The following is a 57,671-nucleotide window of genomic DNA, read 5'->3' on the forward strand; positions in this document are numbered from 1 at the left end:
ACCGATCACGATACGTGCGGCGCCTGTTTGCGCCAGCCGCCAGTTTTGCAAGCGCTCACTTTCGCTGAGATTGCTGTGCAGCGTGACCAACGGATATTGCGGCAACCGGGTGCGGAACCGTGCCTCCAGCTGTGGCGTGAGGTTGATTTCCGGCACCAGCACCAGCGCCTGGTCGTGATTGCCCTCCAGCACCGCCTGCAGGAGGCGGATGTAGACCTCGGTCTTGCCGCTGCCGGTAATGCCGTGCAGCAGCCATGGCTTGAACATGTCGCGATGCTGCAGGATGCTGTGCACGGCATGGGATTGTTCGCCGTTCAGTTCGGGCTGCACGTTGGAAGCGTGCAATGTCGAACTCAAGCCTGCATAGACTTGCTCTTCATCTATCCAACCCTGTTCGCGCAGGGCCATCAGCCCCTTGCGCCAGCCCGGGCTGAGTGCCGCCAGCTCCGCCTCGTTCAGGCAACCATGCTCGCGCAATGCGGTGAAAATCCGGCACTGGACCGTTTGGCGGGCGGGGATGGACGCTACGTCGGCGGCCTGGCCCGCTGCGTTGAGCCAATAGCGGAACTGCTGCCTCGCCTGCGCCGGCTCGGTCTGGCGCAAACGCGCAGGCAGTGCCGAAAGCAGGGCCTGCCCGTAAGGATATTGATAGTAATCGGCACAGAATTTCAGCAGCGAGAAGAATTCGCTGTCGAGCACGGGCTCGTGGTCGAAATGCCGGATGATGGACTTGAGCTTGGCCGGGGCGATATCGCTGCCGGCTGCAATATCGACCACCACGCCCACCTGCTTGCGCGAGCCGAATGGCACAACGACGCGCTGCCCAACCTGCACGGGCACATCGCTACGGTAATCGAACACGCCGTCCAGCGGGACATCCAGCGCGACTTTAAGGATATGCATCTCAGCCGAATGCTGGCTCATGCCGTCTCCATCATCTGCCGTCCGCATGACGAAGTTCGACAATTGCATATCAGTGCAAGCTTGCAGTAGGTTAAAATAATGCTTTTATTCACGTTCGTCGCTCGCCTTGAAAGCACATCTTACCGAATTACTGCAGGTCGCCGCAAACAGCCTAGCTGCCGACGCGGGCACCAGCGCCATCCAGCTTGAGCGTCCCAAGAACACGCAGCATGGGGACTTTTCCACCAACCTCGCCATGACCCTGGCCAAGCCGTTGCGCCAGAATCCGCGCGCGATTGCCGAATCCCTGATCAAGGCATTGCCCGCTTCCGAATACGTCGCCAAGGTCGAGATCGCAGGCGCGGGCTTCATCAATTTCTACCTGAGCCCGGCTGCCAAGCAGACGGTGGTGCGCGAAATCCAGCGCCAGGGCGCGCAATACGGCCGCAACGACGCAGGGCAGGCGCGCAAGGTGCAGGTGGAGTTCGTTTCCGCCAACCCGACCGGGCCGCTGCATGTTGGCCATGGGCGCGGCGCCGCGGTCGGCGACTGTCTCGCGCGCCTGCTCGCCGCCAACGGCTGGGCGGTCACACGCGAGTTCTACTACAACGATGCCGGCGCGCAGATCGACAACCTCACCATCTCCGTGCAATCGCGCTGCAAAGGCATCACGCCTGACGATGCCGCCTGGCCGGAAGACGGCTACCGCGGCGACTACATCGCCGATGTCGCGGCCGCCTACATGGCGAAGGAAACCGTCACCGCCGACGACCAGGCCGTCACGGGCAAGGGCGACGCCGAGGACGCCGAGGCGATCCGCCAGTTTGCCGTGGCCTACCTGCGCCACGAGCAGGATCTCGACCTCAAGGCGTTCAAGATCAATTTCGACGTGTTCTCGCTCGAATCCGCGCTCTATCGCGACGGCAAGGTGGAAAGCACTGTCGGCAACCTCGTCAAGAGCGGCCACACCTACGAGCAGGACGACGCCCTCTGGCTGCGCACTACCGATTTCGGCGACGACAAGGATCGCGTCATGCGCAAGCGCGAGGGCGGCTATACTTACTTCGTCCCCGACGTGGCCTACCACCTCGACAAATGGCAGCGCGGCTTTGAGCGCGTGATCAACGAGCAAGGCGCCGACCACCACAGCACCATCACCCGCGTGCGCGCCGGCTTGCAGGCGCTTGATGTCGGCATCCCCAAGGGCTGGCCGGAATACGTGCTGCACCAGATGGTCACCGTGATGCGCGGCGGCGAGGAGGTGAAAATTTCCAAGCGTGCCGGCAGCTACGTCACGCTGCGCGACCTGATCGAGGAAGTCGGCTGCGATGCCACGCGCTACTTCCTGGCCGCGCGCCGCGCCGATTCGCAACTGGTGTTCGACATCGACCTCGCCCGCGCCCAGAGCAACGACAACCCGGTCTATTACATCCAGTATGCCCATGCGCGCATCTGCAGCGTATTGAACGAATGGGGCGGCGACATCGCCAGCCTGGCCCAGGCCGACCTCAGCCCGCTGGATACCGAGCACGAAGCCGTGCTGATGCAGCGCCTGGGCGAATTTCCCGAGCTGGTTGCCAATGCCGCGCAGGAACTGGCGCCACACATGGTGGCAACCTATCTCAAGGATCTTGCCGGCGACCTGCACAGTTATTACAACGCGCATAAATTCCTGGTGGAAAACGCCGATATCACTGCAGCGCGCATGGCACTGGTCAGCGCTACGCGCCAGGTGCTGCGCAACGGCCTGGAACTGCTCGGCGTGAGCGCGCCAGAAAAAATGTAATCGAAGATGTAAACTTCAAGCATTGCTTAAGAATTGATTGTTGACGGGGAACCATCGCAACCTGAGTCAAGTCGCTAGGCAGGCCTCCATGCAAGGCCTGCCAGGACGTGAATGAAAGAGGAAGAGGAATTATCGTGAGTCGAGATTACAAGCCAGCACAGCGCAAATCGAGCTCCGGCGGCAACAGCAAAGGCAGCCCGTTTTTCACCGGCTTGCTGGTCGGCCTGCTATTGGGTGTCGGCATTTCCGTCGGCGTCGCCATCGTCGTCATGAAGAGCGACAGCCCGTTCTCGGACAAGGCAGGCAAGCCCAAGCTGGAACCTGGCGAAATCGCATTGCCCAAGCCGGAAAGCAAGCCAGCCAATGAAGCCGGCAATGGACAATCCGCCAGCGAAAAGCCGCGTTTCGATTTCTACACCATCCTGCCTGGCACCGAAAGCCAGGTAACGGAGCAGGAAATCAAGCAGAAGGAGGCCGACCCGGCCCCCGCGCAAACGCAGGAAAGCTATTTCCTGCAGGTCGGGGCGTTCCAGACCGAGCAAGAGGCCGACAACATGAAGGCCAAGCTGGCCTTGCTGGGGCAAGAAGCCATCGTGCAGACGGCCACGATTCCCGGCAAGGGCGTGTGGCATCGCGTGCGCGTAGGCCCGTTCGCCGACCTGAACCAAATCAATAGCGCCAAGTCTGATCTTGCGCAAAACGGCTTCAAGGCGGATTTGATCAAAGTGAATAGCCCTGGACAATAAGTTAGGGTCATCCAGAACAATTTGCACAACGTTAACCACCTAAACTCGATCGTAAGGACATGATATGAAAAAGCTTCTCGCTGCCTTGATGCTGCTGGTATCTGCAACGGCCATGGCGGATCCGCAACTGGGTAACGAATTCAACCAGACAGCCAAGACCATCAAGACCGACAACCCGGCCAAGATCGAAGTGCTGGAAATTTTCTGGTACGGTTGCCCGCATTGCTACCACTTGGAACCAAGCCTGGCGACCTGGGTGAAGAAGCTGCCGCAGGATGTCTACTTCAAGCGCGTTCCCGGCGTCCCTCGTCCAGACTGGGCGCCTGCTGGCAAGGCGTTTTATGCGCTGGAAGCCCTCAACCTGACCGAGAAACTGCACAACCAGCTGTTCGACGCCATCCACAAGGCTCGCACTGTGAACCCGACCGTGGAAGCGCAACTGATCGACTGGATCACCAAGCAAGGCGGACAGGACCGCAAAAAAGTGGAAGAAGCATTCAACTCATTCTCCACCAACAACAATGTCGTACGCGCGATGAACACCTTCCGCGATTCCGGCGCCACCGGCGTGCCTGCCATCATCATTGACGGCCGCTACATCACCTCCAGCTCCATGGCGGGTGGCAACCAGAACGTGCTCAAGGTAGCCGACTACCTCATCGACAACGTGCGCAAGGAAAAGAGCGGCGGCGCCAAGTAATCTTCCGCCTGTCGCGATGCTGCACACATCCACACCCGCTGCCGGCCAGCGGGTTTTTATTACCGGTGCCTCCAGCGGCATCGGCCTCGCCCTTGCCCGACACTATCTCAAGCAAGGCGCCACCGTTGGCGTCACTGCGCGCAGGGCGGAGCTATTGCACAAGCTCGCGGCCGAGTTCCCCAGCGGGCAATGCAGGCCTTACCAGGCAGACGTGCGTGATGTCCAGACCATGCAGGCCATCGCGCAGGATTTCATCCGGGCAGCCGGCGTGCCGCATATCGTAATCGCCAATGCAGGCGTCAGCCGCGGCACCCTGACCGCCGAAGCCGAAGATACCGCAGCGTTCCATACCGTATTCGAGATCAACGTCTTCGGCATGCTGCACACCTTCCAGCCCTTCATCGCCGCCATGCGGGCATCCGGCCTGCAAGGCCAGCTGGTCGGCATCGCCAGCGTCGCGGGCATACGCGGCCTGCCGGGGGCTGGCGCCTACAGCGCCTCGAAATCCGCAGCCATCACCTACCTTGAAAGCCTGCGCACCGAGATGCAGCACCACGGTATCGCCGTCACCACCATCGCTCCAGGCTACATCCGCACCCCGATGACCGACGTCAACGGTTACCGCATGCCCTTCCTCATGGACGTCGATATCGCCGCGGCAAAGTTCGCCCACGCCATCGCCCGGCGCAAGCGTTTTGTCGTCATCCCCTGGCAAATGGGCTGGGTAGCGCGCATCCTGCGCATCATCCCACGCTGGTTATGGGATAGGTTGACCAAGAACGCGCCGCACAAACCGCGCATTGGAATATGAACTGCATCACATGCCCCCATCAATTCACAAGTAAAATCTGGAATTCAATATTACTATCACTTTACGATAGTATCGCCATACGATACTATTAACGCATGGCGATACTATCCTTTAAATGTCGGGATACCGAATCCATATTTGACGGCAAGCGCACACGGCGTTTTGTCAATATCGAAACAGTAGCGCTACGCAAGCTGGCGATGCTCAACCGTGCCGCGCTACTCGAAGACTTACGGATTCCGCCAGGAAATCGACTCGAAGCCTTGGAAGGCGACCGGGCAGGCCAATATAGCATCCGCATCAACGACCAATGGCGCATATGCTTCGTATGGTCTGCCACAGGGCCAAAGGATGTCGAAATCGTCGATTACCATTGAAAGAAAGGAGTTCATCATGACACGTGAAGTCAAATGGCCGCACCCCGGCGAAATCCTGCTGCATGAATTCATCAAGCCGATGGGCATCACGCAATACCGGCTGGCAAAAGAAATTGGCGTGCCTCAACGCCGCATTGGCGACATCGTGGCGGGAACTCGCGCCATCTCTGTAGACACCGGGCTGCGGCTATCCAAGTTCTTTGGCACATCCGATGCATTCTGGATCGGCCTGCAATTCGATTACGATGCCATCATCGCAAAGGAACGCATGGCCGATGTACTGGAGCGCATCCGTAAATTTGAACCCGCGCGCGTTTAACCCGTTATGCCTTTGCCATTCGCCCGCAGCATACCCTGGCAGCGCTCATTACCATTTACAGCCTAATGACGAGATTCCGGGTCGAGCCCGGAATGACAAGTGAAACAGTCATTCCCGGTAAAAATTCTCTCTCTTTGTCATGCCGGATTCAATCCGGCATCTCCTCCTACGTTGCGTTCACCTCTATATTTCCAGCCATGCCTAGCCCGGCACAAAAGCCAAGATAGCCATCAACTACAAATCAATCCGCACCCGATGATCGACACGAACAATTACCGCACGGCACTCAGAACGACTTTTCCATCCTGATCCCGGCCTGTGTCCGGCGATAGGAGAAAAACAGCGGCAGCGTGCTTTCGGTGTCGTAATGTTGCACGTAAAGTGAAGGCTTGATGCCCTGCACCTGCAAGCCGGGGAAACCCAACGCCAGGCTGTAGAAATCCTCGGTATCCTTCCTTAACCCACCGAAAAGGGCGTTGTATTCGTCATATTTACGCCAGCGCCTGGATGCTGACATGGTCACGTCCAACCATGAGTTGAAGGTGTGGAATATACCCACCCGCACGCCGGAACGATGAAAGCTGGCAACCGGGAAATCCAGCTTGCGGCGAATGTAATCCACGCCGCCGAACAACAATGTTTTATTGGAAAGCGCATATAGCTGATTCAACGTCACCAGGTATTGCCGGGCGTCGTTACCCTTTTCCTCATCCCTCACGTAACGGATATCCTGCCAGTTGATGGTCAGGGTATTCTGCCAATTGGGCGTGATCTGGCTGCGCGCTTCGGCCATCAGTCCTCCCGCAGTGTAAAGCCTGCGGTTGCTTTGCCAATATGCCTCAAAGGTAGGCGCGATAAACAAGCGATGTTTGGGCGTGCGATAGGCATAACCCAGCGCTACATTCCATAGCCCGATGTTGTACAGATTATCCTGCGTATAGTCGGAACCATAGACGAGCGAACGGAACATCAGGCCATGGCGGCCTTTCAAGGGCGTGAACTTCTCCGCCGTCAACGTGTAATTCACCCCATGGCTCGGCAACGCCTTGGGCGCAGACCACCGGGCCGCGCATAGATCATTGCCGATTGAAAGCAGGCAGAGCGACGCGTCGGAAGTCAGGTTGATGTTGTCGTCCTTGAAATAATCCAGGGCCGCATAGAATTTCCACTCATTACGCTTTTCCAGCGCGTCCAGATATAAATTGATATTGCTCTGCACCGCCATTGGCAGGTCGGGCGTCAATACCGAAAGGAAAATCTGCTTGGCCTCTTTATCCTCGCTATTCTTGAACAAGGCCCGCGCATAATCCATTTTCCCCCGGGTAAATTGCGGCAGGTAGGACAACACCCGCTCATATTTCTCCAGCGCCAGAGGTAAATTGCCTTGGGCTTCGGCCAGGTTGGCTTCTACATAGGCTATCAAACTGGGATCGCGACGCGGCGAAACCAGGTAATGGCTCATGAGGCTCTTCACCCGCGGCCAATTCTGCTGATTGATCTGATTGAATATTTCCTGCTCCAATGCAGCGACGCTGCTCTGATCGTCATCCAATGTGAACACAGGCTCTGGCTGAATCAGCTCCTCAAGCGTGGGCTGGCCGCGACTGTTATCGAGCCGGTCACGTGCCTGGTCGATCAACTGCCACTGGTTGGAACTATTGTCGAGAAAGTCATTGGCCCATGATACGGACGACAGGCATAGACAAATCAGGGGAGGGAAGAGGGCTTTCAAGTGCTCACCTCAGTCTGGCGACATCAATGAAAAAAGTACAAGCCCGAGGGCTTGTACTTACACGGCTAGAGACTCAATTAGCGAGTGCCAGCAAAACCAACGCTCTTGCTTGCATCTGTCAGGTGATCTGCCGTCCCTGCCAATGCTTGCGCACTATTCCCGTAAAAGAAGCCATTAACCTCATAGTCAATGTTATTTGCTGTCCCAATGAATCTGGCAGTGGCCGCACTCCCCGAACCAGCAACATATATAATAGTTGAACTATCAAGAGCAATAGTGTTGCTAGAGCTGGCAATACTGCCACTAAGAGATCCACCGGTACCAGCAGCATTGAAATTTGCCGTCAGTGTGCCTGTGTAATATTCATTTCCTTGTCCTACCCCTTGCGTGGCATAGCTATAATTATTGCCTTTTACTGCATCTAGGCTACGGGTAACATTGTCGCCCACTACATATGCAGCATAGACAGGAACAGAAGAATTGGACGGTGAAACCCCTTCCCATACACCAAAATAGACCCTATTACTGTCGCTGCCAGTCACTCTTCCGAGGGCCCAAGTGCCCATGCCTGCGTGGCTGCCTGTGCCGCCGGAAATCGTGGCGATGCCATTGCTATCTATAGATGTGCGTAGGGTGTCATACAGAACATGGGCATTGACCCTGGCGCCACTGCCAACCGAATAGACGCCAATACCAGGCTCGTTTGCAGCACCATGGGTAGGTCCTGTATATACAGAAGGCCCTACATTAACCAAAGCTGGATGGGTAGAGAAACCAACTACATTTTCACCGGCAGCAAAACTAACACTTGAAACTGATAATAAAACCAATGAAGCCAAAGATAACTTTTTCATCATTACTTCCTTTCCTAGTTTTATGTGGGTAAATGCCTTTTCAAATCAGGCAGAATATGAAAAAATAATTCTCATAATGATTTTTATTATTATTTATTGTTATTAAAAATTGGCAATAACGCAGCGGATTACAAAACAGTAATTCCGGGGGGAAGAATCTGCATTACTGCCATTCCTGACTACTGCATGCCAGCCCATCGTGGCATGACCCCCTCAATTCCCTCGGTAACTGGCGACCAAACTAAATATCGATACGCAAACCAAGCCGCAATGTCCTACCTGGGGCAGGCATCCAACTACGCGCGAGCGGGTCCACATAATAGCGATCCGTCAGGTTCATCGCGGAAAACTCGACCAAGGTATTTTTGGTGATCTGATAATTCGCATAGGCGTCTACCACCGTAGTGGATGCCCAGTTCACCGGCATTCCGACCAGGTTGCTGGTCAATTTGGTATATTGGGTTTCCCGGTCATAAGTTGTGAAATAAGTCACCCGGGTACCAAATTCCAGCCTGTTGTCAAACAAACGGCTGCCCAACATCAAATTGAGGGAGTGTTTTGGCTGTTTGGTATTGAGCAAAATACCGTGCGGAAAGCCATAATTGACGCATTCTGAAATTTCGCCTGGATAGCTCGAATACACAATGGCTTCATTCTTGTCGCAGACCTCATTCTTGAGGTTCCTGATGGCGCTGAAATCGGCAAAGAAACGGCCACTGTCGAAACGGCTCTGGAATTCCACGCCTCTAATTTTCTGCTGGTCAAGGTTGGCAGAGACAAATCCCCTCGTCAGCACCACGGTATCGATCACGTTCTTGATATCCTGATCGAAATAGGCGATCTTGGCATCCGCTACCGTGCCTTGCTTAAAGAAACGGCTGAAATCATGACTAAGACCAACTTCGATATTGCGTGCCTTTTCAGGTTGCAACGGATCCAGGCCATACATTTCACGGCTATTCAACAAGGCTACATATCCGCCATGCGTCCCTTCCGCCATGGAAGGCATGCGGATATCCTGCGCATAGCGAAAATACAAGCGTGAATAGAAACCCTTGAAGGTCACGCCGAAAGACGGTGCCCAGTCAGTATCCTTGACCTTCCCATTTGGAGCTGCACGATTTGCATCAGACAGGTACAAACCGGATGTAGCCTGGATTGCCATGGTCGATAGATCCAGATCACTTACCGAAACAAGACCGGCAAAGGTTGTATCCAGCATTTTCTGCAATTCGGCAAGACCGTTGCTGCTTAGCTTGCCATCACTATCTACCTGCAAAAAGCCTGCCAAACTTCTCCCAGAACGATAGATAGTATTGAGCGTAGTCTCGAGATCAGCAGAGTTAATATAGGTGTCGCTAGAACCTAAAATTCCCGCTCTCGTAAGCGCTCCAGAAATTAATAATGGCACATATCTATCCTGCCTGATTCCAACAAGAAACTGCCTGGCAACCAGTGGTTTCTCCCGATTATCTGCAGCCACTGCGTTGTTCTGCAAATACTCCAAATATCCTTTATCCTTCATGGAAAAAGCCCGGCGCTTGGCGCCTGCATCCAGTTCCAGCCAGCTCAGCGGCTGCCAGTTGAAATTGAAGTAAATATCGTTTTCGTGCCGCTGGCCTCCGCGCACATTGCCAGCCCACCTGGCATTCACATCCAGGGTTTCATACTGGTAGTTGCCGCCTACCAGCAGGCTCAAGGTGTCGTGCAACTGGAATTTGTTGCTGATGGAAAATCCGGTGCGGTCGTTTTGTACGTCCAGCCGGTTGGATTGTGCGGTGATGTACTCGCGATCAGGCACGATCTCCACCAATCCGTTCAACGCGCCGCGCCCGGAGAAATCGTCAGAATTGGTCTCTGTCTTCCAGAGCTTGGCCTGCAAATCAAGAAAGCGGTTATCTTCCGGCTTCCAGGCATAATCTAGGTTGTAGGCTTTCTGTTTCGACTCGCCTTCCGGCCATTGGAACACTTGCCCGCTTGCCAGCTGCGCCTCGGTCACGTTGCGGATGGCAGTTGGAGAAATAGCGCCGGTATGCATTTCCGTCGTGCGCACGCCAAAGCCGAGCAACATGTCGTCCGTGATGTTCCATTCCCCTTTTGCCAGGAATGATTCAGCCTCGCTGCTGGTGTTGGTGACCTCCTTGCCGGCCTTGTAGAACTCGGCAATAGAAGCCGTGGTAGTGTACTGCTGAGGCAGGCTATTGCTGTACATGCCGGCATTCTGGTATTTCTCGGCGCCATGCCTGCCCGCGAAGTAATTGCCGCGCTTGCGGTAGCTGTATGCTGCCAGGAAGTTGAAATCCTCGTTCTGCCATGCGACGGCCGCCATTGCCGAACCGGACTTGGAGTTGAACAATGTAGGGTTGTCGCTAGGCGTCACATTGGTTGGATAGCGGTTGCTGAACTCCTGCGTCAACTGCGTTGCCTCAGCGCCATTGTTGACGTGATAGACCTGTCCTTCCGGCATGGTATCGGGGAAGCGCGGGCTGGTGGTGTTGGTCTCGCCGTCTATCCTGAGCCGTACGCCGAAGCGCTGGCCCGGCTTGAGGATGTCCTGCGCGCCGATGGTGCGCAGCGCAATCCCGCCGCCGCTGGCGGTTTGCACGTTGCGGTCGATCGCCGCGCCCTTGACCACGGTGCCGCCTGCGATCAGGTTGGGGTCTATGTAGTTGGCATTGTTCGCCCCGACATAAAAACCCTTGCTCTTGGTAATGGACTGCTCGGTGCCGTCTATGGTCAAGGGGATGCGGCCCTGGCCCTGTATGCCCCGGATATTGGGGTCAAGCACGTCGCCGCTGTAGACGCCCACTTGCCCGCGGAAGATGTCGGCGACGTTGCTGCCCTTGAACTTGGTGAAGTTGGTGTCGTCCATATAGATGGTGGACACGGATTGCCGGTAGACGGCGCGTTTTTGCTCTTCGTCTGGCCGCAGCGCCTTGACCTCGACCTCTTCCAACATCACGCCTGCAGACGTTTTTGCAGTAGCCGCTTGGTTAGGCACCGTGGGGGACAGCTTGTAAAGGGTGTATCCGTCCTCCCCCCTCGGCATCAGCCCCAGGCCGCTGTTTTGGAGTATCTGCTCCAGGCCTGCGCGCGGCGAATAGCTGCCTTGCAGGCCGGCGCTCTGCTTGTCCGCGACCAATGCGGGATCGAACGACAACGCGATCTTGTTGGTGACGGTATAGGAGGTCAGGACGTCGTGCAGCGATCCTGCCGGGATACTGTATTGCCTGACTTCCACTGCCAAGCCCGCCGCCATGGCCGGATGCGCAGCGGTCATGGCCGCCACCAGCACGCCAGCCACGGCGCCCTGAATCAACTGATGCCGCATTGCCTGCAGCGGCCTGCCATCGCCTTGGTTGGACGATTTCCCCATTTCAATTTCCTTGCTTCCTGTTGAGTTATAAAAATTTTGCTTACTTCAATAAGACGAACCGGAAACAAAAAAGGATCACAATGAGAATCATTAATTCATGAAATGCTGAATCAGTGTGGCTAGCGAAGCCGATTGGAGCGATATTTTGCCTACTTACCGGAATGGCGGAGGATAAGGAAAAGCTGGATCACAACCTGGGTCTTGATCAGTTGACCCTCAAGCCAAAGGAACCAGGCTGACCCAGTAAGGCGAAACCGTGGTCACGCTTATAGGCAGGGTGCTTTGCAGGAGGTTGAGGCTGCGGCCGACCTCCATGAGCGGAAAGGTGCCTGAGACACGCAGATCGGCAATGTCGGGATGGCAGCGCAGTACGCCCACATGATAGCGCCGTAGCTCGTCAACCACGGCGGCAAGCGGCTGGTCGCGCACGACCAGCATGCCTTGCGTCCACGCCTCCTGGGCATGGGCGACGGGCCTGGCGTTCTGCATCGCCATCTCGCCGAATTCCGTTTGCTGGCCTGCCTGGATGATGGCCTTGCGGTCCGGCCTGGATCTGGGGGTGACTTCGACCGCGCTTTCAAACACGGCAAGATGGCTGCCATGATCCAATTGCCGGATGCTGAACCGGGTGCCCAGCGCACGCGCCACGCCATCCCTGGTCTGCACCCTGAATGGGCGGTCCATGCCGCTTGAGTCGGCAGCGGTGGTGATATGCAGCTCGCCTTGCTTCAGCCATACAAGCCGTTGATGCCGGTCATAGATGACGTCTACGCTGGTTGCCGTGTTGAGGAGGAGCGCCGTGCCGTCAGCAAGCGTGACATGCCGCTGCCTGCCGGTGGCCGCATGGTAATCGCTGGTGTATTCAAGCCAGGGCTGCGCCCTCCATGCCTGCCAGGCTGCCGGGCTGAGCACCAGCAATACGGCGAGTTTCTTGATTGCGCGGCGGCGGGCAGGGGAAACCGGGCGCTGCAACGCGGTCTTTCCCAGTTCCGGCGGCAGGGTGTGGACGATGCCGATAAATTGCTGCGCCCGCTGCCACGCCACTTCATGCTGCTCGCTTTGTGCGCGCCACCGCGCTATCTCGGCATTGTTGACCGCTGCGGTTTCCCCGGAATGTATTTGCACCAGCCAATCCGCAGCTTGCTCCAGGATGGTCGGATCGATATCGACAGGTTTCATGGCGGCTGGCCTCCTATAGCGGCTCTACCTGCATGCAGGCGATGAACGCCTTGTGCATGTGGCGCTTGATGGTGGGCACCGAACAATTCATCCGTTCGGCAATCGCGGCATAGGTCATCCCGTCCAGCTGGGAAAGCAGGAACACCTGCCTGGTGGCGGGCGGCAGGGATTGCAGCACTCTGTCCACCTGCTCCAGCGCCTCGAGCACCAGCAGGGACTGCTCGGGCGAAGGCGCTTCCTGCTCGGGAAACAGGGAGATGGCCGCCAGATAGGCCTGCTCCAGCTTCTTGCGCCGCCAGTGGTCGATGACCAGATTCCTGGCAATGGAAGAAAGATAGGCCCGAGGCTGCCCGAGATTGGCGATATTGGGCCGCGCCGCCATCACGCGGATAAAGGTGTCCTGCATCAGGTCCGCCGCCTGCTCGCTGCAGCCCAGTTTCCCGCGCAGCCAATTATGCAGCCAGCCACGGTAATGGCTGTATAGCTGCTCCACATGACAGATTGTCATTTCAGTTTTGCACTCATCTTGGATATGAATATGAACTGTCAGCATGGAGTGACAATTCGCCGCGATTATCGCAAATAAGAACTATTAACATCATGATAAACTACGGTCAATCTCCCATGCAATCACTTTTACCCAGGAGCATGCCATGTCATTGCCCGGGCTGGACGAACATAGTCGCAGGTTTATCGGGCTATCGCCTTTTTTCTGCATCAGCTCGCATGGGCAGGAGGGCCTGGGCGACCTTTCGCCGCGCGGCGGGGAACCGGGGTTCGTCCATGTGCTGGATGACCGGCACATTGCCTTTCCAGACCGGCCGGGCAACAACCGGCTGGATACGCTGACCAACATCCTTGTTTCGCCTGGGGTGGGCATGCTGTTCTTCCTGCCGGGCATTCATGAAATGCTGCGCATCAACGGCGTGGCGTCCATTACCCTGGATGAGAACCTCATGCAGCGCTTCGTGCACCAAAGCAAGCCGCCGCGTGCCGTGATCATGGTGGAGGTGAAGGAGGTGTATATGCATTGCTCCAAGGCGTTGCGGCGCTCGGAACTGTGGAATACGGACAAGCAGATCAGCCGGAAGGAGTTTCCCACCTTGGGGCAGATTGCCAAGGATCAGTACAAGCTATTTGTCCCGGCCAAGCTGATCGACCTGGCGCTGGACCGTGATGCGAAGAAGAATTTGTACTAAGAGCCTGTTCACGGTCATTTCATAGGGCACGCATGGTTTCAAAACGTGTCCGGTCAAGGCACAGTCCGCAGGTAATGCTCATTGCCTTGCCAAGGGCTGCAACGCGGAGCGGGCGCGTGTTGGGGCCATGCCCTTCGGGTTGCCCCGGCAGCGCAGCCGCTGCTGCGTTGCAAATCCTCGCCGGGCAATCAGCACGGCTTCGGTTTGCGCCTTGCATCGACTACACTGCCGGGGCAACGTGCCCTATGAAATGACCATGAACAGGCTCTAAGCCTGTTCAGGTTTCGACCGGACGCAATGCGATATTGAGCTGGTCGATCACTTCGGCCCAGTCGGCATCCTGCAACCAGCCTTCGCGCAGGAAGGCTGCCTGTGCGGGCGTCCAGAAAGGGGCGTCAGGCAATAGAACGTCATGAGGCAGGGGAGAGTGTTCGGCGAGAAACCGGCGGATGCCCAATTCATCGGTGGGAAGGCCAAGCTGGGCAAACAGTTCGGAAAAACGGTGGAAGGTCTGGCTCATGGGTGGCACCTCGTCTCAAATCGTTGGCGGGCATTGCACGGGCAATCAACGTCGATTTAAACATAGGCGCTGATGTCGTTCAATCAGCGTTCCGCCTACACCGGAACCAAGCGCGGCCACAAGCGTGCATAACGCCAAACGTGTTGGCCAGCGCGTTAAACGCCTTTGATATCTTTCCAGTCGATTTCGATGACTTGCCCCGGCCCCGCATCGATGAGGATGTAGAACTCGCCTTGAGGGCGTTTGAAGCGGATGCGGGAATGGTCGTCCAGCTTGCCGGAAAACTGCATGTTTTCATTGTAGTCGATCACTTCCACCAGCGCGTTGAGCAGCGGATGGCCGTCGGATTCGCCGCCCTCGCAGACGATTTCCTTGGCTTCCGCCCAGCATTTGCCTATCGGAATATGCACGCCGTGCGCCCATGCCGACGAGCTGCCCAACAAGGCCAGCAGCACGAGAGTACGGGAAATGAAGGTTTTGCCAACTTGCATGCTATCGCTTCTCCTTGATGAACTTGGCGGTGGCGGGGGATAGCCGCTCGATATCGAAGGCCTGCTGATACACCTCGCCACTCTTGCTTTCCACCGTCAGCCAAATCTGGTCTTCCAGCGTGGCGGCGGGAGGAATGTAAATGGCCACTTCCCTCGTCCACCTTGCGCCCTGGAACGCCAGGCCCGCGGCACGCAGGGAGCGCGGCTTGCGTATCTTCAGGTAGGCTGCGCGAATTTCGCTATCGCAGGCTTCGCAGAAGCGCAGATGGAACTCCTTGACCGGCGTCTTGCCGGCAAAGAACTCCGGACTGTCCTGGCTTTCTTCGGCGATCACGAACGTCCAGGGACCGATCTTGCCGTGGATTGCATCCTCGCGCAGCACGGCCTGCTCCGACATTTTCCAGGCATTGAACACCACCCATGACGGCACGGCAAGCAACGCGAGGACCAGCAAGGCCCGCAACGGCAAGGACAGGACTGTATCCTGCAGTTGCGGCAGCGGCTTTTCCTTGCGCGGCGCATGCTTCGGCTGCAGAGGCCACCATGGCAGCATGAACGCGATCAACACGCCCACCGCGCTTAACCAGCCCAGCAGCACGACCGGGCCGATATTCCAGTGCCATCCTGCCACGCCGCATCCCAATGCAATTGCCAGCAGGCTCCAGCCCAGCCAGTAAACAAATTTGCGCTGCCCCAAGCTCAATTCGCGCCCGGTCAACTCCCTGCCGTGCTTCTCCATGCTGGCGGCCAGCGCGGCAAAGCCTGCCAGGGCGAACAACAACACGGCGATATGGTATGCGGTCATGCGGCACCTCCCGGCATCAATAGCCAGCAAACCAACGAAATCACGGCCAGGGGAACCAGCAGGCCGATCCAGGCCTGCGTCGCGCTACGCGCATGAAACACCCAGATGACGATGCCCGCATAGACTGCAAAGCTCAACATGGTGGAAGCCAGCACGGCCTCGGCCCTGGAGACCGGCAGCAACAACGCAAACAATATGGATACCGCAGAAGCCAGGGCGTAGCCAGCGACGACTGCGGCCACGATGCGCGAGGCGACCGCCAAGCGGTAACGTGCCGTTTCGCTCATGCCTTGCCCTCCTGCTTGAGCCATCTCTTCTTGAGCTTATAGGCGATATAGGCGAAGGCGGCGGCAAACGCCAGCATGGTCAGGTCGAAGCCTGCCAGCACCCAGTCACCATGGGGCAGGGTGACGCCCAGATGCTTGTCGGTGGTGAGAAAATTCAGCACCGGAATCAGGCCGAACGCCGCTACGGCGATATACAGGCTTTCCAGCCAGGAGCGCTTGAGCGGGCGCAGGCCGGCGTAGATGAACATCCAGCCCCAGGCGGCAAACAGGCAATGCATTTCCCATTCGCCGCGGTCCGCCATTTCTATCGGCAGCAGACGGTTGGCCCAGAAGTAGGCGGCCACGGCCACCGGCAGGCCGACGATGGTGCCGACGTTGAGCACTTCCACCAGACGGTGGCCGAAGCTCGGCGTGCCGCCATGCTTGCCAAGGTAGTTATTGCGACGCTTCACCGTCCACAATACGAGGCCGGTGCCTATCATCGCGCACCCGAGCACGCCGGAGAGGAAATACAACCAGCGCAGCCACCAGCCGGCGAAATGCCCTTCGTGCAAGGCTAGCATCACGTTGCACGTCAGCATGGAGGCATTGGTCTCATTGTCGAATTCCACCGGCTCGCCCGTCACCGCGCTGAAGCGTAGCTTGGGCGGAAAGCCGCGGTTGAGTGTGGTGGAGTAATCACCGATGATTTCCACATACGGGCCTTCGGCGGCAGGGTGGCGCAACATCACCGTGGCGACCGGCACCTTGCCCCACGCCGCCTGGGCCGTTGCGACCATGTCCTCCACGGAAGCGGCAGGACGCTTCACCGGTTCGAAGACCTTATCCACCGGGTCGCGCTTGAACAGTTCGTCGTACAGCTGGCGCAATTGCTTTTCCGAGGAGCCGTACAAGGTGTCCTTCACGGTCGGCATGTACTGGAATGCGAAGAACACCAGCCCGCTGTAGGTGATCATGAGGAAGAACGGCAATGCCATGACGCTCACCAGGTTGTGCGCATCCAGCCAACTGCGCTGGCCCTTGCCGGGGCGGAAGGTGAAAAAGTCCTTGAAAATCTTCTTGTGCGTAATCACGCCGCTGATGATCGCCAGCAGCATGAACATGGTGCACACGCCGACGATGCGGAACGCGACATCGTAATCAATGTAATGCAACGCGTAGTGCATTTCATACAGCTCCCAGCCGCCGCCGGTCTCCCGGCCTTCCACAGGCTGGTCCGGCACGCCGGTCACCGGGTCGAAATTCTCGTTGCCGCGCCGCCCGCGCTCCAGTCCCGGACGCGGCATGTCTTCCCAGGCGATGCCGGCTTCACGGTCCGTGCGCTCGGCCAGCCCGCGATGCGGCAAGGTGATGCTCCACATCCTGGCGTCGGGCGCCACCTGCTCGAGACGGTCCAAGCCCAGCTTCAGCACCTGGGCGGACGGCACCTCGACCACTTTCTTGGGCAGTGGCAGCTCCGGCTGCATCCAACGCGTAATCTCGGCGTTCACATAGCCCGTCGTCCCGGTGACGAATACGAAAAACAACACCCAGCCGACCAACAGGCCCACCCAGGTGTGCAGCCAGGCCATGCTCTGGCGAAAACCTTCTTTCACAGCGAATCCTTGCTCGGTTCAATCAAAAGGCGGATAGGGCCGCTATCCGCCTTGCATATTCATTGAGGCAGCCCATCATGCGGATGGGCCAATATTTCGAAATATTACCCTCTTATTAGTAATGACACTTGAGAATGCAAAAAGGACACCCCAAACCCAAAATTTTTTTGCCTGGCTATCAATAAAAGCGAACAGGCCGCACAGAGGCGGCCTGCATATGGGGAAATACGTAACTCGATTTATAGCATGATAATAGCCTAGAATCGGTAGCGTGCCGTCAGCAACACGCTCCTGGGGGTGCCAAACACATTGCCCCCGGTGCCCCAGCCTATGGTCTGGTAATAATACTTGTCGAACAAGTTATTAATATTCAGGCGGAATTCCGTCTTCTCGTTCAAGGTGTAGCTGCCATTCAGCCCCACAATCGCATAAGCGGATTGCTGGATGCGCGGGTCGTCGTTCGCCTTGATGCTGTTCTGCGCATACACGCTGCCGCCCACACGCCAGCGTGAAAGTTCGCCCGGCAGACGGTAGTTCGTCATCAGCTTGAACTGGTGGCGCGGCAAATTGCTGTTGTACAGCCTGCCGATATTGTCAGGGTCGTCATCCTTGGTATATTTGGCCGCCACATAGGTATAGCCGGTCATGACCTGCAAGTTTGGCGTCAACGCACCACTGACTTCCAATTCAACACCCTTGCTTTCCACCTCGCCGGAAGCGCGCTGGCAATATCCCCCGGTGCTGCCGGGGCAAGGGTTGGGGCCGCTCAAGTCGTTGACGGCGCGGTTCTGCTGCTTGACGATAAAGGTAGCCAGGTTGGCATGCAGTCTGCCGCCGAAATACTCCCCTTTCACCCCAATTTCATAATTGGTGCCTGTGATCGGCTCTAGCAGGTTGCCGCTTTTATCCACGCTGCTTTGGGGTTCGAAAATCTCGGTCCAGCTTGCATAGACCGAGTGCGCCTCGTTCACGTCGTAAATAATGCCGGCATAAGGCGTGATCTCTCGCGTCACCTTATATTCGGAGTGATTCAGGTGGTTCTGGTTTTCATACCAATTGGAACGCGCACCCAGGATAACCTTGAGAGAGTCGGCAATATTCAAGCGTGTCACGGCATAAGCGCCTTTCTGCCGGGTCGTGGTATCGATCTCCCACAACGACATATTAATGCCAGGCTCAGCAACGCTGGATGAGCTCCAGTTGTAGGGGTCGACCACCGGAGCGGAAGTGGACCAGCTATAAGATGCCCAGCCTCCCCAGTTCTTGTTGTCATACTTGCGGTAGTTGGCGCCCAACATCAATTCATGGCTGCGCCCGAACAAGGTAAACGGGCCGTTGAGCGACGCATCGTAGCTATCCTGCTTGTTATCGAGCCGGTAGCTTTGGCTGTTCTGGTAGAGCACGCCGCTGTTCCGGCTTAACCCGGAGAACAGCATATCCTGCTCCGGGCGCTTCCAGACGGCAGCCGCCTTGAGTTGCCAATCATTGGCGAACTTGTGGGTCAAGTCGGCGAATACCGTGACGTCGGTTTGTTTCCAATAGTCGAAATCATTGGCAAGGTTGGTGGAGCGCTTGAGCCCGGAAAGAAAACTGCCGTCCGCATTGGTAGGCTGGCCGGGAATCAAGCCGTCGTTATCTACCCTGCGATAATGTATGCCCAGCGCAGCGACCGTGGCATCGCCCAGGTCTGCTTCCAAAATGCCGTAAAACTGCTGGTTGCGCCCATGCGCAGCATCGTAGAAGTAATCGTTATCCTGTGCCGTGACCACGGTACGTCCACGCAGGGTGCCTGCGGCATTCAGCGGGCCGCTCGCATCCAGCACCGCGCGGAAATTGTTCCAGCTTCCCGCACTCAAGGTCACGCTGGATTGCGCTTCCGCCGTCGGCCGCTTGCGCACGAGATTGAGCGCTGCCGATGGCGTGCCGGCACCGGTGGTCAGGCCCGTAGCCCCGCGCACGACCTCCACACGATCGTAGATATCCAGGGCGTCGTTATCGGCATTGAACGTACCGTTTGCCCCCGTGCTGGTCGGCAAGCCATCCAGCAACAAGTTGGAAATCTGGAAACCCCGCGAGAAGAAGCCGCCTGAATCCCCTGTGTAGTAGCCTTTCTGCACGATCAAACCAGTGATGTTCTGTACGGCGTCGTCCAAGGTGATCAAACCTTGGTCCTCGATCTGCTGGCGGGTCAGCACGCTCACCGATTGCGGCGTTTCCCTGGAAGATAGGTTCATCTTGGTCGCAGTGCTCATGCTTTTTGTGGTGTACGAACCTGTGCCTTCCGTCACAGCCGTGGTTTCCGCCACGGCCTTGACGGAGATTTCCGGCAATACATCAGGACTTGATGAAATACTGCCTAACGGCACTTTCTTCAATGTGTAGCCGCCATCCGCCGCCGGTGTCACCTGCAGCCCGGAATTCCGCAACACTAGGTCAAAGCCTTGCTTGATAGTGTAGCTGCCTTTAAACCCGGAGCTGGTTTTCCCTGAAGTAAGGGTAGGATCAAACGACAAAATCACGCCCGCCGCTTGCGCGTAGCTATTGAGTACGCCGGTAAGGGAACCGGCGGCAATCTCATAGAACTTTACACTTTCAGCCTGCACAGCAGGTTCAGCCTGGCTGGATGATGCGTAAGCAAGCAAGAAAACGGATGAAAAAGCCAGCGCCACCCGCATGGCTGCGGACAACGGCTTTCTCCTAGAGTCAAAATGTTGCATTTAAGGTAGTGCTCCCTGTTGTATTGTCTTCATCAACGATGACGCATCAAAAGCAGGGAGGGACAGCGAATGCGAAATATTTTTATTTGATAGGCGTGATGACCGTCAGCCAGGGCGTGTATTGCGTCATGACGACGGGGGTCGTATCCGCGAGCACTTTGAGGGTGTGGGCTGTGTCGTCGAGCGCGAATACGCCGGACACATGGACGTTGCCAACCGCTTCGTCGTTGAAGTAGAGATGCCCGCGATGGTAGCGCTGCAATTCTTTCAGCAACAGCGGTAGCGGCATGTCGTCCGCCACCAGCTTGAAGCGCTTCCAGGCGGTTTCTGCCTGGACGTCGGCCTGGGCCTTGGTGAGCGCCAGGCCGCGTTGCAGGCGGGCCGACTCGCCAGGCTGCAGGGTCACGCACTCTGACTGCAGGCCGCAAGCCTCGACGCTGGACTCGATCACCGTAACCTGCGTCACTTTCTTCTGCCGCCTGACAGCATATTGCGTACCCAGCGCCCGCGCAGTGCCTTCGGCGGTTTCGACGATGAACGGCCGCTGTTTGTCCTTGGCTACTTCCACGAGGATCTTGCCTTGCAACAGTTCTATCCGGCGCTGCCCTTGACTGAAATCCACGTTCACCGCGCTATGAGTATCCAGCGTGATCCGGCTGCTGTCCGCCAGCTGGATCACGCGCTGCTCGCCGATGCCGGTGTTGTAATCTGCCCGCATGACCCGGGCGGGCTGGGTCTGCGATGCCAATCCGGCCGCCACGGTAACCGCCAGCAGCGAAAGTATCCTGGTAGCCGTCTTCATGCGTTTGCCGCGGCGAGGTTTGAGCACGGCGTTCAATGCGGCCTTGCCCGGCGCATCCTGCGCCTCGTCGAAGCTGGACCATAGCTTTTCCATGCGCGCATACGCCTCCGCATGCGTCACGTCCGCCTGGCGCCATTGCTCGAACTCCCTGCGCTCGGCCTCGGTGGCCTCTCCGGAATGCACCTGCGCATGCCATTTGGCGGCTTGCTCAATGATACCGGGAGCAATGTTGGCGGCTGGGCCTTGCATGTGTTTCAAGCATCTTCGCCATAGGCGATATTGTGGCAATGCACCATGGCGAGGGCGATGTATTGCTTGACCATGCTGCTGGACACCCCGAGCACCATGCCGATTTCAGGGTAGGTGAGATGCTCGAGGCGGCTCAGCATGAAGGCCTGGCGTGGTTTTTCAGGCATGGTAGCCAACATGCCTGCAATCAGGGTCAGGGTTTCAATGACTTCGAGATGCTGCTCGGGCGAGACGGAGCGGTTTTCCTCACATGCCAGCGACAATGCTTCGAGGTAGGCTTGCTCCACCTTCTGCCGCCTGGCCTGGTCGATCAGCAGGCGGGTAGCAGTGGTGGTGAGATAGGCGCGAGGCGTTTTAAGGTCCGCTAGATCGACGCGGGACACCGACAATAGGCGGCAGAACGTCTCCTGCGCCAAGTCTGCCGCCTGGTGATGGCACCCCAGCTTGTGCCGCAACCAGTTTTGCAGCCAGCCTTGGTGATCGAGGTACAAGGTACGCAGAATCTCGGTGTGGGAAGGGGTGTTTGCCGAAGACATGGCAGCAGGAACCACAGTCAATGAATGAAAATGGTTCTCATTTTATTATTCTATGCCTGGGTTAAGCAATAGAAAAACCGCTTTCCGACGGTGCAGCCTGGAAAGCGGTCGATACGATGAAGAACGGTTAGAAAGTATATCTGGCGGTCAACCTGGCGCTCCTGGGCTCGCCATAGCTTTCCCAGGCCCACTGAGCACTGTTGGAAATACCTCGGTAATAGCTTTTGTCCAGCAGGTTGTTGATATTGAGCTGGAAATCAAGGTTCTTGCTGGCCTTGTAGCCTACGATCACATCCACCAAGGTATAGGCTTTTTGCTCGACATCATTAGCAGTGCCGGATTCTTCTGCCATCGCATACATCCGGCTTTGGCGATATAAGTTAGCGCCCACCCTCCATTTTTCCCAATCGCCGAGGAACCGATAAATAGTCGTCAGCTTGAACATGTGCTCGGGCAGCAGCGTATTGAAACGGTCCCCCTTGTCATAAGTGTTGTCCTTGATGTATTCGGTGTTGGTATAGGTATAGCCTGCCCCGACTTGCCAATTGGGCCGCAATGCGCCTTGCAGCTCCATATCCACGCCCCGGCTGCGCACCTCGCCAGAGGCTTCCGCGCAACTTGTACCTACCTGGCATTCGCTGACATCCCTGACTGCGCGCGAACGATTCTTCTGGTTCACCTGGAACAAGGCGATGCTGGCATTCAACGCGCCGTCCAGGTATTCGCCCTTGAGCCCCAATTCATAATTCTCGCCGTCAATCGGGCGGATCACGTTGCCATCCCGCCCAATGCTGCTTTGCGGACTGAAAATATCGGTGAAGCTGGCATATAGCGAATGCTGGTCGTTGATATCGTATATCAGCCCCGCATACCGCGTGACGTTGCGCACCACTTTGTAATCCGAGGCATTACGGTAGTTGTCGTAGTTATACCAATCCAACCGGCCGCCCAGTATCAGTTTCCATTGGTCGGCCAGATTGAGGCGCGTCGTCACATAGGCCGCGTCCTGGCTCGTGCGCGTATGGCCGGTGCTGGTGTAGGGAAGGTTGGGCTTGAGCAATGCGCTCCTGCTCCAGTTGTATATATCCGTATTGCTGCCGATATACGTCGTTCCGTAATTTCTCGGGCTGGAGTCGAACTGGTTCCGATTGGCGCCGAACACCAGCTCATGTTGCCGCCCAAACACCTCATACTTGCCGTTCACGACCAAGTCATAGCTGGATGCCTTGTTTTCCTGCTCTCCGCGCCATGCCATGAGGTCGCGATTGATATTGCCTCCGGTCACCGTACTGCGCATGAAGGTGCCAAGGCCGTCGATGTGGCTCCACATGTATGTCGTGTTGAGCTTCAGCTTCCAGTCGTCGTTGAAGTTATGTTCAATAATGGCGAAAATGCTCTTGGTTTCCTGATCCAGATATTCCCAGCTATTCGTCAGGGTTGCAGAACGCTTGAGCTTGACGTGGCTACCATCCGGGTTGACGGGGAGTCCTCCCCACCAAGCCCCGTTTGTCCCGTCTTTTTGGCTATAGGCGCCCACGGTCAGCGTGGTTTTCTCCGATAGGTCGGCTTCCCCGATTGCGTAGAAAAGATGGTTGTCATAGCTCTGCCCGTTGCGGAAACTTCCCGCCTCCTGCACGGAAGCCACTACGCGCCCGCGCAACGAAGCCGCCTCATTCAATGCGCCGCCCAGATCAAGAATGCTGCCGTAGCTATCCCAGCTTCCTGCGTAGGCAGTCAAGGAGCCCTTAAATTCGCTGGTCGGCCTTTTACGCACCAAGTTGATCGCGGCCGAAGGATTGCCGGCCCCTTGCATGAGCCCGGTCGCGCCGCGCACCACTTCCACACGGTCGTACATCGCCAGGTTGGCCTGTGCGCTTGGAATGTAGGAAGACCATGGCACCAGCGCCCCGTCGTACATGATGTTGCTGATCCCGAACCCTCGCGCTTCGAAGTTGGGACGCCCCGGGCCATCCGCGTTACTGAGGAAAATGCCTGGCGTGCTTTTGACCACGTCGTTGATATTGAGCATGCCCTGGTCGTCCATGCGCTGGCGCGTGACTACCGTGACAGACTGGGGCGTCTCCCGCATGGACAGCGGCAGGCGGGTGGCTGTGCTCATGGCCTGCGTGGTGTAGGAGCCGCTGCCTTCCGTTACCGCCTCGAAGGCCGCCGCCTTCACGGCAACTTCCGGCAAGGCGTTTTCCTGCACTGCGCTATTGAGCTGTGCGCTCGCGCGGATGACGAAGCCGCCGGCCTCGTTGGCAATCGCTTGCAGGCCGGTCCCCACCAGCGCCTGCTCTATGGCCTGGCGCGGCGTGTAATTTCCCCGCACCGCACTGCCGCGCCTGCCTTCCACCAATTTTGGCTCGGCGACGATATTCTGGCCGCTGACAACGGCAATCTGGCTCAATACGTCCGCCAGGCCGGCCGCCGCAATGTCGTATTGCACGGCAGCGGCTTGCGAGGCTGGCTCGGCCGCGAATGCCGGCATAAGCGGGGAGATTGAGGAAATGGCCAATGCCAGGAGGCAAGGCCGAAAAACTGTGGACTGCATTGAGTTGCTCCCTGAGTGTTATCGAAGGTTTCTATTTCCTTGTCCAACAACCCCGGGAAAACCCCTCAACTTTTTCTGAACATTTGCTAAGAATTTGCCAACAAATTCAGAGAAACGATTCCGGCTAGCGCTCTGCCGCAGACAGTACAAGTGGTACGACAAGGCAGAGCAACAACGACAGAAGAATTTTGTGGGCAGTTCTAAACCAGGTCGATCATGGTCAGCAGGTTGCCGTACCGACGAATGCTGACCGGCAGGATGGCCTGCAATGCATGCATGGCCTGCCCGATGTCATCCAGCTGGAACATGCCGAATACGCGCAAGCCCGCGGCGCGCGGGGAAAGCCTGATCCAGCCTGCATGGTAGGCGCGCAGGCTCTCCACCACCTCTTCCAGGCTCTGGTCGCGCACATCCAGCAAGCCGTGTTCCCACGCCATGCTGGCGTTCACATTGGCCGGCTTCAAGATCAGGGCGTGTTGGTCGAACCAGGCCGCCATGGCTTCGTCTGAGGTCAATACGGCTTTGCGATGATGCAACGGCGCGACCACCAGCGATTGCTGCTGCACCATGGCATAACTTTGCCCGCCGGAAATCCCCGCCAGCATGCGGCACCCGCCGGTAGCATGCACCACGCCATGCACGGTGCACAGCAGCAAAGGCCGCAAGGCGTCCGGCGCCACATCGACAATGCAGGCGCCCTGATGCAAGGTGAGCACGCGTTGCTTCTCGGAAAAATCAATGTCGAGCGCGGAGCGTGCATTGAGCTGCACCCGGGTGCCATCTGCGAGGGCAATGTCCTTGCGCTCGCCGGTAGGCGTGACATGGTCCGACGTGATGTGGGTGAGGGGGGTGACCCGGTTGGTCAGATATGCCGTGCCCAAGCCGAGCGCCACGACGGCAACGCCGCCTTTCATGAAATGGCGGCGCTCTGCGGAGACATGGCCTGCCAATGCCTGGCGCACCGCATTCGCATGTCCCGCCTGCCGGTTCGTTAGGTGGTGGACCTGCTCGAAACCTGTCATGCTCTGGGCAAGCTGCTGCCATGCCGCCTGATGATGGGTGTCGGCATCCAGCCATGACTGGAATTGCGTATTCACCTCGTCGCTCACGGCGCCCGAACTCAGCTTGACCAGCCAGTCGACGGCGGCCTCGATCGCTTCACGGGACAAGGCTTGTTGGTTCATAACCTGCCCTCAAGACGCGCCAGGTGGCAATGCATGATGGCCTGCTTCATGTAGCGCTCGATGGTCGCGACAGAGAGATTCATTTCTTTCGCGATCGCCACATAGGTCAGGCCTTCCAGGCGGTTGAGCAGGAACGCCTGCTTCACTTTGCCTGGCAAGCCTTCAAGCTGGCGGTCTATGATGAGGATGGCTTCCTTGAGCAAGGCATATTCCTCCTGTGAAAGGCCGAACTCCTCCGGCATCTGCGCCAGGGCTTCGAGATAGGCCTGTTCCAGCTCGCGCCGCCGCCAGAAATTGTACAGTTCGCGCTTGGCCACCACCGTGAGGAAGGCGCGGGGTTCGCGTACGTCCTCCAGCTGCGGCGCCTTGAACAAGCGCACGAACGCCTCCTGGGCCAGATCATCGGCCTGCGCCGCGCCCTCAAGCTTGCGTCTCAGCCAACCGACCAGCCAGCCATGGTGATTGCGATACCATTCGGCTAACAAGTGGTGCCGAGATGCTGAATTGTTAGCCATAACCTGCCGACCCAGTATCATAAAAAGAAGGCCAGCAGGAACTGCTAGCCTTGTGAGAGTACATTTTTGGCGGAGAAAGTTAGAGTGCCAAGAATGTATGATGCCTATCATGGTTTAAATGAAAATCATTGTCAACAACATTTGCAATAGGGGTTTAGCGGATTATAGCCATCTGTCATCAAACCGTCATGCAGGTACCACTTAACCATCATATAAGCAGGCTAGGATAGGTCGCGTAGCTTGGTCATATCATCCATTCCCCCCGAAGATTGCGATTATCCCTGGCTACCGCCCTGACTTGTCAGGGCTTTTATCTTAAAGGCAGGCAAAAAAACGGCAACCTCGAGAGGTTGCCGTTTTTACTTCAGGCCTCAGCTTTTGGCTTAGGCTTGCTGCTTGCGACGTGCGGCAAAGCCTACGAAAGCCAGGCCAGCCAGCAACAGAGCATATTCGGAAGGCTCTGGAACTGCCGCTACCACTTGGTCGAGCTGGAATGCGAAGGAGTTGGCATGCGCCTCTGTGGAGAATGTCACCTTGATGGCATCAATGCCGGTCACGCTGCTCAGATCCCAGGAGAAATACTTGTAAGCATCTGCTTGAGCATTGTTATCGACCAAGGCAGCCAGGTAATCGACGCCGTCAATGGTGTAGCTCAGGGAAACGTCATACAGGCCCTTGCCGGTGCCGCCAGCTGCGCTATGGCTTTGGAACACGATCGAAGTCAGGCTGTCTGCCACCGTGAAATCTGTCAGGGTGAAGGTGGAGAAAGCACCTGCGTACTCGTACAAACCGCCACCTGCAGGATATGCAGTGCCTGCGATACGTGTGAAGACGGCATCGCCAGAACCCGCGACATTGGCGCTGTAGCCAGCCACGATATCATCCACGGTCAATGGACGGTACAACTGGTTCCAGCCATTGAACTCGGCAGAATCCGCAACATCGACAAACGGCGCTGCTGTGTCGTTCGCTTGCGCAACAGAGGCCATCATGGTCACTGCCAGTGCTGCTGAACCTACTAAATGCTTGATCATATTGAATTCCCCTTAGTGTGGCAGCGACTATGAGCGTAACTGCCGTGAGTTAATTAGTAATAATAATGATAATTCTTATTATTTATTTATGTCAATTAAAGCTTATACCAAAAATCAATATAACAAAATATCTTCCACCCGATGGCAAACTTATCGCACCAGAGGGTAGAAGATTTTGCAGGACTCGATGGATGCTAGAAATTGCCGCGCACGGTCAGCATGACACTTTGCGGTTCGGCATACTGGCTGCGCAAGGCATCGGTGTAATAGCGTTTATCGAAAATATTGTTGATGTTCAACGCAGCAGTCCAATGCTCATCAATGCGGTAGCTCGCATAAGCATTCCAGACGGAGTATCCATGCTGGTTGCGCGTCACAGTTCCAGCCGATCCATAGGGATCGACGTACGATAATTTGCTTTGCAACGTGAACCCACCTCCCACAGTGAACCTATCCCACTCGCCAGGCAGCTTGTAGGTAGCCCACGTCCACAGCAAATGCCGGGGATTATGGTCGCCCATCAAGCGGTTGCCTTCATTATCAGAAGGCGCGCCCGTTGCAGTTCTGTCCTTGAGGTATTTGGCGGCGTTGAATGTGTAACCTGCGGAAAGCTGGAGGTCAGGCAAGACTTCTCCATTGACCTCGGCCTCAAGCCCTTCGCTCCTGACCTTGCCGCCATTGATCGAACATCCGCCGCCTACAGGCGAGGCCGGGCAATTGGTGGGGAATCTGGGGTCGGTCATGGCGCGGTTGTCCTGGTCGATCCGGAACAAGGCCAACGAAGTATTCAGCTTGCCGCCGTAAAACTCGCCCTTGACGCCCGCTTCGTAATTGGTGCCCACAGCCGGTTCTAACGGATTGCCGGCAGCCGTGTAGGAAGAACTTTGCGGTTGGAAGATATCCGTATAACTGCCGTAAGCAGACCAGGTGTCGTTGATGCGCCAGATCAAGGCTGCATATGGCGTGACTTCGCGCGTCTGTTTATAGGAAGTATTGCTGGAATTCTCAAACTCATACCAACTGACGCGCCCGCCCAGAATCAGCTTGAGCGAATCCGCCAGTTGCGAGCCTTGCCGGCCACCATCAGGCGGACAAAAGTGTCGTGTGCCAGATCGGCCGCAATATGCTGGCAACCCAGCTTCTTGCGCAGCCAGGCATAAAGCCAGCCATGATGGCTGCTATAAAGCTGATGCACTAGGTTGGAGATGATGGGATTCTTAGCGGACACAGTAACGCGGTGGCTGGACACCGGCCGGAATTAAAGAAAAATCATTCTTATTATTAGCTAATTATGGGGAGATGGCAATCAATGCCAGCCAGGATGTTCAGCTCAGTCTGATGTGAAGGGAAGCTTCCCCTTGCGCCTGCACATGGCCCCGGCGTGCCGCGCAGCGCAGCCACCAGCGACCCACGGAAAGGCTGGCGATATCCCCCTGGCCCAACAGGAACCTGGCATATGCGTAAGCATCGTGCCCGTCGCCCTGTTGCGCGCATTTGTGCAGGGCTTCAATGCCCACTTGGCGTAAAGCCGGGTGAGGGTGCTTGAGCAAGTTGGCCGCCATGGTGCGGGAAAATGCCAGGTGCGCATTGACCAGCGCTTCGCGCATCCAATGGCGCGCGCCCTCCGCTTGGCCACGCTCCGACAACATCAGGGCATAGTTGTATTGCCCGCGGAAATCCCCTGCCTCGGCAGAACGGCGGTAATAGTCGAAGGCTTTTTCCTGGTCCTGCTCTCCCAGCCAGCCCTCCTCGAAGAACCTGCCGACCACGCCCAGCGACTTGGCGTGCCCTAATTCGGCGGCCTTGTGATACCAGTCGAATGCCTGCTGCTCATTTTTCTCCACGCCCAAGCCATGCAGCAACAGGTTGGCATAGTTGTACATGCCCCAATCCAGCCCCTGGTCGGCCGACATGCGGAACCAGTATGCCGCGCAGGCATGATCCACCGGGCCGCCCCAGCCTTGGTCGTAGGCGCGTCCGAGCATGTTCATCCCGAGCAGGTGGCCCGCTTCCGCCGCCTTGCGGAACCAGATCCTCGCCTGCCTGGGATCTGGCTCCATGCCATGCCCGTCAAGATAAGCCTGCCCGAGCAGCGCCTGCGCCTCTGGCTCCCCTTGTTCAGCCAGCGCGCGTATCCATTGCACGGCCTCGCGCGGATCGCTTGCGAGACGGCGTTTCAGTTCTTCCGCACTGATATTGTTGAGGTATTCAGGGGTAATGGATTGGGCACTGCTGGCAGACATGCTGAGTGAGAACAGGAATTAATCAGGAGGTGACTATACACCAAATCCTGCCCATTTATTCTATCCAATGCGGTCAATTAGACGCGGCGATTATTTGAACCGCGGCGAGCATACTGACGGGACAAGCCCGAGGATATGGCTGCAAAACGCACGCCCTCTGCTTGCTAGGGGCGTTGCCAGCCCCCGCCCAAGGCGCGATAAAGATCGACAGCGGCTTGCAGTCGTTGCTGACGCAACTGCAGGTCCAGGTCCTGTGCCGTGAACAGGGTGCGTTGCGTATCGAGCATGGTCAGCATGGTTTCCGCGCCCGCCTGGTAGCGCGACTGGGCCAGGGCAAAAGCGCGTTCGGCATTCTCCAGCGCCAGGGTTTGCGCAATGGCTTGCTGCTCCAGCCCGGCAATCCGGTTGAGCGCCGCCTCGACATCGCCCAACGCGGCAATAATGGCTTGGCGGTAATTCGCCAATAGTTCCTTGCGGCGCGCGATCGCATAGTCGCGTTGCGCCGCGAGGCGGCCAGCGTTGAAGATTGGCACCGTCAACCCGGCTGCCAAGTTGTATAAAGGCGCATCGAAGAAATCGCGCAAGTGCTCACTATTGCTGGAAAACCCACCTGTCAAGCGGATGCTGGGCAACATGGCAGCCCGCGCCACCTGGATATCGGCATCGGCGGCAAGCAGCCTGGCCTCGGCCAAGGCAATGTCCGGCCGACGGACAAGCAATTCAGAGGGCACGCCCGAATCGGCTATCGGCAGCTGCAATTGGCGCACGCTGTTCTCCATGAGCTGCAACTCTCCCACCGGCCTTGAGGCCAGTGTTGCCAGGGCGGCTTCAGCATTGCCTTGCTGTTGCCGCAGCAAGGCCACGGTGCGGCGCTGGCTTGCCACCAAGCCTTGCTGCTGGGCTTGCTCGATCGCGGTAGCGGCCCCGGCGCGGTAGCGCGACTCGACCAGGGCCAATACACGCTCGGCGTTCTCCAGGTTGCTCCTGGCTATGCCGACTCTTTCGGCCAAGCCGACTGCCTCCACCCAGGTCATGGCGACGTTGGCGCCCAGGGTCACGCGCATGCTGTCGCGATCGAACTCGGTGGCGCGGAGATTGCTCAACGCTCCTTGGTAGGCGGCGCGGTTCTTGCCCCAGAAATCGATTTCATAACTCGCGAGCAAACCTGCGGAATAGGTGCTCAGGCGGTTGGCATCGCTGCTTCCTCCCAGCCGTTGCTGGCGGCCGATATTGCCGGTAGCGGAGACTTCCGGCAGCAGGGGCGCCCCGGCAACCACGGCTAGGTGCTGTGCCTGCTCGACACGCGCAATGGCAGCGGCAATATCGTAGCTGTCCAGTTGCGCCTGCTGCACCATGCCCGCAAGCGCATTGCTGCCGAAAGACAGCCACCAGTCGCCATCCCGCGCCTGGGCCGCTTCAAGCTCAGTACCGGGCGCGCCATTGCGCCATTGTGCAGGCAGGTTGCGCAGGCCGTCCTCGGCCTGCAATTGCGGCGGTTTGACGTTGGTGCAGGCAGGCAATAGCAACAGCAGGAATAAACGCAGGACTTTCATGTCACTCACTGGCAAGGGCGACCACCGGGTCAAGCTTGGCCGCCTGGCGTGCAGGCATGAAACCAAAGACCAATCCGGTAATCACGGAACAGAAGAATGCGCCGATGATGGCGCTCAGGGAAAAGATCACGGGCATGCCCCAGAACACCAGCACGACGCCTATCGCCAGGCCGGATACCACGCCGGTCACCCCGCCGACCGTGGTGACCAGCACCGCCTCGGTGAGGAATTGCTGCAGGATGTCGCGCTGGCGCGCGCCGGTCGCCATGCGGATGCCGATCTCGCGCGTGCGCTCCCGCACCGTCATCAGCATGACGTTCATCACGCCTATGCCGCCAACGCCTAACGAAACAATGGCAATCAGGGCCAACATCATGCTCATGCTGTCCTGGGTCTTGGCCTGGGCCGCAATCCAGGCCGCCGCATTCTCCAGGCCATAATCCCGAACCCTGTGACGCGAAAACAGGACTTCATCGACGGCTTTTCCCGCAGCATCCACTTGTCTCATGTCACCGACTTCCAGCGTAACATAGGAGGGATCGCGCTCGCCGAACACCCGCGTGCTGGCAGTGGAATAAGGGATGACCACCAGGTCGTCGTCGCTCTGGTCGCCCGTCACGGCGCCTTTCGAGCCCAGCACCCCGATCACCTGGAACGGCACGTTGCCGATCAGGATAGTCTCCCCCACGGGGTTTTCCACATCCGGCATCAGGTTTTGCGCCAGGCGCGGGCCGATGACGGCCACCGTCGCCATGCGCTGGTCATCCTCTTCAGTGAAGAAAGAACCATTGACCACCGGCCAGTTCAACATGCGCGACATGGCCGCGCCCGAGCCCTTGATGCGGGTCTGCACATCCTCGTTGCCGTAGCGCACGACCTTGCTGCCGGAGAGGTTGGGCAGCACATAAGTGATATGCGGCAGCTCCCCGATGGCTTCCAGGTCGCCCGCACTGATGCCGCGGCCCGGCACGCGCGAACTTTCACGTTTGGGATTGACGTAGATATGATTGGTGCCGAAGGCGCCCAACTCTGCCACCACGCGCTCCTTGGTGCCCATGCCCACCGCCATCATCACGATCACCGAGGCCACGCCGATGATGATGCCGAGCAGGGTCAGCGCAGTGCGGAAGCGGTTGACCCACATCACGCGCCAAGCCGCCCGGCATGCCTCGAGGAAATCGCCGCGCCACTGCACCTGTCCCGCATCGGCTTCCAGCGTGAACTCAGGCGCCGCATCGCCGGCAGCGCGTTGCACGGAGCCGGCATCGCTGATGACATGGCCGTCGCGTATTTCGATCACGCGCCGCGCATTGGCCGCCACGTCGCGGTCATGGGTAATGAGGATGATGGTATGGCCTGCATCGGCCAGCTCGTTGAGCAGGCGCATGACTTCCTCGCCGCTGCGCGAATCGAGCGCGCCGGTCGGCTCATCGGCCAGGATGATGCGGCCGCCGTTCATGAGCGCGCGCGCGATCGACACGCGCTGCTGCTGGCCGCCCGATAATTGCTTGGGACGATAGTGCAGCCGCTCCCCCAGTCCGAGCCTATCTAGCAATGCCCGGGCACGCGCTGCACGTTCGTGCTCGGGCATGCCGGCGTAGAGCGCCGGGATTTCGACGTTTTCCTGCGCGGTCTCGGTCGCGATCAGGTGATAGCCCTGGAAGACGAAGCCAAACGCTTCGCGGCGCAGCCACGCCAGCTCGTCGACGTCCATCTCCGCCACATTGCGCCCGGAAAAACGATACTGGCCCGAGCTCGGCTTATCCAGGCAGCCCAGGATATTCATGAGGGTGGACTTGCCCGAGCCGGAAGCGCCGACGATCGCCACGAACTCGCCAGCATGGATATCCAGTGAAATGCCGTGCAGGATATCCACCCGGGGCTTGTCCCCGCCGCCATAGTGCTTGCGGATATCCACCAGCGAGATCAGGGGCTGGCGGTCACTCAAAACTGGAATCTCCAGGGGCTGGGCTTGGGCGTCTTGTCCGCCGTGATCAACCGCTCGTCTTCCGAAAGGCCGGACAACACTTCGGCGCGCAAGCGCGTGCGCACGCCTGTCGTCACTTCATGCCATACCACCTTGCCATCCTGCAATACGCGCACCTTGTACTTGCCCGCTTTGGCATCGACTTCAGTGAGCGCCATGATCGGCACGGTGAGTATCCGGTTGGCCGCTGCCACGACGAAGGAGGTTTGCGCGGTCATCTGCGGCATCAGCTCGCCATCGCTGTTGTCGACATCGAACAGCACGGTATAGAGCACGACTTTGTTGCTGCTCGGCGTTTGCGTGGCGGTAGCGCTCGCGCCTTCGGGTTTGGGCGGCGCCGGCAGCACCTGGCGCACCGTGCTGCTCCAGCGGCGCTCGTCCCCGCCCAAGGTCTTGAAATAGACCTGCATGCCGGGTTTCACATGCCGCACGTCGGCCTCGGAAACGTCCGTCCATACGGTCATGGTGGAGAGGTCGGCGATCCGCAGCAAGGTGGGGGTCTGGTAGGTGGCATTCAGGGTCTGCCCGGTCTTGGCCTCGATCGAGACCACCGTGCCGGACATGGGCGCATAAATCTTGGTGAAGCCGAGCAGGGCTTCATTCCCCTGCAGGGTCGATTGGGTCTGGTCTATCTGCGCCTTGAGGTTGTTGATCCTCGCCGCCGCGGTTTTCAGGGCGGCTTGCGCCTGCTGCACCTCCTCGGTACGTGTCGAGCCGTCCGCCTGCATCTGCTGCTGGCGCTCATGCTGCTGGCTGGCCAGCACGTATTGCGCCTCCTGCTCCTGCAACTGGGCCTGCAAACCCGCCAATGCGGCGCGACCGGCATCGACGGTCGCCTGGGGCACCCGCGGGTCGATCTCGGCCAGCAACTGGCCTTTCTGGACCGTATCGCCAGGCTCCACATGCAAGGCCAGTATCTGGCCGGAAACCTGTGCGCCGACATCGACATAGCTGAGCGGCTGCAAAGTGCCGATGGCGGTGACGTTGTGCTCGATATCCCCGCGCTTGACCAGCTCGATCTCGAAAGCGTCAGCCGGGTCCTGGCCGCGTGCAAGCCAGGCTGCGCCAACCACTGCCAGCACGGCGGCCAGCAGTGCAATCTTCCCCCGCTTCATCTAGCGCTTGACCTCGAAACTCAATGTCGCAGTATGCCGTACATCGTCGTACTTGGTGCCCTGGTAGGTCATGCTGCCGTTGACGCGCGCGGTGACTTCGAGGATATAGATGCCCGCGAACGGGGTGGTGAGCGTCACGGTGCCGTCTTCCGACGGCTTCAAGGTGCGGATCCAGCCCTCGCTGGTGCTCACGTTGACCTGCGAGGCCGCGATCGCGTTTCCCTTCCATACCAGCTTGAAGGTATTGCCGCCGGCCTCGGTCGGCACCAGCTCGAGGTCGTTCACGGCCTTGGTTTCACCGCGCCCGAACTTTGCCTGGTAGAAATGCAGCACCTTGTCCTGGCCCACCGCTTGCGCCGTCAGCCGGATATCGCCGCCGGCCGGTGCCGTCACCTGCACGCGGTCGGCTGCAACCTTGGTTGCCAGCTCCTTGCCGTCAACCAGCAATCCCCGAATGGCGCTCAAGCCGGCAGGATCGAGCCGCGAAGACTCGTAAAGCCCCAGGTAGGCCTTCGCGCCGCTTTCGTCCGGTTCCAGCCAGAGGTAGTTTGCACCTGCGCTGAAGCTCGCAAGCAATGCCGTTGCGGCGATGGCCCAGCGGGCGGCCAAGGATTGTCGTGTTCTCATGTGTTTTCCATTCTCGTTATAGCGTGAGTAAAAATTGAGCTCTCACTAGTAATGACACGCGAGAATGAAAAAAGGACACCCCTGCACAGAAAATTTCATAAAAATAGGCAGGCGTCGCATATTGAGAAGCCATAAAAAACGGGGCACCAAGGCCCCGTATTAAATACAATAGCGATATATATTCAAGCCGGCATACGCTTGAAATAGAGCGGAAAAAACGGCAACACACTCACCCAGGCCTTATCATGCTCTGGGGTCATGTAAAACCCAATGAACGCTGCACGCCACGAGAATTCAATGCATTGAAACTTCATAACAATATCCTGTAGTTATGTGTAGTCCAATGTTTTAGTAGACGTCGCGCAGGTAGCGCTTCTCGCGCTTGAGCTGGTTGACATAGGCCGTCGCCCCTTCTGCATCCAGGCCGCCATGCTCGGCGACCACGTCGTGCAATGCCTGGTCCACATCCTTGGCCATGCGGCTGGCATCGCCGCAGACGTAGAAATGACCGCCGTCCTGCAGCCAGGCATACAGTTCCTTGCCGTTTTCCCTCATGCGGGTCTGCACGTAGATCTTCTCGGCCTGGTCGCGCGAGAAGGCAAGGTCGAGGCGGTTGAGCACGCCGTCCTTCATCATGGCGGTGAGCTCGTCTTCATAGATGAAGTCGCTGGCGCGGGTCTGGTCGCCAAAGAACAGCCAGTTCTTGCCTGGTGCTTCAGACGCACGGCGCTCTTGCAGGAAAGCACGGAAAGGCGCGATGCCGGTGCCCGGGCCCACCATGATCACGGGGGCATTCTTGTCTGCCGGCACACGGAAGGACTTGTTGGTGGTGAGGAAGATGCCGGCCTGGCCGCCTTCCGGCACGCGATCAGCCAAATAGGTGGAGCATACGCCGCCACGAGGCCTGCCCCCGGAAACATACCGCACGCTCGCGACGGTGAGGTGGATGCGCTCGGGGTTCGCCAGCGAGCTGGAGGAAATCGAGTAGGCGCGATGCTGCAACGGTTTGAGCAGGCTGACGAATTCGTCCACGCTCAAGTTCAGCGACGGATTCAATTGCAGCAGGTCGAGGATATCCTTGCCCCATAGCCAGTTTTCCAGTGCCGCCTTGTCGCCGCTTTGCACGAGACGGCTCAAGTCTGCGTTGCCGGCGCGCTGCTCGACCGCCGCGATCAGTTCGCGCGACGGCGTGGAAATCTCGAAGCCGCGCGTGAGCAGCTCGGCCAGCGGCTGGTCGTGCTTGGAGACCACGGCATCCGCCTTGGCGTTCAGGCGTTCCAGGATCAAGCTCACTAGCTCGGGATTGTTTTCCGGCACCACGTTGAGCGCATCGCCGGCCTCGTAATGAATGCCGCTGTCGCCGAGGTCGAATTCGTAATGGCGGATTTCCTTGCCTGAACCCTGGCCCGAGAGGCGGCGGTTCACTGCCAATGTGGAGGCATATGGATTCTTGCGGTTATAGGCGGATGCCGCGGGAGCGGGAGTGTCGGCAGCGGCAGGGGCTGCAGTGGCTTCGTCCGGGCCGCCTTCCACTTCCGCGAACAAGGGCAGGGCGGCCTCGATCCAGGCATTCGCCGGCTCTTCATAATCCACGTCGCAGTCCACTCGCGCCAGCAGGCGCTTGGCGCCCAGCTGCTCCAGGCGGGTGTCCAGGTTCTTGCCGGCCTCGCAGAAACCGTCGTAACCGGTATCGCCAATCGCCAGCACGCCGAAGCTCATCTCCTCAAGCCGCTCGGCATGTTCGGATGACAACGCCTCCCAGAACAACTGGGCGTTGTCGGGCATTTCGCCTTCGCCGTAGGTGGATGTGACGATCAATACCCGGCGCATGGCGCCGAGCTCTTCCAGCTCGACTTCGTCCAGCGCCTTCACGACGGGCTCCAGTCCATGCTGCTTGGCCGCACTGGCAGCTGTGGCGGCCAGGCCCTCCGCATTGCCGGTTTGCGACCCGTAGAGAATGTAAATCGGCGGCTTGCCGCGCCCGCTGCCGCTATCGGTATTGAGCAGCCTGGTCTGCAGGCCGGCCATGAAGCCGGCAAGCCAGGCCTTCTGGTCTTGATTGAATGGTGAATCTTCAGGAATGTAAGGAATCTTCATTATCTGGTCGTCAACAAATGCATGCCGTGCGCCAGGCACGGCATGGGGTCAAACTATTAGTATAGTCTTAATTGGATTTTAGCGTAGCCACGAGCTCTTGCATGGAAGCCTTGGCAAACAAGGCTTCCAAGCTGGGCAGTGCGCCAAGCTGGGTGCTGTTCTTCAAGCTCTGGTGGATGATCCAGCCGTAAGTGCCCGGACTATCCATGGAGAAGATGTTGCGCAGGCTCAAGGCGGACTTGTAATCCCGCAGGCGCTTGTCCGCGATCAGCACGGCAAGCTCCTGGTCGCTATATCCGTCAATCGCCTCGCGCGCATAGCGCTGCAGTTTCTGCATCAGGAGGAAGTCCTCGGTCAGCAACAGGTTGCGCACCGCCTTTTGCACGGCGGGGTCGGCCACCGATTGCGCATTGGGCACCTTGGCCATGGCCACTTGCTGCGCCATGTTGAGCACGGTGTAGTTGTTCAGCAGTTCGAACATTTCCTCGCTGTCCGCCTCGCCGTGGCCCGGCACCTTGCCGCCTACCACCGGCTTTCCGTCACGGTAAGCCAGCTTGAACTTGCGCACCTGGAACGCTGCCAGCGCGGAAGACAGCTCTTCGAGCAGCTCCTTGCGCGGCTTTGCCTTGAGGATTTCGTCGCTATCCTGGTAGAGCAACAGCGCGCGCGGCATCACGAACACGAAGTTCTGGCGCTCGGCTTCCCAGTTTTCCAGCAGCCATGCGGCGCGCTTGGAGCCGGTGGCTTCAAGATGCCATTGCAGCAATTGCCGGATGGCCTGGCTGTGTACGCGCGCCATTTCGGTATCGTCGGTGACATTGCCCAGCAATACGGAATCCGCAGCCACCTTGCCCGACAGCTCGCCGTAGGGATCGTACTGGTAGGCGAAGCCGCCGCTCATGCCGTTGCCGAAGCCCTTGCCGAACGCGCCCAGGTTGAGCACTGCGCCGTTGGTCATGTATTCGCAGGCAAAGTCGCCCACGCCTTCCACCACGGCAGTCGTGCCGGAGTTACGTACGGCAAAACGGTCGCCGGCCTGGCCTTCGACAAACAGGCGGCCACCGGTTGCGCCGAACAGCGCGAAGTTGCCCACCAGCACGTTGCCGCCGGCCTGCTCGGAGCCGCCGCCCGGGGAAGTCACGATGATAACGCCGCCAGCTTGGCCCTTGCCTACGCCGTCGTTGCAGGTGCCGCTATGACGCAGCACCATGCCGTCGTTGCAGAAAGCGCCATAGGACTGGCCAGCGGAACCGCTGGTAGTGATCTTGACGGTCTCCGGCTTGAGGAAGCGGCGGCCGCGCTTGTCGGCAATCACGGCTGGCAGGCGCAACGCTTCTTCCGCCGTCAGCTCATGGTTGAGCAAGCGCTCGATATCGATCGCAAGCTGTCCGCCCACGGTCTTGTTGCAATTGTTCAGCCTGCGGCCTTCTCCAAGCTGGACTTCGAGCTGCTTGTCAGCGACGAGCGCCTGGCGCAGCACGTCGATGAAGGCGTCGTCGAGGGCGAAATCCTTCTCCATATAGACAGGGTTTTCGATCTTGACTTCAGGCACCACGGTCAGCATCGCACGCAGGTCGAGCTGGCCGACGCTGGCAGGATGATCCAGCAGTTGCAGCAGGTCGCTGCGACCACGCGCCTCGCGCAACGAGCGCAGGCCGATCGCGGCAAGAATCTCGCGGGTTTCATGCGCCACGTTGATCAGGTATTGCGCCAATGCGCGCGGATCGCCGTCGAACACTTCGGCATTGGTAGTGAGGCCGGCAGGGCACTTGACGTTGCAGTTCTTCGCCATCACGCACTTCAGCATCATGAGGGCAGTGGTGCCGAACTCGAAGCTGTCGCCGCCCAGCATGGCGGACTTCACCACGTCGCTCGCGGTCTGGTGCGCGCCGGAGCAACGCAGGATCACCTTTTCGCGCAAGCCGTTGGCGCACAACGCCTGGTGCACCTCGGCAATGCCGATTTCGGCAGCGCGGCCGGTATATTTCAGACTGGTCACGGCCGCCGCGCCGGTGCCGCCGGTATTGCCGGCGACATTGATGACGTCGGCGCCTGCCTTGGCCACGCCCACGGCGATCGTGCCGATGCCCTCGGAGGACACCAGCTTGACGATCACGCGCACGCGCGCCGCCTTGCAATCATGGATCAGCTGCGCCAGATCCTCGATCGAATAGGTATCGTGGTGAGGAGGCGGAGAAACCAGCTCCACGCCCGGCGTGCCGCCGCGCGCGGCCGCGATTTCCACCGTCACCTTGGGCGCGGGCAACTGGCCGCCTTCGCCCGGCTTCGCGCCCTGGCCGATCTTGATTTCCAGCTCTTCCAGCATCGGGTCGGCGAGATAGCCCGCCCAGACGCCGAAACGGCCGGACGCGAGCTGTTTGATGCGCGAAGCACGGATAGTCCCGTAGCGGGAAATATGTTCGCCGCCTTCGCCGGAATTGGACATGCCGCCCACCATGTTGGTGCCGTGCGCTACCGCCTCATGCGCGGGCGCCACCAACGCGCCGTGGCTCATTGCGCCGGAGGCGAAGCTGCGGGTGATTTCACTGGCGGGCTGCACCTCGGCCAAAGGCACGCTGGCAGGCGCGACACGCAGCAGCCTGAAGTAGTCCGCGGCCTTGCCGGTCGCCTCGACGGTCAGCACGCCGCTTTCCAGCCAGTGTCCGCTGATTGCCTTGCCGAAATGCGCCACCAGGGCTTGGCCCAGGGTGGACAAGCGCGAGATATCCCCGGCCAGCGGGCCGGTCAACTGCAGGCTGAAGCGGTCATTGCCCAATTCCTGCGCTTCGAGGCCGCGTACGGCAATGCTGTTGTTGCCCACGATGGCGTAGTGGGCCAATACCGCGCGGAACTCGTCCGAGGTCTTCAGGCCGCTCAGGTCCGCCGGGAACTCCAGCACGTCGCGCAGGGCGGACGGTCGCTTGGCGCGCTCTTCCGCCATCATGTGCGAAAAGCTGCGGTAGCTTTGGGTCACGCCGAAGTTGTCGATCTCTTCGGCGCTCAGGCGGTCGAAACTGCCGCTGAACGCCTCGCCCTTCTTGAAGGAGAACGCATCCTCGAGCTTGGACAAGGTCATCAGGCGCAGGAATTCGTCTTCCGCACGCTTTTCTTGCTTGTCGAAGTGGATCTTTTCTTCCGTCATCTCGACGAAACCGCGTACGGCAATGGTGCCGAAAGAATGGCCGGCACCCTCGGAGCGCTCCTTGAACAGGCCCAGCAACGGCACGCTGTTTTCATCGGTGACTGTTTGCGCTTCCTGGTGCCAGTCAACGACCATTTTCGCGATCGCGGCAAAATCGGCGCCGCCAACCGGCGTCTTCAGGTTGGGGAAGTATTTGCGCAATACCGGGTCATTGGTATTGAGGAAATTGGGCTCGAAGAATTCGCCGCCGATGTAGCTCTCGACGGTACACAGGCCGACCTTGCCCATGGTCTTCATGAGCGCCTTTTCAGCCGCCTTGGCGTACTTCTTGAAGGCCTTGTCGGCATCTGCGCCGTATTTTTCCTCGGCACGCAGCTGCACGCCCAGCGGATAAACGGCAGAAGCGCCAAAGCCCAAGGCGGCGGCCACGTGGTGGGATGACACGACCTGGCCGCTTTCAGCCACGATAGACACGTCCAGGCGCAAGCCTTCGTCGATCAGGCGCTGGTTGATGGCGGATACCACCAGCAGCAACGGCATGGCGGCCTGGGTGGACGACACGTGGCGGTCTGAAATGACGGCAATGCCGCCTTCTTCGCGCGCAAATGCCACCACGGCATCCGCCAGCGCATCGATGCCTTGTTCCAGCGCCTTTTCGTTGGCAGCCGCATCGCCGGTGACAGGCGTATACAACGATTCGAAGCAGCGATACGGCGTTTCCGCCTGCTCGCGCAGCTTGAGCATGTCGAGGTGGCTGAGGATAGGCGAGTCGATCACGATCTGCCTGCCTTTGCCTTTGTTCATATTGGGCTTGGCGCCCAGCGCGACGCGCAAGGTCATCCCATCGGCTTCGCGGATGGAATCCAGCGGGGGATTGGTCACCTGCGCAAAACGTTGCGAGAAGTAGTGCGCCACGCCGCCTTCATGGTCGGTCAGCGCATTGATGGCGTTGCCGTAACCCATGGCGGAGATCTTTTCCGCCCCGGTTGCCAGCATCGGGTCCATCATGAACTTGAAGCTTTCCTGGTTGTAGTAATAGGAAACGAAACGCTGGTACAGCGCCAGGTCGCCATGGTATCGCTGCGGGGAGCCCGCCACCTCGGCAGGCACTGCGGGAAGCTGCTTCAGCGTCGCACGCGCCTGCTCGAGCAAGGCAGGATAATCGCGCTTGGCAGCGAGCATTTCCAGGGTTTCCAGCGTGCCGCGGGAACGCTTCTCGTTGTGGTCGTAATACAGCATGCCGCCAGCCTCGATGCGGCCGCGGCGCAATACGCTTTCCGGCGGGAAGTTGATCTGACCGGCTTCGGACATCACGCACAGGTACTCTTCGGTCTCGACACTGCGCAACGGGCGCAAGCCCAGACGGTCCAGGCGCGCGCCGACCACGCTGCCGTTGCCGAAGATCAAGGCGGCAGGGCCGTCGTTCTTCTCTTCGTAGAGGGAGAAATACTCCAGCATCGCCTTGATGCTCTCGGGCAAGGTAGGGTCGTTTTCCCAGGCCGGAGGCATCATGGAGACCACGGCCGTCACCAGGTCGAGGCCGTCGTCCATCAGGCGGCTGTTCAACGTCTGGTCCAGGCGCGAACTGTCGGACTGGCCCTTGGGGCGGAAAATCCTGCCATTTCGCGCCCGCGCCAATGCGGCTTCGGCGATGCGGTTCTTGCGGTCGGTGTTCAACTCGCCGTTGTGCGCCATCATGCGGAACGGTTGCGCCATGCTGGGGTGCGGATCGGTATTGGTGGAGAACCGCGTGTGGAAATACATGGTATGCACGGCGTGATCCTCTTCCATGAGATCATGGAAGTAAGGAATCACTTCATTGGAATTCAGGCGGCCTTTGAGCACCTGGGTATGGGCGGACATCGATAACGGATAGAGCCCGCTCAAGGCGGCATCCGTATAAGCCTGCTCCTCGATCACGAGCAATGCCTGGTAGATGCGGCGATCGAACTCCTGCGCGTCGATATCGGCAGGGGCCGCAAACACCCATTGCTGGATGGGCAGCTGGTAACGGATGGCGGCAGGACGGATGGCCTCATTGTCCACCGGCACATCCCGCACCAGCAAGATATCGAAACCCTTCCCGGACAAGGCAGTGCGGATGATGTCGTCGGCACGGCAATACGCACCTTCGTCGCTTGGCAGGAAGAAGTTGCCGACGCCGAAGCGGCCGGCCTCAAGCGCCTGGCCGGTCAGCCTGCGGAAAAACGGCAGCGAGAGGTCGATGGAAACGCCAGCGCCATCGCCCACGCCCTCGGCAGACATGCCGCCGCGATGGGGGATCGTACACAAAGCCTCATGCCCCTTGACTAGTACGTCGTGCGTTTGCACCCCGTCCTTGCGGGTGATAAAGCCAACGCCACAGTTATCCTTTTCCAGGGAACTGTCATACAAGCCAAAAGTATTCTCGCTCTGCGGACCATTGAGTGCGCTCATGTACCTCTCCAGCAAATTCATTAATATCTGATGCGGCTTTGTCATACCTGCACCACGGCATGGTATATTGTCCTGCTCGTGTGTTATTCCACACACCCCAACTTTCGCCGGGCTTATTTATAAGCAATTACCGTACCAAAATGAGCTGGCATCTCCCTATCAAATCCCGGTTTTCCTGCCCCGATGTATCCACTTTAAAAACAAGGGATTACATTATGCAGATCATGGCCTGCGCACTCCGAGGCGTTGTTGAGAACATTATCAAAAGCACCAAAAATGTGCGCATGCACATTTGAAGCACATTTTTCGTGCGTATGGATGACGAAAAGGCAAGAAGCCAAGTCAAATATGGCAAATCTGCGAGATTGAAGGGTGGTAGCGGTAAACCGCAGCTCACTTGGCCGGAACACCGGACCAAAGACCGTATTGCACTGATGAGCTGGGCGAATTCCCGATTTCAGGGGAAAAACGAAGAGAAATTTCCGACAAGCAGCGATATCCGGCTGCAGAAGATTCAGCACCAATAATGTGCATCAAGCTTCGCAGGAGCGGCATTATATTGCCGCTCCTGTGATTCATTCGCTATCTAGAACTGGTATTTCAAGGTCAGCATGGCATTGCGCGGCACGCCATAAAAGCCCATGCCCGACGCCGTATTGGTGTAATACACCTTGTCGAACAAGTTGTTCACGTTCAACGCCGCCGAGAAACGCTCGTCGAACTGATAGCGCGCCATGAGATTGACCACGGCATAGCTTCCCTGGGTGAAGCGCTCATTATTGGGGCCGGTATCGTTGGTGTAGATACGGCTCTGCCAGTTTGCCCCGCCGCCGACAGTGAGTTTGTTCCAGGCACCAGGCAGGGTATAGGTAGTGAACAGCTTGAATAGATTCTGCGGCGTCACTGTTTGGACTTTGTTCCCGTTGGCATCTTGCGATATACGGAAAGTATAACCACCACTGACCTGCCAGCCAGGTGCCAACTCACCATTGGCCTCCACTTCAACCCCCTTGGTAACTGTGCCTTGTATTGCCCGATAACTGCCAGCAGGTGCTCCAGGACTATTATCCTGAACTGCCAGGTTATCCTGCTCAACACGGAACAATGCCAGGCTGGTATTCAATCTGCCGCCATAGAGGCCCTGCTTGATACCTGCTTCATAACTGTCGCCTTCCTCAGGATCAAGATACTGCCTATTGATATCCCATCGGCTTTGCGGATTGAAAATCTTGGTATAGCTCGCATACAGCGAAGCCGTATCGGTGACATCATAGGTTGCTGCAATATAAGGAGTGAGTACCCCGGTTTCAGATCGACTTGTCGCGCTGGGCGTACCAGAATAAGGATCTGACTCAGTCGCTTGATGCCAATGAATGACTCTAGCACCAGTCAAGATGGACAATTGATCTGTCGGCCGGAAACGCGCAGTCAGATAGCCTCCAAACTGGCGTGCACGTTCAGAGTAGCGGCCGATCGGCGATAAGTCAGGCTGTGCCACATTACCATCCCAACTACCGTAATTAGCCACGGGAATAAAATACCAGAGATTGTACGACGGGTCATTGTGCTGCTCGGTATGAGAATAGTTCAGGCCAAAAACCAGCTCATGCTGACGTCCGCCCAGCGTAAATGGCCCTGTGGCGTAAACGTCCAGGGCATTCTGTTTGATTGGATCAGCCTTCCAGCGGCCGCCCCACAATGTCACGCCGCTGCCGGTAGCCTTGTCCAGGCTGCCTGAACCGCCAGAGCCGATGATGCTGTCGTAACTGTGGCGTATATGGTTGAACTGCACCTTGGCGCGCCAGTCGTTGTCGAAGCTGTGTTCCAGCGAAGTAAAGAAAGCAAGCTTTTCATTCTCGCTGGAAGCCCAGCTTGCGCCCGGGTTCTTGGAGCGCTTCCAGTTGGTATGGCTGCCATCGCTATAGAACAACGGCAAACCAGCCTCGGGAGAATCATGGGTTTCATGATTCTGGTATTCCAGACCGGCAGTAAACAGGGTCGAAGGCGTCAGGTCTGCTTCGAGAATGCCGTAAAGCATGTCGCGCTCCAGGCCGTAGCGGTCCAGGTGCGAGCCGCTATCCTGCTTAACGGCCACTATGCGGCCGCGCACGCTGCCGTCCGCATTGAACGGCGTGGAGATATCGACCATGCCCCGGTAATTGTCCCACGAGCCAAACTGTCCGGTAACGGAAGCCTGGAATTCCCTCGTCGGTTTCTTGCGGACGTAATTGATGCTGCCGCCCGGCGCACCGATACCGACCATCAATCCCGATGAGCCGCGCAACACCTCCACCCTGTCGTAGAAGGCCATATCGTTCGTCATTTGCTGGAAACCGCTTCCCAGCGGCAGGCCATCGACCAGGTAATTGTTGATATTGAATCCACGAGACTGGAACGTGTTCCAGTTCGCGCCGACATATCCGCTCTGCACGACGCTGATACCCACCGTCTGCTCCAGCACTTCCTGCAATTGGGTCAGGTTCTGGTCGTCCATGCGCTGGCGGGTGATCACGCTGACGGATTGCGGCGTATGGCGGAGCGACAATGGCAATTTGGCGGAAGCACCTGTGGAGCTTGTGGTATAGGAACCGGTGTTTTCCGTTGTCGGATCCTTGCTGGCGCTGACCCGCACTTCATCCAAGGTGTTTCGGAACTTCCTGTTGCCGGCTTGTTGGACTTGCGCAGCATATACCCGCCATTTTCCTGCGCGACAGCTTCCAGGCCGGTGCCCGCCAATAACTGTTCCAGACCGTCACGCACGGAAGCCGTCTTGTTCAAGCCGTTGCTATGCAAGCCGGATACCAGTTCGCTGTTGTAAGACAGCATGACTTGGGCTTCCCGGCCGAACTGGGCCAACGCATCCTTGAGCGACCCGGGCGGAATCTGGTACTGCCTGGCTGCCGGTTCTGCCATTGCAGAACCAGCGAATATGGGCGTGGTGAAAACTAATAGTGTGGAAAGTGCCTGGGCCAGGATCAAGTGTCCCAGCCTTAACCGTGGTATGTGGTGCTTGTGCTGCATTGATTTTCCCTTAGTGTAGCGGTTGAAATAGGTCCCCTATTTCTCATGCCACGCAAGAATCAAAAACAGCTCAACCTATGGTGAAATTTATGCTGCCGAAGGCATCAGGCGCACCCAGTAGCGGGTGAGCATACGGACTTGCAAATTAAGGCTCTGCTGCAGCATATCAATCACCTTGTCGGTATCATCCAGCGGATACGTACCGCTCACTTTCAAGTGCTTGATGCTGTCGTCGCAACCCAGGCTGCCTTTGCGGTAGCGGCTGAGCTCGGCCAGGAATTCGCCCAGCGGCATATCGTCCGCCACCAGCATGCGCTGGAGCCATGCCGTATCATGCGGGATCACGGGCTCGACCGGCGCCACCATGTGCCGCGTGAACGACAGTTGCTCACCGGCCTGCAACCTCACCCTTGCCTGCATCTCGCTCGGGGCGACCTCGACCGCGCCTTCCAGCACCCCGATCTTGATAGGGCTATCCTTCTCATTAGTCAATTGGCGAACGACGAAGCGGGTGCCCAAGGCGCGCATGCTGCCTTGATCGCTCGCGACCAGGAACGGGCGCGTTTGTGTCGGCTCGTGCGCGGTCGCCACGTGGATCTCGCCGCGCAGCAACATGACGATGCGCTGCTGCTGCGTATAGGCCACGTTGATGGCGCTGGACGAATTGAGCTCGACTGCCGTGCCGTCTTCCAGCACTACGCGCCGTTGTTCGCCGACGCCGGTACTGTAGTCGGCGCTGAGCTGCCACCAGGGCAGTTTTTCCTGCACCACCCAGGCGCTGCCGCCCGCAAACAGCAGCATGGCAAGCGTCTTGATGGCACGCCTGCGCTTGAGCGATCCGCGGGGCGCCAGCGTGGCATGCGCAACCGACGACGACAGGCCGCCCAGCCGTTCCCCCAGCATTTCGATATGCTGCCATGCGCGTTCATGGTCCGGATGCGCTGCACGCCAGGCTTGCCACTGCTCGCGCACTTCCGCGCTCACCTGGCCCGATTGCAACTCCACCAGCCATTCTGCCGCCGCACGGCTCACTTTCGGGGAAATCGCTTTTTCTGAATTAGCCCCCATTGACTACGCTCCTCCGAAACAACATTGCTCTACCGCCTGGACAATGTAGCGCTTGACTGTCGATATCGACACGCCCAGCTCCCCGGCAATATCCGCATGGCTCATCCCATCCAGCTGGGATAGCAGAAACGCCTTGCGCACCTTGTATGGCAAACCATCAAGAAGACCATCAATTTCGACCAAGGTTTCCAGCATGATGGCTTTTGCCTCGGGGGAGGGCGCCTCCGCTTCAGGCAAATGCAGAAGCGCGTCGAGATAGGCCTGCTCCAGCTTCTTGCGGCGGTAGAAATTGGAAACCAGGCCGGAGGCCACGGTGGTAAGGAAAGCGCGAGGTTCGTGCAGCTTGTCGGCATCCCCGCTGAGCAGGACGCGCAGGAAGGTATCCTGCGCCAGGTCGGCCGCATCGAAATGGTTGCCCATTTTCTTGCGCAACCAATGGTTGAGCCAGCTATGGTGGTTCGCGTATAGAGCCTTGAAAGCGTTCAAGATAGGACAAGCCGTATTGCGAAATCGCAATAAATGAGAATAAATCTCATTATATAGCAGTGTTGTATTCCTGCAAACCCTGCCGTTTTCTGCTCCAGGAATGGGGCAGTTTATTGCATCAGGTCTTGCCCGTCGGCAAGGATCAACTCCAGGTGGCGCAAGCGCATCGGCTTGCCGAAGAAATACCCTTGCGCAATCGTGCAGCCCTGGATCTTGAGCAGGTTGGCTTGCTGCTTGCTCTCGACCCCCTCGGCCACGAGCTCAAGCCGCAACGCATGCGCAATGCGGATAATGGCGGTGATCAATTCCAGCTTGTCCTGCTTGGCGGCAATATCGCGCACGAAGGAACGGTCTATCTTGACCTGGCTGATGGGGAACTGCCCAAGGTAGCTCATGGCGGAATAGCCGGTGCAGAAATCGTCGATGGAAATGGTAATGCCCATTTCCTTGAACAAGCTGAGCGTGTTGATGATTTCCTGGCTATCTTCCAGCAACAGGCTTTCCGTGATTTCCAGCTTCAGCCATTCGGGCTTGCAGCCTGTTTCTGCCAGGATTTCCTGCACCGAAGCGAGCAGGTCGTTATAGAGGAACTGGCGGGACGAAAGATTGACCGCCATGCTGAGCGGGCCGTCGTCGGGGCGATAGCGGTTCAGCCGAACCACGGCGTTGCAGGCCTCGCGCAACACCCACTCCCCGATCTCGACGATCAGGCCGCTTTCTTCCGCCACCTTGACGAAGCGATCGGGCATCACCACGCCCAGTTGCGGGTTGCGCCAGCGCAGTAATGCCTCGGCACCGACGATCGCTCCGTTCATGAGGTCGACCTGGGGTTGGTAGAACAGCTCGAACTCGGCGTTCTTGAGCGCCTGGCGGATGGAAGCGCCCAGCATGATGTATTCCGAAGCCTTGGAGCCCAGCTCACGGGAGTAGAACTGGTAATTGTTGCGGCCATAGCTCTTGGCATGGTACATCGCCACATCGGCGCTCTTGAACAATGTCGCCCGGTCATCGCCATCGTTCGGGTAGATCGCGATGCCGATGCTGGTGGAGATGAACAGCTCTTTCTTGTGGATCAGGAACGGCTTGGCGATTTCATCATTGATCTTCCTGGCGATCGTGGCCAGGTCATCCGGGTTACGCAGTTCCGGCAGTAGGATCGCAAACTCGTCCCCGCTCAGGCGGGCAATGGTGTCGTAACTGCGCACCGAGACATTGAGCCGCTGGGCGACCGCCACCAGCAGGTCGTCGCCGGCCTGGTGCCCGAGGGTATCATTGACCTCCTTGAAGCGGTCCAGGTCCAGCATCATCAGGCCAAAGCGCTGTTCGTGCCAGCTGGCATCCGCCAGCACCTGGTTGACGCGATCGGCAAACAGGGTGCGATTAGGCAAGCCGGTCAATGCATCGTAATAGGCCAGGTAATGGATGCGCTCGCGGTATTCCATCAGCTCGGTAATGTCGCGCTCCACCGCCAGCACCCCGATCACCTGCCCCTGCTCGCCGAATTCGGGCACGATGCGCACATGGATGAACCAGGTGCTGCCATTGTCAGCCTTGCCATGCAGCTCGAGGAAATCCGGCGTCGCGCTGCTGATGACGCCCTTGATCTTTTCCTCATACTTCACATAGGCCTCGCCGCCGGGATACTCGGATGGCGTCGTGCCGATCAGCTTGCCGCTTTCGATGCCGATGCGCTTCAATTTGGGCGTGTTGGCATACAGCCTGCGCGCGTTGAGGTCGTAACGGATGATGGTGTCTGGCGTGTTATCGATCAGCGACTGCAACTCGCGCTCGCGCTGCAGCAGTTTCTCCTCGTTCTGCTTGATATCGGTGATGTCGCGGAAAAAACCTACCGTCCCCATCAGCTTGCCGTCCACTACCATTGGTGACTTGTAGGCCTCTATCCAGCCCTTCTCGCCGTTAGCCTTGGTGATCGGCACTATCGCCAGGTAAGGCTGGCCGCTTTGCAGCACGCGTTTATCCCCGTCGACATAGGTGGTGGCGTCTTCCAGGGGGAACAGGTCGAAATCCGTCTTCCCTTCCAACTCCTCTTTAGAGACCACGCCGGCAAACTTGGCATAGGCGCTGTTGGCTGCCAGCAATTTGCTGTTCAGGTCCTTGAGCCAGACGACGAAGGGAAAATTCTCGATCAGCGCGCTCTGGTATTTTTCCCGTTTCCTCAGCTCCCGCTCCACGCGGCGGATATGCGAAATATCGCGGGCAATCGTCAAAACGCCGGTAATCCCGCCCTTCACGTTGCGCTCGGGCACGACATGCAAGGACTGGCAGACGTAGTGGTCACCTTCCGTCCATTCCAGCTCGATTTCCTGCGTATTTCCTGACTGCATGACTTCACGCAACCGGGCCTCGTAATCCTCCGGGCGCATCGTGGGCCGGCCCCAGATTTCGGTCGGCCGCCTTCCCAAGGCTTGTGCCGCAGGCACCCCGAACACCGCTTCATAGCCATCGCTGAGGAAAATACGCCGGCAATCCTGGTCGTAACGGATGAAGATATCCGGGGAGTTCTTTACCAGCTGGCGATACTGCAGCTCCTGCTCCCGCAGCTTTTCCAGCATGTCGAGATGGGCAGTGAGGTTGCGCCCCAGCAATATGCAATACGGCTGGCCTGCATCCACGAAGTAATTGGCCTGGAGCTCTACGGGAATCGAGGCGCCGGTTTTGCCATGCAGCGTGGCTTCCCGGATGATGACGTGCTGTTGCTGCAAGGATTGCCAATCCCTTTGCCATTGTGCGGCATCAAGATGGGGGAAAATATCGGTGGCGGACATCTGCAGCAACTCAGATTCGCTGCAACCCAGCACTTCGCAGGCAGCCAGGTTGGCCAGGCATACCCTGGCATCAGCATCACAGACAAGAACAATCTCTTGAATCCGATTGATTGCAAAACTCAGCATATGAAGCTGCATTGCAACGCTCAAGCCCCGATCAGAGATATTTGTGCTGCTCATTCTTTTCACCACAATCTATTTATTTTGATCTCAATGGGGCCGGACGATCATGGCAATCGTGAAACAGTCTCCCATTACTCGCAATTTTTATTCTGCGGCAGGTTCGGAAAACTGCCTTGGCAAGTCAATCAGCACTTCAAGACCTCCTGAAGCCATGTTACGCAGATGGATTTGTCCATCATGCGCTTCCACAATAGTTTTGGCAATGCTCAAACCCAAGCCAGAGCCGCCTGTCGCCGCATTGCGGGAAGTTTCAACCCGGTAGAACGGCTCAAACACCTGCTTGAGCAGGTTTTCAGGGATGCCAGGGCCGCGGTCGCGTATGGCGATGCGCAACCGGTTCGGGGCATCCATGACTTCAATGTGCGCGGATTTGCCATAGCGGATCGCATTTTCCAGCAAATTCTGCAGGCAGCGTTTCAAGCTGACGGCATAACCATCGATGGGAGCCGCCTCGCCGGCAAGCGACACTTCGGCCCCTGTTTCCTGCGCGTCTATCTGCAAGCTTTGCAACATGGCGTTGATATCGATGGGATGGCGGTTTTCATGTACCTCCACCCCGCGCATGAAGTCCACCGTGGAAGAAATCAAGGTTTCCATGTCTTCCAGATCGCGGCGGAATTTTTCGCGCAGCAATGGCTTGTCGATCTGCTCCGTGCGCAAGCGCATGCGGGTGATGGGGGAACGCAGGTCATGCGAGATTGCAGCCAGGAAACGGGTTTTTTCCGTCACCGTATCGATCAGCCGCTGCTGCATCAGGTTGAACGCCTTGGCGGAACGCCGCACTTCGGTAGGACCGTCCACGTCCAGGGGTGCGCTGTAGATATTGCGTCCCAGGCGTTCTGCCGCCGCGGCCAGGCGGTTCAGCGGCTGCATGATCTGCCGCACGGCGAACAACGCGATGCCGACGATCACGATGATGCGGATGAAGTAAATCCGGAACAGGTAGTCGAACAAGTCCATGAGCGGCGCCATGCTCATGCCCGCCTGGCCTTCGTAGGCGTCCAGCTGCAGCCATTGGCCGCTATCGAGCTGCACGTAGAGGACGAAATGTGCGGAAGGGTAGTGCGACTCGAACAGGTCCAGCCAGCCTGCCTCCCTGCCATGATCGTCATGCAGGTCGATATCCACCATGCGGATGGGCAACAAGCGGCCGAACTCCTGTTCGAACACGTGCTTGAACAAGAGCTCCACCGCGCGATCGCGCGTGTTCAGGGTCTTGAGGCGCGGAGGGGCATCCACGGGCGACAAGCGGTACATGGAATTGCTCAGCTTGTGGATCAGCAAGCGCTCATCCTCGACCTTGCTGATTTCGATCAGGCTGATGCTGTCAGAGAGCTTGGCTGCGAGCACGCGCGTGGGGATTTCCAGCGCCTTGCCGTAGTTCATATCGTACCAGATGAACCCGGTCAGCACTTGCGCCGTCATGGTGCCGGCTACGAGCACGATCACCAGGCGGCCGAATAATGAAGCCGGCCACAGCCATTTCCATTTCATTTTTCGTGCTTGACCTGGCTCGCCAGCATATAGCCCGCGTTACGCACGGTACGAATAATACTCGGGTTGCGCGAGTCCAGTTCGAGATGGTGCCGCAAGCGGCTAATACAGACGTCGATCGAGCGGTCCATCGCATGGCTGTCCTTGCCATAGACATGCTCGATCAGGAACTCCCGGCTCAAGGGCCGGTTGGGGTGCTCGAGCAACGCGCGCAATACCATGTAATCCGAGCTGCCCAGCGACACTATCACGCCATCGGGCGAGAACATCTGCCGGGCATGGGTATCGAGACGCCAGCCCTCGAAGCTGATATAGGCAAACTCATCGGCGGCGGCCTTGTCGGTATCGGTACGGGTCCTGCGCAAGATCACCTTGATTCTCGCCAATAGCTCGCGCGGGTCAAACGGCTTGGGCAGATAATCGTCGGCCCCGACCTCCAGGCCGATGATGCGGTCCACCAAGGTGCCTTTCGCCGTCAACATGATGATCGGCGTATCGCCTTGCGCGCGCACTTCCCGGCACAGGCTCAACCCATCCTCTTCCGGCAGCATCAAGTCCAGCACGATCAGGTTGACCGGCTCCTTGTTCACCACCCGCCACATTTCACGCCCGTTCGCGGCCTCCGATACGTTGAAGCCTGCATCGCGGAGATAATCGGTTAAAAGCTCGCGTATTTCGTGGTCGTCATCGACCACCAGGATATGATCTTGCTTATTCATATAAATAAATGGATTCTGGACAATAACAGCGGGTTCATTATAGAACAGCCGAAAAAACAAGCCATTCCCTTTTATGATGCCTCGTGCAGGATTTAAGAACGGCTGACAACACCCAGCAAAGCGATCCTGGCTAGGCGCTCTGCTGTAGGAAGTACAACTGTTGCGACAAGGCAGGACAACAACGCCAAGAGAGCTTGGTCAGCCGTTCTAAGTCATTGATTCTGACATGAACTTGAGATGAATGCGTATAAATCTCTCTTCGCGGGCTTACTAGAATATATTGTCAAACTCCACAGGAACATGAGGAAACAATATGCATACCAATCCCGCGCAAGATTGTATTCCATTACTCAAGCAATGCATTGCGGCATGCCAGCATTGTGCCGAGGCATGCCAGGCCGAAGGTTCGCCCCATCATTTGCAGCGATGCATCCAGCTTGACCTGGACTGTGCCGAGTTTTGCCAGCTCGCTGTCAATTTCCTGCAGCGGGAGAGCGAATTCAGCGATTTGATTCTGGAAGATTGCGCAGAAATATGCAAAACCTGCGGGGAGGAATGCGCGCAGCATCAGGCAGGCCACTGCCAGCAATGTGCACGCGCTTGCCAAGAATGCCTGAATGCATGTCTTGACGCAATATCCCCATCGCCCGGGGTGGAGGGTCTGCCTAGCTCGAGTTAAATGCACCGGCCTAGAATTTGAACCCCAGGGTGGTGGTCAATATATGGCTGTCACGATTGTTTGCCAGAGCGTTGGTGAATTGGTTCAGGTAGCCCGTTTCTAGATCATCATGCAGATCAATATCTGCCATACGAATAGGCAACAAGCGGCCAAACTCCTGCTAAAACACATGCTTTACCACCCGCCACATATTGCTACTACCAAGTTTGAATCGAACTACAACTGAGTATTAAAATATCATACTGGTGTAACTCAGTTTTGGACATAAATGTGCCAGTGCTTTTGCTAATTTAGCAAACCGCCATAACTACAGGTATTGCAAAGAGTTGTGGACAGCTAGCGCGAGCAGTAGACTTGCGCCAGCTAGAAAGCTTGGCTTTGGGTGCGCACTAAACATGAACCTTTGATTATGCTGCCGCAAAATCGATATTGAATTTGATGGAGATAGATAATGAACGGCAGTTGGGCTAACTCCTTTCCATACTTTGCTGGAGCTTTTAAGCTTATTGTATTGGGTATTGGAGCCTATTTTGCTATTAAATGGCATTTTGATGAAGAGAGGAGGGTGAGGGAAGCAGAAGGCGTGGTATTTGATAAACCAGGCTTCATGAAAAAGTTGGCAATGATACTAGCCATCGCAGTTCTTCTAGTTTTTCTAGCCCTGCTAGTGATTTATGCTACTGACCGGTTTTATTGATACGATCAATGTTTAGCGATTTCAAATAGTGTACTCACAGGCTTGTCCGATAAAATAGATAATGCTTCTGCTTTATCCAAGCATACTTTTCCCGCGGCGAAGGGTCTGCCTCGTTCCAACTCAATATCGCCGAACTAGAATTTGAACCCCAGCGTGGTGGTCAATATATGGCTGTCGCGATTGTTTGCCAGAGCGTTGGTGAATTGGTTCAGGTAGCCCGTTTCTATGCTCGAGGACGAATTGAGTTTCCAATTGAGCCCGACGAAAAACCGGTTCTGGTCGATCCCATGCCTGGCTCCCCAGTCAGTATTGTTCATATTGATGAACAGCTCGTCGGAAACAACCAGCGACAGCTTGGGATGCAGCGATAATGGCGTGACCGCCTTGAGCATTTGCCGCAACCGGTGTCCCGTCTCATGGTAGCCCTCGCGCCTGCGTTGCTCCAACCGGGACCGGCTGGACAGCGTCACTGTCGCGACCGGATCGAACTGGTATTGGAATTGCTCCCAGAGCCGATATTCATGGGAGGCCGGTTTGCCGTCCGGATGCCTGACGATGGTGTCATGGCCCAGCCAGACGCTGATTTTGGGGTCCGCCATGTAGAACACCGACGGCCGCAAATACAGCTGGTCGAGGTGGTGCCCGCTTTCACGCCAGCGCGGGTTGTTATCCATGCTCCAGTAGAAATGTTCTGTGGGCAAGCGGCCCTGCAAATGCAGGTTGAACCAATAGCCGTGGTCAATCTCGGTATCCGCACGCACGCCCTGGACGCCCGCGATCAATATCAAACCCAAAAAACAGCATACACCCCTCGTTGGCTTCATCCCGGGGTTACTCCACCGTCACCGACTTGGCCAGGTTACGCGGCTTGTCCACGTCCGTGCCTTTGAGCAGGGCGGCATGGTAGGCCAGCAACTGCACGGGAATGGTATGCAGGATGGGGGACAGCACGCCGACGTGCCTGGGGGTGCGGATCACGTGCACGCCTTCGCTGCCGGTGAAATTGCTGTCAGCATCAGCAAAGACAAATAGCTCGCCGCCACGCGCACTGACCTCCTGCATGTTGGATTTCACCTTTTCCAGCAGGGCGTCGTTGGGGGCGATCACCACCACGGGCATGTTCTTGTCCACCAATGCCAGCGGGCCGTGCTTGAGCTCGCCGGCAGGATAGGCCTCGGCATGGATGTAGGAAATCTCTTTGAGCTTGAGCGCGCCCTCGAGGGCGATCGGGTAATGCATGCCGCGCCCGAGGAACAGGGCGTGGAACTTGTTGCTGAACGCCTTGGCCCACTCGCGGATTTGCGGCTCCAGGTTGAGCGCATACTGCACGCTGCCGGGCAAGTGGCGCAACTCATCGATATAGGCCTGCTCCTGTTCCTGGCCCAGCAAGCCGCGCTGCTTGGCGAACGTCGCGGCCAGCGTGAACAAGGCCACCAGTTGGGTAGTGAACGCCTTAGTCGACGCCACGCCGATCTCGGCGCCTGCGCGGGTATACAAGACCAGGCGTGATGCCCGGGGAATGGCGCTTTCCTGCACGTTGCAGATCGCCAGCGTCAAATGTTGCCCCAGCGACTTGGCATGCTTGAGCGCCTCCATGGTGTCCAGGGTCTCGCCGGACTGGGAGATGGTGATGATCAACTGCCTGGGGTTGGGCACGGATTTTCGGTAACGGTACTCGCTGGCAATTTCCACTGAAGTAGGTAATTGCGCGATGCTCTCCAGCCAGTACCTGGCCGTCAGGCCGGCGTAATAACTCGTGCCTGCCGCCAGGATCAGGATGCTGTCCACCTCGTTAAATACTGTTTCCGCCTCTGCGCCGAACAGGGCCGGGCTGAAGGCGTTGTCGTCGATGATGGCTTCCAGCGTGTCGGTCAATGCCCGCGGCTGCTCGTGGATTTCCTTCTGCATGAAGTGGGAGTAGGGGCCCAGCTCCAGCGAGGCCAGCGAGAGATCGCTGCGGTGCACGGTACGCTCCACGTGCTGGTCCGCGGCATCGAATATCATCACCTTGTCCTTGGTGATATCCGCCACATCGCCATCTTCGAGATAGATCACGTTGCGGGTGACGGACAGCACGGCGGAGACGTCGGAAGCAATGAAGTTTTCGCCTTCCCCGAGGCCGATCAACAACGGACAGCCCTGGCGTGCGCAGATCATCAGGCCTGGGTAGTGGATGGACACCACGCTGATCGCAAATGCGCCGGTCAGCTGCTTGACCGCATGCTTGACCGCGTCCAGCAATGCCAAATCCTGGGCAAGGTAGTGATGGATCAGGTGCGCAATCACCTCGGTGTCGGTTTGCGACTCGAATTCGTAGCCCATCGCTTGCAGGCGCTGACGCTGCTCGTCATGGTTCTCGATGATGCCGTTATGCACCACGGCAATTTCCCCGCGCGAGATATGCGGGTGCGCGTTGGACTCCGTCACGCCGCCATGGGTGGCCCAGCGCGTATGGCCGATGCCTAGCGTCCCGGTCAGGTTTTCCGCCTTGGCCTTGCCCTGCATTTCCGCCACGCGCCCCACTGCACGTACTCTACGAAGATGACCTTCGCTGAGTACGGCAACCCCTGCTGAGTCATACCCGCGGTATTCCAGGCGGCTTAGGCCCTCGATCAATACCGGGACAATATTACGCGCACCGACTGCGCCTACGATGCCACACATCTTATTTCTTCACTTTCTCAGGGCGTTTCCAGTTTTCTATCGTAAATTGGCGCACACGCGACATGGTCAGCGTGTCCGCCGGCGCATCCTGCGTGATCGTCGATCCGGCCGCGATGGTCGCACCGGCCTTGACGGTCACGGGCGCCACCAATTGCGTGTCGGAACCGATGAATGCCCTATCCTCGATCACGGTGCGCGACTTGTTCACGCCATCGTAGTTGCAGGTGATGGTGCCTGCGCCGATATTCACGTCCTTGCCTACGGTGGCGTCGCCCACATAGCTCAGGTGGTTGATCTTGCTGCCCGTATCCACCTGCGCGTTCTTCAGTTCGACGAAGTTGCCGACGTGCGTATGGTCGGCCAGGGCCGTACCCGGACGCAAACGCGCGTAGGGCCCGATTTTGCAGTCTGCCGCCAGGCTGGCATCGTCGATATGGGTATAAGCCGCCAATACGGTGCCGGCTCCGATATTGGCATTGCGGATCACGCAATAAGGGCCGATCCGCACGTTGTCAGCCAAGGTCACGTCGCCCTCGAACACGCAGCCGACGTCTATCTCGACATCGCGCCCGGCGGTCAATGTGCCGCGCACGTCAATGCGCGCAGGGTCCGCCAGCGTCACGCCCTGCGCCAATAACCTGGCCGCATAGCGCTGCTGATAGACGCGCTCCAGCGTCGCGAGGTCCTGTTTCGAGTTGATGCCTGTGACCTGCCACTCGTCATCGCTCTGCGTCGCGGCAACCGCCTGGCCGTCCGCTACGGCCAATGCCACGATATCCGTCAGGTAGTATTCCTGCTGGGCGTTGCGATTGTCCAGGCGAGCGAGCCATTGTTCCAGCCAGGCATTTTCCGCCGCCATGATGCCGGTATTCACCTCCTGGATCGCGCGTTGCGCTTCCGAGGCATCCTTGTGCTCGACGATTGCCTTTACCGAAGATTGTTCGCGCACGATGCGGCCATAGCCCGCAGGATTGTGCTTGGTGACGGTAAGCAAGGCCAACGGGGCTTGCTGCGCGAGCAGTTTTTCGCAACTTGCCATTTCCAGCAGCGGCACGTCACCGAGCAGGATCAATGTCCTCGCATCAGCCTCGAGGTGGGGCAGGGCTTGCTGCATGGCATGCCCTGTGCCCAATTGCTCGGCCTGTTCCACCCAGGTAATGTCATCGGCTGGCAAGGCCTGCGGCACTGCATCGCCGCCGAAGCCATAAATGACGATGATCTTGCTAGGCTTGAGCTGGCGTGCCGTATCCAGCACGTGCTGAAGGATGGGTTTACCAGCCAGCGTGTGCAGTACCTTGGGCTTGCTGGAATGCATGCGGGTGCCTTTGCCCGCTGCGAGAATCACGATATTGAGCTTGGGTGAGGGAGATGAAAGAGACAAGTTCTGGTCCGGTTCAAGCATT

General features: G+C 58.1%; 47 protein-coding genes (1 of these 47 cut by a window edge). 10 read left to right on the forward strand and 37 right to left on the reverse strand.

The window, feature by feature from the left end; all coding sequences use genetic code 11:
• Positions 1-924, reverse strand: partial view of a primosomal protein N' gene (locus ACKF11_RS05725; protein WP_407996296.1) — the start only. Its footprint begins 1,287 nt before the window's first position; 924 of the gene's 2,211 nt are visible here — the first part of the coding sequence; the start codon lies at positions 922-924; the stop codon falls past the left edge of the window.
• 106 nt (positions 925-1,030) lie between these two features.
• Between ACKF11_RS05725 and argS the strand changes: the two genes are divergently transcribed.
• The 6 genes from argS (at position 1,031) to ACKF11_RS05755 (ending at position 5,642) form a co-directional block, all read left to right on the forward strand.
• Positions 1,031-2,689: an arginine--tRNA ligase gene (argS, locus tag ACKF11_RS05730; protein ID WP_407996297.1), complete on the forward strand. Its 1,659-nt coding sequence runs from the start codon at positions 1,031-1,033 to the stop codon at positions 2,687-2,689.
• A 134-nt stretch (positions 2,690-2,823) separates the two neighbouring features.
• Positions 2,824-3,435 carry an SPOR domain-containing protein gene (locus tag ACKF11_RS05735; RefSeq protein ID WP_407993437.1) on the forward strand — a complete coding sequence of 204 codons (612 nt, stop codon included), beginning with the start codon at positions 2,824-2,826 and terminating at the stop codon, positions 3,433-3,435.
• Positions 3,436-3,499: 64 nt separating this feature from the next.
• Positions 3,500-4,135, forward strand: coding sequence for a thiol:disulfide interchange protein DsbA/DsbL (locus ACKF11_RS05740; RefSeq protein WP_407996298.1), 636 nt, complete (start codon positions 3,500-3,502; stop codon positions 4,133-4,135).
• 16 nt (positions 4,136-4,151) lie between these two features.
• On the forward strand, positions 4,152-4,946 hold the full coding sequence (locus ACKF11_RS05745) for an SDR family oxidoreductase (protein ID WP_407996299.1): 795 nt from the start codon (positions 4,152-4,154) through the stop codon (positions 4,944-4,946).
• A 95-nt stretch (positions 4,947-5,041) separates the two neighbouring features.
• Positions 5,042-5,323, forward strand: coding sequence for a type II toxin-antitoxin system RelE/ParE family toxin (locus ACKF11_RS05750; protein ID WP_407996300.1), 282 nt, complete (start codon positions 5,042-5,044; stop codon positions 5,321-5,323).
• Positions 5,324-5,339: 16 nt separating this feature from the next.
• Complete coding sequence (locus ACKF11_RS05755; RefSeq protein ID WP_407993441.1) at positions 5,340-5,642, forward strand: HigA family addiction module antitoxin; 303 nt, start codon at positions 5,340-5,342, stop codon at positions 5,640-5,642.
• A 286-nt stretch (positions 5,643-5,928) separates the two neighbouring features.
• Here ACKF11_RS05755 and ACKF11_RS05760 read toward each other — a convergent pair whose 3' ends face one another.
• The 5 genes from ACKF11_RS05760 to ACKF11_RS05780 all read right to left on the reverse strand — a co-directional run bounded on the left by ACKF11_RS05760 (position 5,929) and on the right by ACKF11_RS05780 (position 13,291).
• Positions 5,929-7,374, reverse strand: a complete 1,446-nt coding sequence (locus tag ACKF11_RS05760) for a surface lipoprotein assembly modifier (RefSeq protein ID WP_407996301.1) — start codon at positions 7,372-7,374, stop codon at positions 5,929-5,931.
• A gap of 77 nt (positions 7,375-7,451) precedes the next feature.
• Positions 7,452-8,231: a HupA family protein gene (locus ACKF11_RS05765; RefSeq protein WP_407996302.1), complete on the reverse strand. Its 780-nt coding sequence runs from the start codon at positions 8,229-8,231 to the stop codon at positions 7,452-7,454.
• A 238-nt stretch (positions 8,232-8,469) separates the two neighbouring features.
• A complete protein-coding gene (locus tag ACKF11_RS05770) occupies positions 8,470-11,604 on the reverse strand; it encodes a TonB-dependent receptor (RefSeq protein WP_407996303.1) in 3,135 nt (1,044 codons plus the stop codon).
• A gap of 216 nt (positions 11,605-11,820) precedes the next feature.
• Complete coding sequence (locus ACKF11_RS05775) at positions 11,821-12,783, reverse strand: FecR domain-containing protein (RefSeq protein ID WP_407996304.1); 963 nt, start codon at positions 12,781-12,783, stop codon at positions 11,821-11,823.
• Between the two features lie 13 nt (positions 12,784-12,796).
• On the reverse strand, positions 12,797-13,291 hold the full coding sequence (locus ACKF11_RS05780) for a sigma-70 family RNA polymerase sigma factor (protein ID WP_407996305.1): 495 nt from the start codon (positions 13,289-13,291) through the stop codon (positions 12,797-12,799).
• 145 nt (positions 13,292-13,436) lie between these two features.
• Between ACKF11_RS05780 and ACKF11_RS05785 the strand changes: the two genes are divergently transcribed.
• On the forward strand, positions 13,437-13,982 hold the full coding sequence (locus ACKF11_RS05785) for an MSMEG_1061 family FMN-dependent PPOX-type flavoprotein (RefSeq protein ID WP_407996306.1): 546 nt from the start codon (positions 13,437-13,439) through the stop codon (positions 13,980-13,982).
• 277 nt (positions 13,983-14,259) lie between these two features.
• Here ACKF11_RS05785 and ACKF11_RS05790 read toward each other — a convergent pair whose 3' ends face one another.
• The 21 genes from ACKF11_RS05790 to ACKF11_RS05890 form a co-directional block, all read right to left on the reverse strand.
• Positions 14,260-14,502 carry a DUF2789 domain-containing protein gene (locus ACKF11_RS05790; protein ID WP_407996307.1) on the reverse strand — a complete coding sequence of 81 codons (243 nt, stop codon included), beginning with the start codon at positions 14,500-14,502 and terminating at the stop codon, positions 14,260-14,262.
• 155 nt (positions 14,503-14,657) lie between these two features.
• The gene (locus tag ACKF11_RS05795; RefSeq protein WP_407996308.1) at positions 14,658-14,993 is read right to left on the reverse strand and encodes a hypothetical protein; all 336 of its coding nucleotides are present in this window, start codon (positions 14,991-14,993) and stop codon (positions 14,658-14,660) included.
• 1 nt (position 14,994) lies between these two features.
• A complete protein-coding gene (locus ACKF11_RS05800) occupies positions 14,995-15,798 on the reverse strand; it encodes a DUF3325 domain-containing protein (protein ID WP_407996309.1) in 804 nt (267 codons plus the stop codon).
• Positions 15,795-16,085, reverse strand: a complete 291-nt coding sequence (locus tag ACKF11_RS05805) for a DUF3649 domain-containing protein (RefSeq protein WP_407996310.1) — start codon at positions 16,083-16,085, stop codon at positions 15,795-15,797. Before ACKF11_RS05805 ends, ACKF11_RS05800 begins: the two co-directional genes overlap by 4 nt.
• Complete coding sequence (locus ACKF11_RS05810) at positions 16,082-17,680, reverse strand: PepSY-associated TM helix domain-containing protein (protein ID WP_407996311.1); 1,599 nt, start codon at positions 17,678-17,680, stop codon at positions 16,082-16,084. Before ACKF11_RS05810 ends, ACKF11_RS05805 begins: the two co-directional genes overlap by 4 nt.
• 257 nt (positions 17,681-17,937) lie before the next feature.
• Positions 17,938-20,397, reverse strand: coding sequence for a TonB-dependent siderophore receptor (locus ACKF11_RS05815; RefSeq protein WP_407996312.1), 2,460 nt, complete (start codon positions 20,395-20,397; stop codon positions 17,938-17,940).
• An 82-nt stretch (positions 20,398-20,479) separates the two neighbouring features.
• Positions 20,480-21,448: a FecR family protein gene (locus ACKF11_RS05820; RefSeq protein WP_407996395.1), complete on the reverse strand. Its 969-nt coding sequence runs from the start codon at positions 21,446-21,448 to the stop codon at positions 20,480-20,482.
• Positions 21,449-21,453: 5 nt separating this feature from the next.
• Positions 21,454-21,984, reverse strand: coding sequence for a sigma-70 family RNA polymerase sigma factor (locus ACKF11_RS05825; RefSeq protein WP_407996313.1), 531 nt, complete (start codon positions 21,982-21,984; stop codon positions 21,454-21,456).
• Between the two features lie 127 nt (positions 21,985-22,111).
• Positions 22,112-24,538, reverse strand: coding sequence for a TonB-dependent siderophore receptor (locus ACKF11_RS05830; RefSeq protein WP_407996314.1), 2,427 nt, complete (start codon positions 24,536-24,538; stop codon positions 22,112-22,114).
• A gap of 200 nt (positions 24,539-24,738) precedes the next feature.
• Entirely contained in the window at positions 24,739-25,722 is a 984-nt protein-coding gene (locus ACKF11_RS05835; RefSeq protein WP_407996315.1) for a FecR family protein, read from the reverse strand.
• A complete protein-coding gene (locus ACKF11_RS05840) occupies positions 25,719-26,237 on the reverse strand; it encodes a sigma-70 family RNA polymerase sigma factor (RefSeq protein ID WP_309565944.1) in 519 nt (172 codons plus the stop codon). Before ACKF11_RS05840 ends, ACKF11_RS05835 begins: the two co-directional genes overlap by 4 nt.
• Positions 26,238-26,620: 383 nt before the next feature.
• On the reverse strand, positions 26,621-27,271 hold the full coding sequence (locus tag ACKF11_RS05845) for an FxDxF family PEP-CTERM protein (protein ID WP_407996316.1): 651 nt from the start codon (positions 27,269-27,271) through the stop codon (positions 26,621-26,623).
• Positions 27,272-27,465: 194 nt separating this feature from the next.
• Entirely contained in the window at positions 27,466-28,404 is a 939-nt protein-coding gene (locus ACKF11_RS05850) for a TonB-dependent siderophore receptor (protein WP_407996317.1), read from the reverse strand.
• The gene (locus ACKF11_RS05855; protein WP_407996318.1) at positions 28,311-28,520 is read right to left on the reverse strand and encodes a sigma factor; all 210 of its coding nucleotides are present in this window, start codon (positions 28,518-28,520) and stop codon (positions 28,311-28,313) included. Before ACKF11_RS05855 ends, ACKF11_RS05850 begins: the two co-directional genes overlap by 94 nt.
• 76 nt (positions 28,521-28,596) lie before the next feature.
• A complete protein-coding gene (locus ACKF11_RS05860) occupies positions 28,597-29,514 on the reverse strand; it encodes a tetratricopeptide repeat protein (RefSeq protein WP_407996319.1) in 918 nt (305 codons plus the stop codon).
• 164 nt (positions 29,515-29,678) lie between these two features.
• On the reverse strand, positions 29,679-31,067 hold the full coding sequence (locus tag ACKF11_RS05865; RefSeq protein WP_407996320.1) for an efflux transporter outer membrane subunit: 1,389 nt from the start codon (positions 31,065-31,067) through the stop codon (positions 29,679-29,681).
• A gap of 1 nt (position 31,068) precedes the next feature.
• On the reverse strand, positions 31,069-33,015 hold the full coding sequence (locus ACKF11_RS05870) for a MacB family efflux pump subunit (RefSeq protein ID WP_407996321.1): 1,947 nt from the start codon (positions 33,013-33,015) through the stop codon (positions 31,069-31,071).
• Positions 33,012-34,169, reverse strand: coding sequence for an efflux RND transporter periplasmic adaptor subunit (locus ACKF11_RS05875; RefSeq protein ID WP_407996322.1), 1,158 nt, complete (start codon positions 34,167-34,169; stop codon positions 33,012-33,014). Before ACKF11_RS05875 ends, ACKF11_RS05870 begins: the two co-directional genes overlap by 4 nt.
• Complete coding sequence (locus tag ACKF11_RS05880) at positions 34,170-34,796, reverse strand: hypothetical protein (protein WP_407996323.1); 627 nt, start codon at positions 34,794-34,796, stop codon at positions 34,170-34,172. It lies immediately after the preceding gene.
• A gap of 348 nt (positions 34,797-35,144) precedes the next feature.
• Positions 35,145-36,893 (reverse strand): sulfite reductase subunit alpha, encoded by a 1,749-nt coding sequence (locus tag ACKF11_RS05885; protein ID WP_407996324.1) that lies wholly within the window; start codon positions 36,891-36,893, stop codon positions 35,145-35,147.
• 67 nt (positions 36,894-36,960) lie between these two features.
• On the reverse strand, positions 36,961-42,471 hold the full coding sequence (locus ACKF11_RS05890) for a glutamate synthase-related protein (RefSeq protein ID WP_407996325.1): 5,511 nt from the start codon (positions 42,469-42,471) through the stop codon (positions 36,961-36,963).
• Positions 42,472-42,785: 314 nt separating this feature from the next.
• On the opposite strand from ACKF11_RS05890, the gene ACKF11_RS05895 reads away from it, so the two are divergent.
• Positions 42,786-42,998, forward strand: coding sequence for a hypothetical protein (locus ACKF11_RS05895; protein WP_407996326.1), 213 nt, complete (start codon positions 42,786-42,788; stop codon positions 42,996-42,998).
• A 59-nt stretch (positions 42,999-43,057) separates the two neighbouring features.
• Here ACKF11_RS05895 and ACKF11_RS05900 read toward each other — a convergent pair whose 3' ends face one another.
• The 7 genes from ACKF11_RS05900 to ACKF11_RS05930 form a co-directional block, all read right to left on the reverse strand.
• A complete protein-coding gene (locus ACKF11_RS05900) occupies positions 43,058-45,022 on the reverse strand; it encodes a TonB-dependent siderophore receptor (protein WP_407996327.1) in 1,965 nt (654 codons plus the stop codon).
• Positions 44,980-45,492, reverse strand: a complete 513-nt coding sequence (locus tag ACKF11_RS05905; RefSeq protein ID WP_407996328.1) for a secretin and TonB N-terminal domain-containing protein — start codon at positions 45,490-45,492, stop codon at positions 44,980-44,982. The genes ACKF11_RS05900 and ACKF11_RS05905 overlap by 43 nt, the downstream gene beginning before the upstream one ends.
• Before the next feature lie 87 nt (positions 45,493-45,579).
• Complete coding sequence (locus ACKF11_RS05910) at positions 45,580-46,560, reverse strand: FecR domain-containing protein (protein ID WP_407996329.1); 981 nt, start codon at positions 46,558-46,560, stop codon at positions 45,580-45,582.
• 3 nt (positions 46,561-46,563) lie between these two features.
• The gene (locus tag ACKF11_RS05915; RefSeq protein WP_407996330.1) at positions 46,564-47,046 is read right to left on the reverse strand and encodes a sigma-70 family RNA polymerase sigma factor; all 483 of its coding nucleotides are present in this window, start codon (positions 47,044-47,046) and stop codon (positions 46,564-46,566) included.
• A 110-nt stretch (positions 47,047-47,156) separates the two neighbouring features.
• Positions 47,157-49,958 (reverse strand): bifunctional diguanylate cyclase/phosphodiesterase, encoded by a 2,802-nt coding sequence (locus ACKF11_RS05920; RefSeq protein ID WP_407996331.1) that lies wholly within the window; start codon positions 49,956-49,958, stop codon positions 47,157-47,159.
• A 141-nt stretch (positions 49,959-50,099) separates the two neighbouring features.
• On the reverse strand, positions 50,100-51,509 hold the full coding sequence (locus tag ACKF11_RS05925; RefSeq protein ID WP_309565963.1) for an ATP-binding protein: 1,410 nt from the start codon (positions 51,507-51,509) through the stop codon (positions 50,100-50,102).
• The gene (locus ACKF11_RS05930; protein ID WP_309565964.1) at positions 51,506-52,228 is read right to left on the reverse strand and encodes a response regulator; all 723 of its coding nucleotides are present in this window, start codon (positions 52,226-52,228) and stop codon (positions 51,506-51,508) included. The genes ACKF11_RS05925 and ACKF11_RS05930 overlap by 4 nt, the downstream gene beginning before the upstream one ends.
• Positions 52,229-52,541: 313 nt before the next feature.
• On the opposite strand from ACKF11_RS05930, the gene ACKF11_RS05935 reads away from it, so the two are divergent.
• Together ACKF11_RS05935 and ACKF11_RS05940 are read left to right on the forward strand one after the other, a co-directional pair.
• Entirely contained in the window at positions 52,542-52,907 is a 366-nt protein-coding gene (locus tag ACKF11_RS05935; protein ID WP_309565965.1) for a four-helix bundle copper-binding protein, read from the forward strand.
• Positions 52,908-53,358: 451 nt separating this feature from the next.
• Positions 53,359-53,604, forward strand: coding sequence for a hypothetical protein (locus tag ACKF11_RS05940; RefSeq protein WP_309565966.1), 246 nt, complete (start codon positions 53,359-53,361; stop codon positions 53,602-53,604).
• A 134-nt stretch (positions 53,605-53,738) separates the two neighbouring features.
• On the opposite strand, the gene ACKF11_RS05945 is transcribed toward ACKF11_RS05940, so the two are convergent.
• The 3 genes from ACKF11_RS05945 to glmU are packed head-to-tail and all read right to left on the reverse strand — an operon-like array spanning position 53,739 to position 57,583.
• Positions 53,739-54,386 carry a DUF2490 domain-containing protein gene (locus tag ACKF11_RS05945; RefSeq protein ID WP_407996332.1) on the reverse strand — a complete coding sequence of 216 codons (648 nt, stop codon included), beginning with the start codon at positions 54,384-54,386 and terminating at the stop codon, positions 53,739-53,741.
• Between the two features lie 49 nt (positions 54,387-54,435).
• On the reverse strand, positions 54,436-56,268 hold the full coding sequence (gene glmS, locus ACKF11_RS05950; RefSeq protein WP_407996333.1) for a glutamine--fructose-6-phosphate transaminase (isomerizing): 1,833 nt from the start codon (positions 56,266-56,268) through the stop codon (positions 54,436-54,438).
• Position 56,269: 1 nt separating this feature from the next.
• A complete protein-coding gene (glmU, locus tag ACKF11_RS05955) occupies positions 56,270-57,583 on the reverse strand; it encodes a bifunctional UDP-N-acetylglucosamine diphosphorylase/glucosamine-1-phosphate N-acetyltransferase GlmU (protein WP_407996396.1) in 1,314 nt (437 codons plus the stop codon).
• Between the last annotated feature and the right edge of the window lie 88 nt (positions 57,584-57,671).

It is taken from the genome of Methylobacillus draconifructus, assembly GCF_045984385.1.
Lineage (GTDB): Bacteria > Pseudomonadota > Gammaproteobacteria > Burkholderiales > Methylophilaceae > Methylobacillus > Methylobacillus flagellatus_A.

What these genes read in the sequence shown, in the direction of transcription:
- ACKF11_RS05890 (WP_407996325.1), bottom strand. Translation starts at nt 42,471, where the DNA reads ATGAGCGCACTCAATGGTCCGCAGAGCGAGAATACTTTTGGCTTGTAT.
- ACKF11_RS05880 (WP_407996323.1), bottom strand. Translation starts at nt 34,796, where the DNA reads ATGAGAACACGACAATCCTTGGCCGCCCGCTGGGCCATCGCCGCAACG.
- ACKF11_RS05925 (WP_309565963.1), bottom strand. Translation starts at nt 51,509, where the DNA reads ATGAAATGGAAATGGCTGTGGCCGGCTTCATTATTCGGCCGCCTGGTG.
- ACKF11_RS05790 (WP_407996307.1), bottom strand. Translation starts at nt 14,502, where the DNA reads ATGAGCCAGACCTTCCACCGTTTTTCCGAACTGTTTGCCCAGCTTGGC.
- ACKF11_RS05940 (WP_309565966.1), top strand. Translation starts at nt 53,359, where the DNA reads ATGAACGGCAGTTGGGCTAACTCCTTTCCATACTTTGCTGGAGCTTTT.
- ACKF11_RS05845 (WP_407996316.1), bottom strand. Translation starts at nt 27,271, where the DNA reads ATGATCAAGCATTTAGTAGGTTCAGCAGCACTGGCAGTGACCATGATG.
- ACKF11_RS05875 (WP_407996322.1), bottom strand. Translation starts at nt 34,169, where the DNA reads ATGAAGCGGGGGAAGATTGCACTGCTGGCCGCCGTGCTGGCAGTGGTT.
- ACKF11_RS05830 (WP_407996314.1), bottom strand. Translation starts at nt 24,538, where the DNA reads ATGCAGTCCACAGTTTTTCGGCCTTGCCTCCTGGCATTGGCCATTTCC.
- ACKF11_RS05770 (WP_407996303.1), bottom strand. Translation starts at nt 11,604, where the DNA reads ATGGGGAAATCGTCCAACCAAGGCGATGGCAGGCCGCTGCAGGCAATG.
- glmS (WP_407996333.1), bottom strand. Translation starts at nt 56,268, where the DNA reads ATGTGTGGCATCGTAGGCGCAGTCGGTGCGCGTAATATTGTCCCGGTA.
- glmU (WP_407996396.1), bottom strand. Translation starts at nt 57,583, where the DNA reads ATGCATTCCAGCAAGCCCAAGGTACTGCACACGCTGGCTGGTAAACCC.
- ACKF11_RS05775 (WP_407996304.1), bottom strand. Translation starts at nt 12,783, where the DNA reads ATGAAACCTGTCGATATCGATCCGACCATCCTGGAGCAAGCTGCGGAT.
- ACKF11_RS05785 (WP_407996306.1), top strand. Translation starts at nt 13,437, where the DNA reads ATGTCATTGCCCGGGCTGGACGAACATAGTCGCAGGTTTATCGGGCTA.
- ACKF11_RS05820 (WP_407996395.1), bottom strand. Translation starts at nt 21,448, where the DNA reads ATGCAAGGCCCAGCCGCCAACATTGCTCCCGGTATCATTGAGCAAGCC.
- ACKF11_RS05835 (WP_407996315.1), bottom strand. Translation starts at nt 25,722, where the DNA reads ATGAACCAACAAGCCTTGTCCCGTGAAGCGATCGAGGCCGCCGTCGAC.
- ACKF11_RS05750 (WP_407996300.1), top strand. Translation starts at nt 5,042, where the DNA reads ATGGCGATACTATCCTTTAAATGTCGGGATACCGAATCCATATTTGAC.
- ACKF11_RS05895 (WP_407996326.1), top strand. Translation starts at nt 42,786, where the DNA reads ATGGATGACGAAAAGGCAAGAAGCCAAGTCAAATATGGCAAATCTGCG.
- ACKF11_RS05805 (WP_407996310.1), bottom strand. Translation starts at nt 16,085, where the DNA reads ATGAGCGAAACGGCACGTTACCGCTTGGCGGTCGCCTCGCGCATCGTG.
- ACKF11_RS05860 (WP_407996319.1), bottom strand. Translation starts at nt 29,514, where the DNA reads ATGTCTGCCAGCAGTGCCCAATCCATTACCCCTGAATACCTCAACAAT.
- ACKF11_RS05920 (WP_407996331.1), bottom strand. Translation starts at nt 49,958, where the DNA reads ATGCTGAGTTTTGCAATCAATCGGATTCAAGAGATTGTTCTTGTCTGT.
- ACKF11_RS05935 (WP_309565965.1), top strand. Translation starts at nt 52,542, where the DNA reads ATGCATACCAATCCCGCGCAAGATTGTATTCCATTACTCAAGCAATGC.
- ACKF11_RS05910 (WP_407996329.1), bottom strand. Translation starts at nt 46,560, where the DNA reads ATGGGGGCTAATTCAGAAAAAGCGATTTCCCCGAAAGTGAGCCGTGCG.
- ACKF11_RS05800 (WP_407996309.1), bottom strand. Translation starts at nt 15,798, where the DNA reads ATGACCGCATACCATATCGCCGTGTTGTTGTTCGCCCTGGCAGGCTTT.
- ACKF11_RS05755 (WP_407993441.1), top strand. Translation starts at nt 5,340, where the DNA reads ATGACACGTGAAGTCAAATGGCCGCACCCCGGCGAAATCCTGCTGCAT.
- ACKF11_RS05765 (WP_407996302.1), bottom strand. Translation starts at nt 8,231, where the DNA reads ATGATGAAAAAGTTATCTTTGGCTTCATTGGTTTTATTATCAGTTTCA.
- ACKF11_RS05825 (WP_407996313.1), bottom strand. Translation starts at nt 21,984, where the DNA reads ATGTCTTCGGCAAACACCCCTTCCCACACCGAGATTCTGCGTACCTTG.
- ACKF11_RS05905 (WP_407996328.1), bottom strand. Translation starts at nt 45,492, where the DNA reads ATGCAGCACAAGCACCACATACCACGGTTAAGGCTGGGACACTTGATC.
- ACKF11_RS05885 (WP_407996324.1), bottom strand. Translation starts at nt 36,893, where the DNA reads ATGAAGATTCCTTACATTCCTGAAGATTCACCATTCAATCAAGACCAG.
- ACKF11_RS05795 (WP_407996308.1), bottom strand. Translation starts at nt 14,993, where the DNA reads ATGCAAGTTGGCAAAACCTTCATTTCCCGTACTCTCGTGCTGCTGGCC.
- ACKF11_RS05840 (WP_309565944.1), bottom strand. Translation starts at nt 26,237, where the DNA reads ATGGCTAACAATTCAGCATCTCGGCACCACTTGTTAGCCGAATGGTAT.
- ACKF11_RS05740 (WP_407996298.1), top strand. Translation starts at nt 3,500, where the DNA reads ATGAAAAAGCTTCTCGCTGCCTTGATGCTGCTGGTATCTGCAACGGCC.
- ACKF11_RS05780 (WP_407996305.1), bottom strand. Translation starts at nt 13,291, where the DNA reads ATGACAATCTGTCATGTGGAGCAGCTATACAGCCATTACCGTGGCTGG.
- ACKF11_RS05930 (WP_309565964.1), bottom strand. Translation starts at nt 52,228, where the DNA reads ATGAATAAGCAAGATCATATCCTGGTGGTCGATGACGACCACGAAATA.
- ACKF11_RS05745 (WP_407996299.1), top strand. Translation starts at nt 4,152, where the DNA reads ATGCTGCACACATCCACACCCGCTGCCGGCCAGCGGGTTTTTATTACC.
- ACKF11_RS05815 (WP_407996312.1), bottom strand. Translation starts at nt 20,397, where the DNA reads ATGCAACATTTTGACTCTAGGAGAAAGCCGTTGTCCGCAGCCATGCGG.
- ACKF11_RS05865 (WP_407996320.1), bottom strand. Translation starts at nt 31,067, where the DNA reads ATGAAAGTCCTGCGTTTATTCCTGCTGTTGCTATTGCCTGCCTGCACC.